General features: G+C 43.1%; 55 protein-coding genes, 1 pseudogene and 1 riboswitch (1 of these 57 running past the window's edge). Of the genes and pseudogenes, 14 read left to right on the top strand and 42 right to left on the bottom strand.

Going from position 1 to position 57,671, the window contains the following annotated elements:
* Both gspD and gspC read right to left on the bottom strand, forming a co-directional pair.
* Positions 1-1,724, bottom strand: the 5' portion of a protein-coding gene (gspD, locus tag OHT75_RS07570; RefSeq protein ID WP_264725884.1) for a type II secretion system secretin GspD. Its footprint begins 412 nt before the window's first position; 1,724 of the gene's 2,136 nt are visible here — the first part of the coding sequence; its start codon is at positions 1,722-1,724; the stop codon falls past the left edge of the window.
* Positions 1,725-1,750: 26 nt separating this feature from the next.
* Complete coding sequence (gene gspC / locus OHT75_RS07565) at positions 1,751-2,665, bottom strand: type II secretion system protein GspC (protein ID WP_264725883.1); 915 nt, start codon at positions 2,663-2,665, stop codon at positions 1,751-1,753.
* A 253-nt stretch (positions 2,666-2,918) separates the two neighbouring features.
* Here gspC and hslR point away from each other — a divergent pair, with 253 nt between their 5' ends.
* From hslR to OHT75_RS07545, 4 genes are all read left to right on the top strand, one after another.
* Positions 2,919-3,317 (top strand): ribosome-associated heat shock protein Hsp15, encoded by a 399-nt coding sequence (hslR, locus tag OHT75_RS07560; protein WP_264725882.1) that lies wholly within the window; start codon positions 2,919-2,921, stop codon positions 3,315-3,317.
* Between the two features lie 44 nt (positions 3,318-3,361).
* Complete coding sequence (gene hslO / locus OHT75_RS07555; protein ID WP_264725881.1) at positions 3,362-4,222, top strand: Hsp33 family molecular chaperone HslO; 861 nt, start codon at positions 3,362-3,364, stop codon at positions 4,220-4,222.
* 240 nt (positions 4,223-4,462) lie between these two features.
* Positions 4,463-6,025 carry a phosphoenolpyruvate carboxykinase gene (locus OHT75_RS07550; RefSeq protein WP_264725908.1) on the top strand — a complete coding sequence of 521 codons (1,563 nt, stop codon included), beginning with the start codon at positions 4,463-4,465 and terminating at the stop codon, positions 6,023-6,025.
* A gap of 207 nt (positions 6,026-6,232) precedes the next feature.
* Positions 6,233-8,062, top strand: coding sequence for a M14 family metallopeptidase (locus OHT75_RS07545; protein WP_264725880.1), 1,830 nt, complete (start codon positions 6,233-6,235; stop codon positions 8,060-8,062).
* A gap of 303 nt (positions 8,063-8,365) precedes the next feature.
* Here the strand turns inward: OHT75_RS07545 and OHT75_RS07540 are convergent, their stop codons facing one another.
* Together OHT75_RS07540 and OHT75_RS07535 are read right to left on the bottom strand one after the other, a co-directional pair.
* Positions 8,366-9,256 carry a substrate-binding periplasmic protein gene (locus OHT75_RS07540; RefSeq protein ID WP_264725879.1) on the bottom strand — a complete coding sequence of 297 codons (891 nt, stop codon included), beginning with the start codon at positions 9,254-9,256 and terminating at the stop codon, positions 8,366-8,368.
* 133 nt (positions 9,257-9,389) lie between these two features.
* The gene (locus OHT75_RS07535; protein WP_264725878.1) at positions 9,390-9,665 is read right to left on the bottom strand and encodes a GIY-YIG nuclease family protein; all 276 of its coding nucleotides are present in this window, start codon (positions 9,663-9,665) and stop codon (positions 9,390-9,392) included.
* A gap of 116 nt (positions 9,666-9,781) precedes the next feature.
* On the opposite strand from OHT75_RS07535, the gene moeA reads away from it, so the two are divergent.
* On the top strand, positions 9,782-11,035 hold the full coding sequence (moeA, locus tag OHT75_RS07530; protein WP_264725877.1) for a molybdopterin molybdotransferase MoeA: 1,254 nt from the start codon (positions 9,782-9,784) through the stop codon (positions 11,033-11,035).
* A gap of 8 nt (positions 11,036-11,043) precedes the next feature.
* On the top strand, positions 11,044-11,829 hold the full coding sequence (moeB, locus tag OHT75_RS07525; RefSeq protein WP_264725876.1) for a molybdopterin-synthase adenylyltransferase MoeB: 786 nt from the start codon (positions 11,044-11,046) through the stop codon (positions 11,827-11,829).
* Here moeB and OHT75_RS07520 read toward each other — a convergent pair.
* From OHT75_RS07520 to moaA, 13 genes are all read right to left on the bottom strand, one after another.
* On the bottom strand, positions 11,826-12,017 hold the full coding sequence (locus tag OHT75_RS07520) for a DUF2986 domain-containing protein (protein ID WP_264725875.1): 192 nt from the start codon (positions 12,015-12,017) through the stop codon (positions 11,826-11,828). The genes moeB and OHT75_RS07520 overlap by 4 nt on opposite strands.
* A 117-nt stretch (positions 12,018-12,134) precedes the next feature.
* A complete protein-coding gene (locus OHT75_RS07515) occupies positions 12,135-12,302 on the bottom strand; it encodes a YqaE/Pmp3 family membrane protein (RefSeq protein WP_261299560.1) in 168 nt (55 codons plus the stop codon).
* A 561-nt stretch (positions 12,303-12,863) separates the two neighbouring features.
* The gene (locus OHT75_RS07510) at positions 12,864-13,532 is read right to left on the bottom strand and encodes a TIGR01621 family pseudouridine synthase (protein WP_406681991.1); all 669 of its coding nucleotides are present in this window, start codon (positions 13,530-13,532) and stop codon (positions 12,864-12,866) included.
* Between the two features lie 31 nt (positions 13,533-13,563).
* Positions 13,564-14,805 (bottom strand): sensor histidine kinase, encoded by a 1,242-nt coding sequence (locus OHT75_RS07505; RefSeq protein WP_406681990.1) that lies wholly within the window; start codon positions 14,803-14,805, stop codon positions 13,564-13,566.
* Positions 14,806-14,872: 67 nt separating this feature from the next.
* Entirely contained in the window at positions 14,873-15,550 is a 678-nt protein-coding gene (locus OHT75_RS07500) for a response regulator transcription factor (RefSeq protein ID WP_264725906.1), read from the bottom strand.
* A gap of 14 nt (positions 15,551-15,564) precedes the next feature.
* Positions 15,565-16,086, bottom strand: coding sequence for a hypothetical protein (locus OHT75_RS07495; RefSeq protein WP_264725873.1), 522 nt, complete (start codon positions 16,084-16,086; stop codon positions 15,565-15,567).
* 158 nt (positions 16,087-16,244) lie between these two features.
* Positions 16,245-17,351: an ABC transporter ATP-binding protein gene (locus OHT75_RS07490; protein ID WP_264725872.1), complete on the bottom strand. Its 1,107-nt coding sequence runs from the start codon at positions 17,349-17,351 to the stop codon at positions 16,245-16,247.
* Complete coding sequence (gene modB, locus OHT75_RS07485) at positions 17,332-18,012, bottom strand: molybdate ABC transporter permease subunit (RefSeq protein ID WP_264725871.1); 681 nt, start codon at positions 18,010-18,012, stop codon at positions 17,332-17,334. Before modB ends, OHT75_RS07490 begins: the two co-directional genes overlap by 20 nt.
* A gap of 1 nt (position 18,013) precedes the next feature.
* Positions 18,014-18,814: a molybdate ABC transporter substrate-binding protein gene (modA, locus tag OHT75_RS07480; RefSeq protein WP_264725905.1), complete on the bottom strand. Its 801-nt coding sequence runs from the start codon at positions 18,812-18,814 to the stop codon at positions 18,014-18,016.
* 105 nt (positions 18,815-18,919) lie between these two features.
* Positions 18,920-19,378 carry a molybdopterin synthase catalytic subunit MoaE gene (gene moaE, locus OHT75_RS07475; RefSeq protein WP_264725870.1) on the bottom strand — a complete coding sequence of 153 codons (459 nt, stop codon included), beginning with the start codon at positions 19,376-19,378 and terminating at the stop codon, positions 18,920-18,922.
* 5 nt (positions 19,379-19,383) lie between these two features.
* Complete coding sequence (gene moaD / locus OHT75_RS07470) at positions 19,384-19,632, bottom strand: molybdopterin synthase sulfur carrier subunit (RefSeq protein WP_264725869.1); 249 nt, start codon at positions 19,630-19,632, stop codon at positions 19,384-19,386.
* A 74-nt stretch (positions 19,633-19,706) separates the two neighbouring features.
* A complete protein-coding gene (moaC, locus tag OHT75_RS07465; protein WP_264725868.1) occupies positions 19,707-20,183 on the bottom strand; it encodes a cyclic pyranopterin monophosphate synthase MoaC in 477 nt (158 codons plus the stop codon).
* 33 nt (positions 20,184-20,216) lie between these two features.
* Entirely contained in the window at positions 20,217-21,197 is a 981-nt protein-coding gene (moaA, locus tag OHT75_RS07460; protein ID WP_264725867.1) for a GTP 3',8-cyclase MoaA, read from the bottom strand.
* Positions 21,185-21,318: riboswitch (molybdenum cofactor riboswitch) on the bottom strand. Its footprint overlaps the gene before it by 13 nt.
* Before the next feature lie 229 nt (positions 21,319-21,547).
* Between moaA and OHT75_RS07455 the strand changes: the two genes are divergently transcribed.
* Positions 21,548-23,197: an electron transfer flavoprotein-ubiquinone oxidoreductase gene (locus OHT75_RS07455; protein ID WP_264725866.1), complete on the top strand. Its 1,650-nt coding sequence runs from the start codon at positions 21,548-21,550 to the stop codon at positions 23,195-23,197.
* Positions 23,198-23,335: 138 nt separating this feature from the next.
* Positions 23,336-25,255: a methyl-accepting chemotaxis protein gene (locus OHT75_RS07450; protein WP_264725865.1), complete on the top strand. Its 1,920-nt coding sequence runs from the start codon at positions 23,336-23,338 to the stop codon at positions 25,253-25,255.
* Between the two features lie 75 nt (positions 25,256-25,330).
* Here OHT75_RS07450 and OHT75_RS07445 read toward each other — a convergent pair whose 3' ends face one another.
* From OHT75_RS07445 to OHT75_RS07410, 8 genes and pseudogenes are all read right to left on the bottom strand, one after another.
* Positions 25,331-25,702 (bottom strand): DUF4870 domain-containing protein, encoded by a 372-nt coding sequence (locus OHT75_RS07445; protein WP_264725864.1) that lies wholly within the window; start codon positions 25,700-25,702, stop codon positions 25,331-25,333.
* A 21-nt stretch (positions 25,703-25,723) separates the two neighbouring features.
* Positions 25,724-26,413: an MOSC domain-containing protein gene (locus OHT75_RS07440; protein ID WP_264725863.1), complete on the bottom strand. Its 690-nt coding sequence runs from the start codon at positions 26,411-26,413 to the stop codon at positions 25,724-25,726.
* Positions 26,414-26,634: 221 nt separating this feature from the next.
* Positions 26,635-27,480 (bottom strand): PfkB family carbohydrate kinase, encoded by an 846-nt coding sequence (locus tag OHT75_RS07435; protein ID WP_264725862.1) that lies wholly within the window; start codon positions 27,478-27,480, stop codon positions 26,635-26,637.
* 100 nt (positions 27,481-27,580) lie between these two features.
* On the bottom strand, positions 27,581-28,918 hold the full coding sequence (locus OHT75_RS07430) for a coproporphyrinogen III oxidase family protein (RefSeq protein ID WP_264725861.1): 1,338 nt from the start codon (positions 28,916-28,918) through the stop codon (positions 27,581-27,583).
* 342 nt (positions 28,919-29,260) lie between these two features.
* Positions 29,261-29,428 (bottom strand): annotated as a pseudogene (locus OHT75_RS07425) (type II toxin-antitoxin system Phd/YefM family antitoxin); the annotation flags it as partial.
* A 236-nt stretch (positions 29,429-29,664) separates the two neighbouring features.
* Positions 29,665-30,486: a DUF2971 domain-containing protein gene (locus OHT75_RS07420; RefSeq protein WP_264725860.1), complete on the bottom strand. Its 822-nt coding sequence runs from the start codon at positions 30,484-30,486 to the stop codon at positions 29,665-29,667.
* Positions 30,487-30,539: 53 nt separating this feature from the next.
* Positions 30,540-30,851, bottom strand: coding sequence for a N(4)-acetylcytidine aminohydrolase (gene yqfB, locus OHT75_RS07415; protein WP_264725859.1), 312 nt, complete (start codon positions 30,849-30,851; stop codon positions 30,540-30,542).
* Positions 30,852-30,870: 19 nt separating this feature from the next.
* Positions 30,871-31,740, bottom strand: coding sequence for an AraC family transcriptional regulator (locus OHT75_RS07410; protein ID WP_264725858.1), 870 nt, complete (start codon positions 31,738-31,740; stop codon positions 30,871-30,873).
* A gap of 269 nt (positions 31,741-32,009) precedes the next feature.
* On the opposite strand from OHT75_RS07410, the gene OHT75_RS07405 reads away from it, so the two are divergent.
* Positions 32,010-33,173, top strand: coding sequence for an iron-containing alcohol dehydrogenase (locus OHT75_RS07405; protein WP_264725857.1), 1,164 nt, complete (start codon positions 32,010-32,012; stop codon positions 33,171-33,173).
* 210 nt (positions 33,174-33,383) lie between these two features.
* Here the strand turns inward: OHT75_RS07405 and OHT75_RS07400 are convergent, their stop codons facing one another.
* From OHT75_RS07400 to OHT75_RS07335, 14 genes are all read right to left on the bottom strand, one after another.
* Positions 33,384-34,310 (bottom strand): hypothetical protein, encoded by a 927-nt coding sequence (locus OHT75_RS07400; protein ID WP_264725856.1) that lies wholly within the window; start codon positions 34,308-34,310, stop codon positions 33,384-33,386.
* 226 nt (positions 34,311-34,536) lie between these two features.
* Positions 34,537-35,406 (bottom strand): EamA family transporter, encoded by an 870-nt coding sequence (locus OHT75_RS07395; protein WP_264725855.1) that lies wholly within the window; start codon positions 35,404-35,406, stop codon positions 34,537-34,539.
* 395 nt (positions 35,407-35,801) lie between these two features.
* On the bottom strand, positions 35,802-36,779 hold the full coding sequence (locus OHT75_RS07390) for a formate dehydrogenase subunit gamma (protein ID WP_264725854.1): 978 nt from the start codon (positions 36,777-36,779) through the stop codon (positions 35,802-35,804).
* Positions 36,780-36,857: 78 nt separating this feature from the next.
* On the bottom strand, positions 36,858-37,427 hold the full coding sequence (gene fdh3B / locus OHT75_RS07385) for a formate dehydrogenase FDH3 subunit beta (RefSeq protein ID WP_261299806.1): 570 nt from the start codon (positions 37,425-37,427) through the stop codon (positions 36,858-36,860).
* A gap of 29 nt (positions 37,428-37,456) precedes the next feature.
* Positions 37,457-40,312 carry a molybdopterin-dependent oxidoreductase gene (locus OHT75_RS07380; protein ID WP_264725853.1) on the bottom strand — a complete coding sequence of 952 codons (2,856 nt, stop codon included), beginning with the start codon at positions 40,310-40,312 and terminating at the stop codon, positions 37,457-37,459.
* A gap of 18 nt (positions 40,313-40,330) precedes the next feature.
* On the bottom strand, positions 40,331-40,525 hold the full coding sequence (locus OHT75_RS07375; protein WP_264725852.1) for a twin-arginine translocation signal domain-containing protein: 195 nt from the start codon (positions 40,523-40,525) through the stop codon (positions 40,331-40,333).
* 378 nt (positions 40,526-40,903) lie between these two features.
* On the bottom strand, positions 40,904-41,917 hold the full coding sequence (locus tag OHT75_RS07370; RefSeq protein WP_264725851.1) for a formate dehydrogenase subunit gamma: 1,014 nt from the start codon (positions 41,915-41,917) through the stop codon (positions 40,904-40,906).
* A gap of 46 nt (positions 41,918-41,963) precedes the next feature.
* Positions 41,964-42,560, bottom strand: coding sequence for a formate dehydrogenase FDH3 subunit beta (gene fdh3B, locus OHT75_RS07365; protein WP_261299810.1), 597 nt, complete (start codon positions 42,558-42,560; stop codon positions 41,964-41,966).
* Between the two features lie 22 nt (positions 42,561-42,582).
* Positions 42,583-45,432, bottom strand: coding sequence for a formate dehydrogenase subunit alpha (locus OHT75_RS07360; RefSeq protein WP_264725850.1), 2,850 nt, complete (start codon positions 45,430-45,432; stop codon positions 42,583-42,585).
* 18 nt (positions 45,433-45,450) lie between these two features.
* Positions 45,451-45,645 (bottom strand): formate dehydrogenase, encoded by a 195-nt coding sequence (locus OHT75_RS07355; protein WP_188843360.1) that lies wholly within the window; start codon positions 45,643-45,645, stop codon positions 45,451-45,453.
* Positions 45,646-45,719: 74 nt separating this feature from the next.
* Positions 45,720-46,385, bottom strand: coding sequence for a TorD/DmsD family molecular chaperone (locus tag OHT75_RS07350; protein WP_264725849.1), 666 nt, complete (start codon positions 46,383-46,385; stop codon positions 45,720-45,722).
* Positions 46,386-46,395: 10 nt separating this feature from the next.
* Positions 46,396-48,078: a 4Fe-4S binding protein gene (locus tag OHT75_RS07345; protein ID WP_264725848.1), complete on the bottom strand. Its 1,683-nt coding sequence runs from the start codon at positions 48,076-48,078 to the stop codon at positions 46,396-46,398.
* A gap of 96 nt (positions 48,079-48,174) precedes the next feature.
* Positions 48,175-48,831: a DUF3306 domain-containing protein gene (locus tag OHT75_RS07340; protein WP_264725847.1), complete on the bottom strand. Its 657-nt coding sequence runs from the start codon at positions 48,829-48,831 to the stop codon at positions 48,175-48,177.
* The gene (locus OHT75_RS07335; RefSeq protein ID WP_264725846.1) at positions 48,828-49,295 is read right to left on the bottom strand and encodes a DUF3305 domain-containing protein; all 468 of its coding nucleotides are present in this window, start codon (positions 49,293-49,295) and stop codon (positions 48,828-48,830) included. The genes OHT75_RS07340 and OHT75_RS07335 overlap by 4 nt, the downstream gene beginning before the upstream one ends.
* 375 nt (positions 49,296-49,670) lie before the next feature.
* Between OHT75_RS07335 and OHT75_RS07330 the strand changes: the two genes are divergently transcribed.
* The gene (locus tag OHT75_RS07330; RefSeq protein WP_264725845.1) at positions 49,671-50,525 is read left to right on the top strand and encodes a formate dehydrogenase accessory sulfurtransferase FdhD; all 855 of its coding nucleotides are present in this window, start codon (positions 49,671-49,673) and stop codon (positions 50,523-50,525) included.
* A 37-nt stretch (positions 50,526-50,562) separates the two neighbouring features.
* On the opposite strand, the gene rlmF is transcribed toward OHT75_RS07330, so the two are convergent.
* Positions 50,563-51,585, bottom strand: coding sequence for a 23S rRNA (adenine(1618)-N(6))-methyltransferase RlmF (gene rlmF, locus OHT75_RS07325; protein ID WP_264725844.1), 1,023 nt, complete (start codon positions 51,583-51,585; stop codon positions 50,563-50,565).
* Entirely contained in the window at positions 51,585-51,983 is a 399-nt protein-coding gene (locus OHT75_RS07320; protein WP_264725843.1) for a flagellar basal body-associated protein FliL, read from the bottom strand. Before OHT75_RS07320 ends, rlmF begins: the two co-directional genes overlap by 1 nt.
* Before the next feature lie 110 nt (positions 51,984-52,093).
* On the opposite strand from OHT75_RS07320, the gene OHT75_RS07315 reads away from it, so the two are divergent.
* Positions 52,094-52,669, top strand: coding sequence for a chorismate--pyruvate lyase family protein (locus tag OHT75_RS07315; protein ID WP_264725842.1), 576 nt, complete (start codon positions 52,094-52,096; stop codon positions 52,667-52,669).
* 129 nt (positions 52,670-52,798) lie between these two features.
* Here the strand turns inward: OHT75_RS07315 and OHT75_RS07310 are convergent, their stop codons facing one another.
* Positions 52,799-53,395, bottom strand: coding sequence for a YhgN family NAAT transporter (locus OHT75_RS07310; protein WP_264725841.1), 597 nt, complete (start codon positions 53,393-53,395; stop codon positions 52,799-52,801).
* A 261-nt stretch (positions 53,396-53,656) separates the two neighbouring features.
* Between OHT75_RS07310 and OHT75_RS07305 the strand changes: the two genes are divergently transcribed.
* The 3 genes from OHT75_RS07305 (at position 53,657) to hemN (ending at position 57,566) form a co-directional block, all read left to right on the top strand.
* Positions 53,657-55,213, top strand: coding sequence for a metal transporter (locus tag OHT75_RS07305; RefSeq protein WP_264725840.1), 1,557 nt, complete (start codon positions 53,657-53,659; stop codon positions 55,211-55,213).
* An 80-nt stretch (positions 55,214-55,293) separates the two neighbouring features.
* Positions 55,294-56,061, top strand: a complete 768-nt coding sequence (locus OHT75_RS07300; RefSeq protein WP_264725839.1) for an NRDE family protein — start codon at positions 55,294-55,296, stop codon at positions 56,059-56,061.
* A 128-nt stretch (positions 56,062-56,189) separates the two neighbouring features.
* Positions 56,190-57,566, top strand: a complete 1,377-nt coding sequence (hemN, locus tag OHT75_RS07295; RefSeq protein WP_264725838.1) for an oxygen-independent coproporphyrinogen III oxidase — start codon at positions 56,190-56,192, stop codon at positions 57,564-57,566.
* Positions 57,567-57,671 lie beyond the last annotated feature (105 nt).

The raw sequence follows: 57,671 nt of genomic DNA, 5'->3' as shown, positions 1-57,671 counted from the left end.
TGGACTTCTTCGTTAATCAATCCGCCTAACACTACGATTTGCCCAGAATCAGCCATTACCGTGGTGGTTAAACGACGCGTTGCAAAGGTAACGTCAACGCCGGTTTTACCATTGATACCAGACACCTCTTGCTCAATGGTTAACTTAACTGAACTGCCCTCGTTAATTTGTGGCACAACTTTCAGTTTGACGCCCACTTCTTTACGTTCAACGGTTTGGAATGGGTTAGAGTTACCATTACTTGAGTTTTGGCTACCCGTTAAAATGGGGACTTCATCCCCCACAATAAATGACGCTTCTTGGTTATCAAGAGTAGTTATCGAAGGTGTCGCTAAAACGTTTGAATTTGTGTCGCTTGATACCGCTTGGATCAAAGCACCAAAATCGCCCATGGCAACACCCCATGCCATGCCATTTACTTTGCCTAACGCTTGCGCCAGTAAAGTGATATCGCCCGGAGTATCTGGGTTATCGGTACAGGTTTGATTATCACCAGCACCGCTACAGGTTTGCGATGCTTTTTTATCGCGAGCATTCCATACACCCGCACCGATTTCACCAATTGTTGGGCCTAAATTGTTAAACTGAGTCCCCCCTCCCGCTTCAGTAGCCCATTGAATACCAAAACCAACATCATCACCTTCTGCAACTTCAACAATAATCGCTTCTACGAGTACTTGGGCACGACGAATATCTAACTGACTAATCACATTTTCAATCGTACGTAATTGGTCAGGTTCAGCACTAATTACCAGTGCGTTGGTATCGGGGTGAGCCATGATATTAATTTCGTTGCGACGCTTATTACCACCTTGTTGCTGCGCACCGTCTTTGTCATTTTGCAGGTTTTGGGCAAATCCAGTTAATACCTCAACCAAATCTTCAGCTTTGGCATAACGTAAATACCGCACCTTAGTGTTTCCGGTATTAGCTTGCTCAGCATCAAGACGCTTGATTAGCTCAACAACGCGTTGGCGACTTTTTTCATCACCACTGACAACCACAGCATTGATGCGTTCATCGGCAACCACTTTGGGTGCCTGACCGGGTAATTGTGCCTGATTGGCACTTGAACGATAAAGGGTGTCAATAATACGAACTATTTCGCCCGCTGAAGCAAACTCTAAGGAAACAACCTGTACCGCAGTATCACCTTGTTTATCAACGCGGCGGACAATATCAACCAGCTTGTTCACAACAGCGGCACGGCCGGAAATCATTAACACGTTTGATGGGTCGTAGTTTACAACGTTACCGCCACCGGCATTATCGTTTAACTGGCGTAACAGTGGAGCCAGTTGTTTCGCTTCGGTGTTATACAGCGCGACAATACGCGTTACCATTTCATCACCTAATCCAGGAGATGAGTCATCAGCCACTCTAATCGCAGCGGTTTTAGCGTCTTTGTCTTTAATGACCTTAATGACCTGGTTTTCCATTTCAACCACGGCGTAACCATAAACTTGAAGTACATTCAAAAAGAATTGGTAGTACTGTTCATCATTCAATAAATCATAACTACGGACGTTAATTTTGCCGCGCACGGTGGGATCAACAATGATGGTTTTATTGAGGTTTTTACCCACAATATTGATAAATTCTTGAATGTCTGTGCCTTTAAAATTAGCAGCATATTGTTCCGACCAAGCACCATGAGAAGCAAGCATTGCAGCACCCGCTAGCATACCTGCAAAAATCTTGTGTCGAAGTCCTTTATTATTCATTCTTCTTATTCCCCTAATGCCACTACTTATTCTGGCAAACTAAACATGATTTCGACCAATTGCCCTTCGCGTTCAACCATAACTGACATTTCGGTTAACTCTGGCAATTGCGCCATCACTTCTAAGGCTTGACCCATATCGGTCAAATCAAATCCATTAATAGATTTCGCCAAATCACTTGGTTGAAAACCCGCCTGCTTAAACAGTGCGGCATCTTTACCTGGATTCAAACGATACCCTGCCACTTCTCCGTCTTTTTGTACTGGTGAAATAGCGATAAAATCGGTAATTTTACTCGGATCTGCCAGCAATTCAGCGCGCGAGTTAGCCAGCTCGTCTGAAAATTCACTATTACGGCGGTCCACTTTTTGCACATTACGTTGATTAGTTTTGGCTTGTTGAAGCTGCTGGTTCACTTCGCTTTGGGTTGTGTACTTTAAGCCATCCAACATTAAGGTTTCATAACGCCCACCGTTGGTAATAATAATCCGGTCAGCGTAAACCTCTTTGAGCGACGCCGAAGTGCCTTTAATTTTATCACCCAGACTATATGTTTCTTGATTGCCACTAGATTCAATAATCGCCAAACCGTTTTGTTCCGCCGTAGAGGCAACCACACCCGTTAGCTGGATAGATAAGTTGGTTTTAGGGGCATCAGTAATTTGTTCAACGACTTCAACTTTTGGCTTGCTGCCAGCGGCATCAACTTTACCGAATAACAGTAAATCGCGCACAGCATCAAGCTCCACTCGCTTAGCGACGGAAGATGATATGGGAGATGGTTGCCAGGTAGCCTGGTTATCAGACGTCGGCATTAACTTCCATGTGATTTGCGCTGCAAGCAGCAACGCAACAATCAGACCCGCCCAAAAAACGACATTACTCATCTGTTTATGAGGAATAACAGCCGCTTTGGCGATCAGTTTATCTAATAAATCCATAGTCTTGTGGACCCTCTATACCTTTACGGTACAGGCCTCTGTTTATGTTGTTAATTTAGCAATAGCTACTCATGCTAACCTACACTGCAATAAGCAACAAGCCCAGAGCAGATCAATTGGCGAAATACAGCAAAATATGCTAACTTTGCGCGCCTGAAAAGGCTGTGAGGGGTGCCTCTTTTTACAATGATACTTTATCGACATGACGGTAAAATGACTCAGCTTGTGAACTCTGTCCTGTTTTGGGGGTACTTTGAAAATCGATAATCCAGATAAAACCTCAGTGCGACTTGATAAATGGCTGTGGGCAGCCCGTTTTTACAAGACTCGTGCCTTAGCCAAAGACATGATTAATAGCGGCAAAGTGCATTATAACGGCCAGCGCAGTAAATCCAGTAAAAATGCCGAACTGGGGGCGAAAATTCGCATACGCCAAGGGCATGATGATCGTGAAGTGATCATTACCAAATTATCAGAGCAACGCCAAAATGCAGCGATAGCGCAAACACTTTACCAAGAAACCGAACAAAGCATCACTAAGCGTGAATTTAATGCTGAAGCCAGACGGTTAAATATATTAAATAATCCGGCGCCAGATCATAAGCCGGATAAGAAACAACGCAGACAACTTTTGCGTTTTAAAGACTTATAGAATTCATCGATGAATCAACCATCGATTTAGAGAAGAGATACCTTATGACTCACGATATATTACATCGCTATTTGTTTGATGACGCAGACGTCCGTGGTGAAATCGTTCAACTTCAAGACTGTTATCAACAAGTATTATCTGCTCATGATTACCCATTAGCAGTGCAACACTTATTAGGTGAATTAATGGCTGCCACGTCACTACTCACCGCCACCATCAAATTTACTGGCGACATTAGCGTGCAATTACAAGGTGATGGTCCAGTATCCCTTGCAGTAATCAACGGAAACAACAAACAAGTCCTGCGCGGCGTTTCACGTTGGGATGGTGATATTGCTGATGATGCCAGTTTACAGCAGATGCTAGGCAAAGGTTACATGGTGATCACACTGACACCAGATGAAGGTGAGCGCTACCAAGGGATAGTGTCATTAGAGCACCCAAACCTGGCCGCTTGTTTAGAAGAATATTTTAATCAATCTGAGCAGTTACCGACTCAAATTCAATTATTTGCCAACGGAAAACAAGCTGCAGGCATGTTATTACAAGTGTTACCGTCTAAATCAGCCCAAAATGAAGATTACGAGCATTTATCAACCCTAACGGCCACGATTAAAGCCGAAGAGTTATTTACCTTAGAAGCTGAGCAAGTGCTGCACCGCCTTTATCACCAAGAGCAAGTGCGGTTATTTGAACCCGTTGACGTCACCTTTAAGTGCAGTTGTTCACGTGAGCGCAGTGCCGCAGCTATCCGCACCATTTCCCAGGCCGAAGTGGAACAGATTTTAGCGGAAGAAGGCAAAATAGAAATGGGCTGCGAATATTGCTCTGCCCTATATACCTTTGATGGCATCGACATCGCCTCTATTTATGCTATCAGCCCAAGCAACGATACCGCTCAATAACGAAAATGTCTCACTACCCTGTAAGGGTTTCACCAAAAAAGGCGCTTAACGCGCCTTTTTTGTCTTTGTTCGCAACAAAAAACAGATAAACCTGAAAAACTTTCAAAAAAATTACCAAACTGTTCGTTACCCAGCCCTTAACATAAGTTACAATCGAGTTACTGAACGACATACAGGCTTGCCCAACAATAATAGTCTTTCAGAAAACCTCTTTTTGAAGCTTTAGAGCGAAAACGACCTATAAACTTGGAGATTTACACTATGGCGGATGTATCAAACCGCGTTCACCTTAATCCGACAACAGCTCAACTTGTAGAAATTGCGCTTCTTCGTGGAGAAGGTCAACTTACCGCAAACGGTGCATTAGTGGCAAAAACGGGCGAAAGAACAGGACGTTCCCCGAATGATCGTTTTATTGTTAAAGAATCAGGCTCAGAAAGTGAAATCGAATGGGGTAATGTAAACCGCCCATTCGATGCTGGAAAATTTGATGCATTATGGGGCCGTGTTGAAGCTTACTTAGCAGACAAAGAGATATTTATGTCTGAACTAGAAGTTGGCGCTGATGATGACCATTATTTACCAATAAAGGTCACCACTGAATATGCATGGCACCAGATTTTTGCACGTAATTTATTCATTACGCCAGAAACCTTCAACCGTGGCAACAAAGATGTTTGGCAAATAATTAACGCCCCAGGGTTTGTGTGTGTACCTGAGCGTGATGGCACCCATTCTGAAGCAACGGTAATTCTGAATTTTGCAGAACGTAAAGTATTGTTAGCAGGCCTTAAATACGCAGGTGAAATGAAAAAGTCGATGTTCTCAGTGCAGAACTTCCTTTTACCTGCCAAAGGCGTGTTACCCATGCATTGCTCGGCAAACGTTGGACATGATGGTGATACCACATTATTCTTCGGTTTATCGGGTACCGGTAAAACCACCTTATCAGCCGATCCAAAACGTTTCTTAATTGGTGATGATGAACATGGCTGGGCACCAGGTGGCGTATTTAATATTGAAGGCGGCTGTTACGCCAAATGTATCGATTTAAGTCAAAAGAACGAACCTGTAATTTGGGATGCGATTCGTTTTGGTACTGTGCTTGAAAACGTGGTGTTAAATGCCGAGCGCGTTCCTGATTACACCGACACAAGCTTAACCGAAAACAGCCGAGCAGCTTATCCACTTGAGCATATCGCCCAACGCAAAGAAGAAAACCGTGGTGCCGAGCCTAACTCTGTGGTGTTCTTAACCTGTGACGTTTCAGGTGTCTTACCACCCGTGTCGATACTCAATAAAGAACAAGCTGCCTACCACTTCTTATCAGGTTATACCGCGAAAGTCGGATCAACTGAAATGGGCTCAACTGCTGCAATTCAATCGACTTTCTCTACCTGTTTTGGTGCTCCATTCTTCCCTCGTCCAGCTGGGGTATATGCTGAGTTATTAATGAAGCGTATTGAGTCTTTTGGTAGCCGTGTTTACTTAGTGAACACAGGTTGGACTGGTGGCCCCCATGGCGTAGGTAAGCGTTTTGATATTCCAACCACTCGTGCAATTGTTGATGCTATTGTGAGCGGCGAATTGAAAGATGTTGAAACTGTGCATATTGATAAGTTGAACTTAGATGTCCCTGTGGCTGTATCTGGCGTTGATAGTAAATTACTTAATCCAGTAAACACTTGGGCAGATAAAGCGGAATACAACAAATACGCCCAACAAATTGCACAAGAATTTGCGGCAAACTTTGTAAAATACGATGTATCAGACGCGATTAAAAATGCAGGCCCTAAAGCTTAACTCCCCTTGCTTTAAGGCAACATGTTAACCGTTTGAAAGCCCTAACTTTGTTGGGGCTTTTTTTATGTGGTTGATTTTACCAACCTAACTCATCACCTTGTTTGTAACAAGTCTTTAAATCCGCTTCTTTCGATACAAAACATTGCTATTATGAGTCATTCATTACCCCGATTAACTCGACCTTATAATAATATTAAGAGAGCCATCATGCGTCTAATCGCTTTATCTACCTGTATGACTTCAATCATATTTTCGACAGCGAGTTTTGCTCAATCACCCACACCACCTCAATTTATCAACGACGCGATTTTGCCACCCATTCATGCTTGGCAAGGTAAAAGTGAAACCTTGCTAGTAAGCCATGATCACCCTTGGGTGACACCATTTGAACAACAAGGATACGTCACAAGCCCTGATTATACGCAAACCATGCAATGGCTTGATAAACTGGTTAATAGTAGTGCAAAATTACAAAAAGTGAGCCTTGGCAAAAGCCCGCAAGGTCGAGATATTTGGATGATTATCGCCTCTAAGGAGGGTGCGGGTTCAGCGCAACAACTCAGTAAAAATAACAAAGCAACGGTGCTGGTTCAGGCAGGGATCCATTCAGGTGAAATCGATGGCAAAGATGCAGGGATGATGTTATTACGTGACATGGCTTTCGGGACTAAACAGTCATTACTCGATAACGTGAATTTCCTTTTTATCCCCATATTATCGGTTGATGCCCATGAGCGTAGCACTGAATACAACCGAGTAAATCAGCGGGGGCCGGTCAATATGGGCTGGCGAACCACAGCAACAAACCTTAATTTGAACCGTGATTATGCCAAAGCTGATGCGCCAGAAATGCAGCACCTCATTAAAGCCATAAATCAGTGGCAGCCCGACTTATACATTGATGTACATGTTACCGACGGCATTGATTATCAATACGATGTCACCTTTGGCTATAACGTGAAACAAGGTTACAGCCCAAGTATTTTTCAGTGGCTTGAAAAAACCTATCGCCCGCAGGTGGAGTCGGCGCTAACGGCGAATGATCATATTCCTGCAAAACTGATTTTTGCCAACGACAATACCGATATGAGCCAAGGTGTTTCGTATTGGAACCCTAGCCCGCGTTACTCAAACGGTTATGGTGATGCGCGTCATTTGCCGACAATTCTGATAGAAAATCACAGTTTAAAACCCTTCAAACAACGTGTTTTAGGGACTTATGTCATGCTAGAACAAACACTGAAAACAGTTGCAAACCATGCCGATACATTAACAGCAGCAATCAAACAAGATCAGCAAGGTTTATCACCACAAATAACATTAACTTGGCAAAACGAACCTCAACCCAATTGGGATTTTAAAGGTATCGATTACCGTATCGAAAAAAGTGATATTAGCGGCGCAGATGTGGTGCGTTGGAACGGACAACCAAAATTATATGCCGATTTACCGGTAATCGGTAACACCAAAGCCGGTATTCAGGTACAACGCCCACAGGCCTATTACATTCCTGCGCAATGGACAGCGGTTATTGATAAATTAACCCTTCATGGAATTGAGATAACGACCCTCAATAAACCACTCAATATTCGCGCAGAACAATATCGATTTACAGAGCCTCAATTTGCAGAGGCCGATTATGAGAGTCGCCAAACTGTCACCGCTAAACAGAATGCTAGCGTAATAGATGCGAGCGTGCCTGCAGGCACAGTTAAAGTCAGCACCGCACAACCTTTAGGCGATTTAGCGATATTGTTACTTGAGCCACAAGCGGAAGACTCTTTATTTTATTGGGGCTTTTTCAATACTATTTTCACGCGTACTGAGTACATTGAAGATTATGCCGTTGAACCATTAGCAGTAAAAATGCTGGCCGAAAACCCAAGCCTAAAAGCAGAATTTGAATTGGCGTTACAAGATAAACATTTTGCAAAAGACAGCAAAGCTAGATTACGTTGGTTTTATGAGCGTAGCCCATACTATGACGCACAATACCAAGTTTATCCCGTACTTAGAGAAATAAGCTTAGAGAAATAAGCTTAGAGAAATAAGCTTAGAGAAATAAACTAGCCTATCAGCAACTGAATATTGGAATATTTCTTAAAATGGTCACAGTCAAAAAGTGATCAGAAATAGCCAAGAAAAATACACGATAACGTGCAGATTTTTATGGGAAGTCGTTATTCTACAATCTAAAAGTTTAGCGCCGTTATCGAGTATTTTTACCCACAAAAATGAGCCCTGATTGATTAGGATGAGAACCACATCAATTTACATACTATTTTTGTCACAGCTTACTTTAGTTGGCATTTTAGGTGGAATAAATATCAGTCAACGAATTTATTGAGTTTGATTGCTATTCTCCACAACAGGAATACGCCACCATAATTGAGGATTATTGGTTGGTGTAGTGGCAGGTAATTGCGGGTTTACTAACTCAAATATACGGGAATGACTTAACCGTTCGAGCGGAAAAGCATCTTTGGTAATCGGATGTTTTTTAATAAATAATGCAAACTCGCCACGATTAATTAACTGAGTTAGTCCGCGCTGAATACGCTTCTGTAATTGGCGATTGTCCTTCTTCACAAAGAAATACATAGGTAATGGATAACGCAATAATATCTTTTCAAATGCCATAAACTCCGCATTTGTAGATGCACTGAGTTCGGCGTAAACCTCATTTAATCCTCTTGGAAAATAATCACAGCGATCTTGTTTGAGCATGGAATACATTAAATTAAAACTGATAATACGCTCCACAACGTAGCCATTAAACTCTAAGATGTCAGAATCAGGCCATTGAGAACCTTGGCATGCTTTCAGTTTTTTAAGTTGTTCAGGGGTATTAATTAATTCAAATGAGGCTAAGTTCTCCTTTTTGATTACTGGCACACGAATCCCTAATAATCCAGCGGTTAATGGAATGGGGATTGCGCCGTAGTTTTTTTCTCTCTCGATATTCGTTCCAGCCCAAAACACATCCAACATATCGGCGTTTAGTAATTGTAAGCCTCGAGATTGCGACATATTAAGATCAAGATTAACAATAGTTACACTGCCATACTCTTCTTCGGTTTCAGCCATAACAGCTGTCAGCAAATCTTGGTAAAATGAGTGGCTAACATTGTCGGTAGATTGAGAAGCTTCAATACGAATAACATCCTGCGCTTGGGCGCCCAACGCCAGCACAAATAGCCCAATTGCAGCCAATAACCTGAGTAATCCCATATGCAGCTCTACCTTAAAGAAGTATTGGTATAGTGTACTGATTAAATTTTATGCTTTAAACGTATATTGGTACTTATATTACTGAGTCTTAATAATAAAGATTAGCTTTGCAGGGGATTTAAACGGCTAACTTTCATTCGCCCTTAGCTATTAAACTGTGTTTTTTATCCCTTGAAAGCTTTTTGATAAAAATTTCTCGCTTAGTGGCAGAACTTCGACACGGTAATGATTCTTGGTAAACCAACAGCAATGGCCCCTTTCCTTTTAAATATTTCGCAGCTTTTGCACCGCTAGCTTGATGTTCTGCAAAACGGCGAGCAACGTCTGTAGTGATCCCAGTATAAAAATGCCCATTGGCACATTGAATGATGTACAAAAACCAGGGTTTTGCTGATTTATTTTGTGGCATAGGTTATAAAAATCTTAAGTTAGATCATAAAACACAGCAATTATCATGGCATACTAACCCACAATTTTATCTTCTCACCTTTAAGTGAAAATAACTGGCTTATAAAGGAATTTCTGATGATATCAACTCAAGACCCTTGTGCTCAACCTACGTTATTGCATCCCGATGACGCTATTCTTCAATTACTTGCCCAAGTTGATGCCACAAATGATTCTGAAGTTGTTGATTTAAATCATGCTATTGGCCGCGTTCTGGCAGAAGATCTTACTTCTGGAATAGACCTTCCGCCGTTTGATAACTCAGCAATGGATGGGTATGCATTCCGATTTGAAGATTTACATACCCAAGCACAAGAAACTAGATTCACGCTAGTCGGAAGCTCATTTGCAGGCCACCCCTTTAGTGGCGAAGCAAAAAAGAATACCTGTATTCGTATTATGACTGGCGCGCCAGTGCCTGCTGGATACGACACGGTGCAAATGCAAGAAAAGTGCACCGCAGATGGCGATATTATTTGCATTGTTCATCCAGCCAGAAAAGGTGCCAATGTGCGAGCCAGAGGCGAAGAACTCAGCGCGGGCACCAAAGTATTATTCAAAGGCGCTCAAATTAGAGCGGCTGAAATGGGCGTTATCGCTACCATAGGCCTTAGCCAAATCAAGGTTGCGCGTAAGATTAAAGTGGCTTTTTTCTCTACCGGTGATGAGCTTCGCCCTGTCGGTACAGAACTCGCTCCAGGGCAAATTTACGACTCAAACCGTTATTCTATCCAAGGTCTAATGGCCAAAGCGAATGTCGAGTGGATTGACCTCGGGGTAATTAGCGATGATAAAGAAGCCATCAGAGCGGCATTTAAGGAGGCGGCATCGATAGCAGACATGGTCATTACTTCAGGGGGCGTGTCGGTGGGCGATGCCGACTACACCAAGCAAATTTTATCTGAAGAAGGTCAAATTACCTTTTGGAAACTGGCGATAAAACCCGGTAAACCCTTTGCGTTTGGTAAATTAGGTAAAGCAGTATTTTGTGGTTTGCCTGGAAATCCGGTGTCGTCGATGGTGACTTTCTATAAATTAGTGTGGCCTATTCTTAACAAAATGCAGGGTTTACCGCATAAGACAGCCATCACTTACCAAGCCAAATTAACAACCCCCATCCGCAAACAGCCTGGCCGAGTAGAATACCAACGGGGTGTGCTGACACAAAATACCCAGGGTGAACTTGAGGTAGCAGTGACCGGAGGCCAAGGTTCTGGGATGTTAACCTCGATGAGCATCGCTAATTGCTTTATCAATCTTGCGCAATTCCAAGCTGATGTAGAAGTAGGCACTATGGTCAATGTTGAACCTTTTAACAGCGTTTTAAGCTAGGAGTCAATATGAGTCAAGCCAGCGATGCTCAACCGACTGACGAGCTACTTTCAGATAACGAAATGTTACGTTATAGCCGTCAGATATCAATAAAAGCCATGGATATCGACGGACAGGAGCAGTTGAAACTGGCAAAAGTGTTGATCATAGGCGCAGGAGGCTTAGGCTGTGCAGCTAGCCAGTACCTTGCAGTAGCGGGTGTAGGGGAGATGACGCTGGTTGATTTTGATACGGTTGAGTTGTCCAATTTACAACGTCAGGTATTGCATCAGGACGCCAATATTGGTCAGGCTAAAGTCGACTCAGCTAAGCAAACACTGAGTCAGCTTAATCCACTGATTACTATCAATACGATCAATGCACTACTTGATGAAGACCAAATAGATACGCTGGTCGCGCAACATAGCTTGATATTAGATTGCACCGATAACGTGTTAATCCGTGAACAACTCAATCAAAGCTGCTTTAAGCACCACAAACCGTTTATTTCTGCCGCGGCAATTAGAATGGAGGGCACGGTCACGGTATTTGATTATCAACCTCATAGCCCTTGTTATCATTGCTACAGCCAGCTTTTTGGTGAGCAACAATTAACTTGCGTTGAATCCGGCATTCTAGCCCCTGTGGTTGGCTTAGTAGGCTGTATTCAAGCCACAGAAGCCATAAAGGTCATCACGGGAATGGGGCAAAGCCTTTCAGGGCGCATTCTGATGATTGATGCAATGACCATGGAGTTTCGAGAAATGAAGCTAACAAAACAGCCTAAATGCTCAGTCTGTAGCCAAACAAACTAATCGACTTTCATTGGTGAACTTGCTGTGTTCGTTGGTTCGCTTGAAGGTAAATCTTCTACCGCAGCGGCTTCAAGTAATGCTCGCTCCGCTTTAGATATATATTGAGGTTTATTGCCTGTCAGTAACTTTTTATTGGCTTTTTTAGCTTTTGCTTTCAGCGTTTGGTTGATCTTCTTTTTACGATTCATATTCAGTCAGTTCAAATTGCAATAAATCATTATAGCATTTGAACACAGGAGCATTCATCAAGATTGCTGCTTGAACTTTAATGATGACTTCCGTTCAAGCAGCCAAACACCGTCTTTCTATTCTTGAATCACAACCCATATTGCATGGATTAAACCTGGTACAAAAAAGAAAATACACAATAAGATATTGATCAGTAAGTCTTTGCCAGCACCTTTTTTAAGGAACACCGCCACTGGGGGAAGTAAAATCGCAATAATGATTAACAATAATTTGTTTGTGTCCATATTCTGTCACATCCTAATTTAACAAATTGATACAAGTCATTAGCTTACACACGAAAATCAGGATTAGCCAATACAAAAACTATCTTATCGTTTCAAAACCAACTCATCTGTAAAACCGATCATAAAAAGATGCAGCTTTATAACTTAATACCAAATAATCCTATGGTGTTTATTTTACCGTTTTGGCGTGGTTGACGTTTATCCAAAGAAGCTACTGACGCCTCCAATTCGCATTGCGTTTAAGTCAGCCGGTGAATTAATTAACCTCAACTCGGGTTAAAAGATGGGCTCAATAAGCACAATTCAACAAATTGAGCTTATTTTATAGCAAACTTGTCATTTGTTTTGAAAACAAGCCGTATTAACACGTCAATAGCTGGCCTATTGCACGTTAATGAAACGCAGATGTCATGGCAAATAGCTGTTTTGTAAGTGTTTACCTCCCAGAACTGAGGTTAATTAACACCACAGCACAATACAACAAATTCATCTAGGCATATGCCAACTTGCAAGGTAACAGGCAAGTTTATCCCGCAAAGTGAGCGCATGATTTGATAAGATTTACGGCTTTTGGGGCCAATCTAATTGGTCAGGTAAAGACCAGTTATCTTGAATACATTGCTGCATGGTCTCGGCTAAAAAGTAAGCCCCTTCATCCGGCAATTGAGTAAACTGATACTCTTTCCCTAAGTAACAAAAATTCAATTGATAGGCATGTAAATAACACCGGTCACTGGTTTGTTTACCATATAAGTTATCACCTAATATTGGTACGCCAATACTGGCTAGTGCCACTCTTAATTGATGGGTTTTACCACTAAAAGGTTTCAACAAATAAGCCCTGATCCCCGAGCCTATCGATTGCGAAAAAAAATGGGTTATTGCGGGGTTTTCTTTGCTACGCAGCAATTTATACATACTGCGACGTGATTTCGCCATATCGCCAATAATCCACCCTTGCTTTTTTTTCGGCTTGCCCATCGCAATGGCCAAATAATATTTTTGTACCTGATGGGCGGTGAACATTTGGGTAAAGCGATTAGCCGCTTCAGATGTCTTTGCCAAAATAAGTAACCCTGAAGTCGGCGTGTCTAGTCGATGCACTGCAAATAATTTAACCCCAAGATCGATTTCAACCTGCGCAACCACTCCCGCGGTGTTATCTTGGCTATGAAAATGCACATTGGCTGCTTTATTAATAATAATAAAATCACCCTGGTGACTCACAATTTTGTAGGTACTGGTCAATGCACTTTTTCACTTATTTGAAGTGGATGCTCACAAGCAAACCGGGATGATTATCAGTTAATTCAATACTGGCCTGATGACGAGATAAAATAGCTTTCACCATAGAGAGCCCTAACCCTGTACCTTTATAGTGCCGACTTGGATCGAGGCGAACCAAGCGCTCAAACACCCTTTCTTTATCTTCATCAGCAATACCGGGACCATTATCAGCAATTTTAATGCATTTATTATTTTGCTCGATATGAATATTGGCGCCTTCTGGCGAATATTTAATGGCGTTATCCACTAAATTAAACAGCGCCTGAAACAGCAGATATTTATCACCCTGAATAACAGCGTCTTGTTTTAAATCAATAGTAAATGATTGATCTTTAGCTTCAGCAATCACATCTGCCATTTCAAACAAATCTTGGCAAATCTCTTGTAAATGAATAGGCTGTAAGTCCAGTAACTGCTGACCTTCTTCAATACGTGTTAATGACAGCATGGCATCAAAGGTGGCCAAACAATCATCTAGCTCTTCCAATAATTCGGCACGTGCTTCTTCTAATTCCACTTGAGGCTTTTCGGATAACTGCTCAATACCAATCCGTAAATGCGACAATGGGGTACGTAAATCATGGGCAATATTATCGGTTACGCCACGAACGGCACGTAGATTTTGCTCTAACGTATCAAGAACGCGGTTAAATTGCTGCGCCAACATATCAAATTCATCTTGCTGACGACTAACAGGTAGACGAGTGTTGTAATGCCCCGCCTCAATTTGCTCGCTTAATTGGTTGTATTGTACCAAACGACGTAAAATGGCTTTCGAAAAAATGTATCCCAAAGCTAAGGTTAACCCTAGCGTAAATGCCACAGCCCAAAATGCAGCACTAACAAATTTTTCAATTAACATGGCTAATTGATCGGTTCGAGTTGCAATCAAAACAGGACCATAATTGGTCATGGCCAATCCGCCGGTCAAGATGTGCAATTTATCTGGGCCACCCGTGAAGATAGGAAACTCTCTGGTTTCAGGTAAAAGCGGCATATTATCAGGCAAAAACGTTAATGCCCCGACCATGTCTACACTGTTTTTCCAGGCAATTAAGGCAGTTTTAGGATCTGATGCTTGTATTTGCGCAGCAAAGCTGCGTCGATTGACCGTCAACGCAAGCTGTTGATATCGCTGCATCTCAGCTGAAAGATGCGCATCCACTTGATTTTCCTGCTCAATAATCAGTTGTCTATACAAGCTAGATATGAGCATAACAATCAAAATCGTCACCAATGTTGAGAAGATTAACGTGATACGCCAAGCACTGCTTTGGTAAGGCTTAATGCCCTTTGCAAAGACGATATCCAGCACCCCTTACGGTTTCAATTAACTCACCATGACCCAACTCTTCAAACTTGCGACGTAATTTTGCGATATGCACATCAATCACATTGGTACGCGGATCAAAGTGATAGTCCCAAACGGCTTCAAACAACAATGTGCGGCTGATAACCTGATTTGGATGCTCCATTAAAAACTTAAGTAACTGAAACTCTTTTGGTTGCAACATCAACTCTTTACCGTCTAAGGTCACATTGCGAGTTAATAGCTCCATTTTCAGCCCACCGACTTCAATGTCCGTGTTAGCGGGTTCAACAACATTACGCTGAGCCAGTTTTTCTGCCCTGACCAGTAACTCAGCAAATGCAAATGGCTTGGTCATGTAATCATCGCCACCAGCACGTAAACCTTTGACTCTTTCATCTACGTGGCTTAAGGCCGATAAAATCAAAACCGGTGTTTTATTTCCGCTCGTACGTAGTGCAGAAAGCAAAGTTAAGCCATCAAGTTTTGGTAACATGCGGTCCAAAACAATCAAGTCATATTGATTGTGTTTCGCCAGTGTTAGCCCTTCTTGGCCATCGGTTGCACTATCAACACTATACTGCTGCGCGGTAAATCCTTCAGCCACATATTTCAATGTTGTGGCATCATCTTCAACGATCAAAATACGCATAGTCATAGTCGCAATTAATCCCATTTAAGTAGTGGTAATGGACGGAGATTCTCAATATCAAAAGCAATCACTTTTTTAGCTTCATTACTGAGCATTTGTAGTTCTAAATAACTTATTGATAGGTCGTGGTCTAAATCAGCCTGAAGTAAAAAACCATTTTGATTTTGAATGGCCAAACTGACTAAAGACGAAAAAGAAATATTTTTTTCACGCATCAGGCTAACAGCGTGTAATTGTTCAATGTTGTTACCCTCGTATGGCTGACTGGTTTCATCCAGTAGAGCACCATCTAAAGCGCTGTATTCAAATTGATAAAGGCGTTTTGAATCGGTATTAATGGCTGACAATAGGTAAACTAATTGTTCATTATCGACATCAAGACCAAAACCGCACAGGGTTCCCTGTTCTTGTTGCTCCCATTGCTCCATAACTGATATTGGCGTTAATAAGCCTTCTTGGGATACTAATGATTGTATCGATGGTGCGGCCATAGATACCAATGGAAACAAGCACAGCGCAACAAGCAACCGAACCATTTTAAGCCTCAAATGTAAAAGAATGCGTACTGTTATACTTTACCTAAGTCCCACTCAAGACCCAAGAAAGTTAAGATTAATAATTGATCATACAATCTCACAAGCAGCAAATTATTAGGAATGATACTCATGTAGTGATGTGATGAGGCGAGCTAAAATTAAGCTTGTAAAATATGAATTTGGTCAGACTTCAATGCCAAGGTTGTTTTTTGACCTTGTTGTAATGCTAATTTATGACAAAGATGCAGTGGAATATCAGCATTAATGACCTGTTCGACGCCTGCTATTCGCGCAATCACTCGCACCATCTCGCCCATCACTAATAAAGATTCAATTTCAACATCCAGCTTATTAATGCTTTTGCATAATCGACCACTGGTGATAGCGTTAAATCGAATCCCTTGATTAGGAATAACCCAGCGGATCTGTTGCCCAACAGACATCTTAGGGGCATTTTCTGTCGCTATTTGATTATGCCCAAACGTCAGCCATGTCATTTCCCGCCCCTCTTCTTGGGAAACAACCGTAGCATCAAATATATTACGTAACCCCATTTGTCTGGCAACCGCTTCATTTCGAGGGTGAGACATCACTTCAAAAGGTCGACCTTGCTGTAACATTTGTCCCTGACTGATTAAAATCATCCGATCTGCGAGTAATTGTGCTTCATGAATATCATGGGTCACCATGATCACGGGGATAGCTAATTGGGATTTTAATCTCGCCAGTTCAATGTATAACCGTTCGCGAGTTTCTCTGTCTACCGCAGAGAATGGCTCATCAAGCAGTAACACCGATGGTTCACGCGCCAACGCCCTTGCTAAAGCCACTCGTTGCCGTTGTCCACCAGACAAGTGTGCAGGCAACCTGTCGGGTAAACCATCAAGATTAACTCTTTCCAGCCATGCTAAAGCGCGCTGCTTACGCTGCGATTTAGGCACATGATCTAATCCCGCCATCACATTTTGCATCGCAGTTAAATGCGGAAACAAACCAAAATGCTGTGGCACGTAACCAATATGACGCTGCTGTGGGGTTTGATGAATTTTTTGCTGACTATCAAACCAGACATGGTCGCCATAAGTGACTTTGCCTGATTGCGGCCGACTTAACCCAGCAATCATTCGCAGCAAGGTAGTTTTACCGCCACCAGAGGGGCCAACAACCGCCAGCATTTCACCGGCTTTACAATGAAAATGTGCCTCTAAGGGGATCGGCGATAACTGTGAAAAATCACACTTCAGATCAGCGACTTGAGTGACCAAGATGGCCTCCTAGTCGCCTAGAAAGGCTCGTTGTCAACGCCAATGCACTGATGGCAAACAATAGCAGCACTAACGACATGGTACCTGCACCATCAAAATCAAACGCTTGCACACTGTCGTAAATAGCAATTGAGATTGTTTTGGTTTCGCCAGCAATATTGCCACCTAGCATCAACACTACGCCAAACTCACCAAGTACATGGGAAAAACACAAAACCAACGCCGTTAACACCCCAGGCCAAACCATAGGGAGTTCAACTTTAAAAAACAGGGTAAAGCGGCTCATACCGCAACATGCTGCGGCATCCCGAACATCTTTAGGAATGGTTTCAAAGGCGCGTTGAATAGGCTGCACCGCAAAAGGAATATTAACCAGAATAGATGCGATAACTAAACCTGAAAAGTGAAATACCAGTTGCTGCCCTGTAAGCTGTTCAACCCATTGCCCTAGCCAACTTTGATTCCCCATCCCCACTAACAGGTAATAACCTACCACCGTAGGTGGCAGCACTAACGGCACCATAATCAGCGCTTCAACCCAAGACTTGCCTTTAAACTGGCGATAAGCCAATGCCCTGCCGACAATCAGTGCCAACGGGATCAGTAACAATACCGTCACGCTACTGAGTTTTACCGATAACCACATAGCCTGCCAATCCATATTATTGACTCCCTTCAGGCGCTGATAATTGGTGGTTTATCTCAGGGGGCTGAGTCGATTCGGGCACATGAAAACCGAATTTAATCAAGATGGCCTGTGCAGCAGGAGTTTGTATGTAATGGTAAAATGCAACCGCCGTGTTAGAGGCTTGTTTCATTAACACCATCCGTTGTTTGATTGGCTGATAAAGTGTGTCATCAATGGCGGCATACCGGCCCATTCGTTCAAAGTTTGGAGTTAACACCAATGACAAAGGGACAATACCGCCTTCAGTCGAACCGCTAACTGCAAACTGTGCCGCTTGTGAGGCATTTTCGCCCAGAATAATATAAGGCTCAACCGCCTGCCACAAACCTTGTTTGTCTAATACCTGCTGTGCCCGTTCACCATAGGGAGCATGGGCTGGGTTGGCGATAGCAAAACGCTTTAGCTTACCGGATTCAATTAATGCCCTTACCCCAAGCAACTGGCTATCCAACGCTAATGGCGAATTTTTTGCTGCTGCAATAGCTAAACGCCCCATCGCATAAATCTGACCTTCGTCTTGGGTGAACCCTGCTTCAACTAATTGATTAGGATAAAATTCATCTGCACTCAGTAATAATTCAAATGGTGCACCATGTTGAATTTGCGAAACAAAATTGCCCGATGAACCATAGCTCAAACGTACTGACATTCCCGTATCTTGAGTGAACTGGGCGGCAATATCATCCATAGCAAACTTAACGTTGGCCGCAACAGCAATAGGGGGATTTGAAGAGGAAAAAGCAAAGTGAGGCTGCATCAAGCAGCCGGTAAACATCAATAATATGGCTATTTTGGCGCTGATTTGAATTAACGATTTCGCATAAGCTAATTTTTGCACAAAAAAACCATCAACCCTATCAGATAAAGGCATCATACAAGGTTACGGTTGCCACATTTTGGCAGCTTGTTCATCACTGTCACGGGCATCAACCCAGTGGCTGCCGCTATCGCCCGCTTCTAGCTTCCAAAATGGCGCTTTGGTTTTCAAAAAGTCGATCAAAAACTCGCATGCGGCAAATGCCGCTTTACGATGGGCGCTGGTTACACCAATAAACACGATTTGCTCACCTAAAGCCATGGTCCCTACACGGTGAATAATGGTGACATTATTCAATGGCCAGCGGGCATGGGCTTGCTCGGTAATTTGCTGCAGTACCGCTTCTGTCATACCAGGATAGTGCTCTAAGGTTAAATCAGTGACTGGATTACCATCATTAAAGTCACGCACTTTACCCACAAAGTTAACCACAGCACCGTCACTGTTATCACTTGCAAGCAGGGCATATTCTTCAGCAACATTAAAATCTGCCGTTTGTACACGTATGTTTGCCGCTTTCATTACCATTAACCTCCCGTAACTGGAGGGAAAAATGCCACTTCGTCACCGTCAGCCACTGCAGAATCCCAATGACTCATCGTTTGATTAACCGCGACCAATAACTTGTCAGAAGCCATAACCTTAGCCCATTTGTCATCTTGAGCGGCTAATGCTGCTCTTAAGGATTCAGTCGTGGTGATATCTTGTGCTGGAAATGCAAGTTTAGCCGTGCCCAATAATTCACGAACCTGAGCAAAAAATAATACTTGGATCATAGGGGTCTCTTTACTGTGTAAAAACGAGATTAATACAATTTTGCCGAGTCTTTCATTACAACTCAACCATCACACTATGCCTTGAAATGACCTGATTTACCGCCACGCTTTTCTAACAATCTCACCTGTGAGATCAGCATATCTTTTTGCACGGCTTTACACATGTCATAAATCGTCAACGCGGCAACTGACGCAGCAGTTAACGCTTCCATTTCAACACCCGTCTTACCTGACAATTTACATAAACTATTAATGCGAACACGGTTAAATTCAGGCTCTGCCACTAAATCAACTTCCACTTTGGTTAACATCAATGGATGACACAAGGGAATAAGATCAGAGGTTTTTTTTGCCGCTTGAATACCTGCAATGCGCGCTGTGGCAAACACATCACCTTTATGGTGACTACCACTCATGATCATTTCAAGGGTTGCGGGAGCCATTTCAATAAATGCTTCAGCGCGTGCTTCACGTTCGGTAACCGCTTTTTCAGTGACATCGACCATATGGGCATTGCCATCAGCATTAATGTGGGTAAATGCATTGCTCATGAATTAAAGCCTTTATATTTGAGAGAAATAAAACTAACCACCAATAGATGCAAGATGCTGAGTGACACCCGTGATCCCTTGATGTAAATAATGGGTTTGTTCTTTTTGGGCCAATTGACTATGTAAGCGTGCAATTAACTCTGGACGTTGATCGGCATGCTGCAATAAGTCACGCAAATTTAAACCATTTTCAGTAAACAAACATAAGTGCAGTTTACCTTTAGCAGATACCCGTAGGCGATTACAGCTGGCGCAAAAGTCTTTTGCGTAAGGCATAATCAGGCCAATACGGCCTTGGTAATCAGGTCGGCTAAAGTTTTGTGCAGGGCCGTCATCAACACGGGGCTTATCATGCAACCAACCTTCAGCCATCAATCGCGCTTTAATATCCGCGCCCGCTAAATGGTGCGCTTTAAAATAATCATGGCCTAAGCCCGTCTCCATTAACTCAATAAAACGCAAATCAATGGGTGTGTGTTTTATCCAGTGTAGAAAACGCGGTAAATCTTTACTGTTTAGATCTTTCAATAATACCGCATTGACTTTAACCCGCTCAAATCCCGCCTCTAAAGCGGCATCAATACCACGCATGACTTCATCAAACTTATTTTCACCCGTGATTTGATAGAACATTCGCGGATCTAAACTGTCAACCGACACATTAATGCGCCTTAAACCTGCGTCGTACCAAGTTCTCGCGTTTTTCTCTAAACGATAACCATTGGTTGTTGTCGCCACGGTATGGATATTAGGATTATCAGCAACAATGCGCACTATGTCGGTAAAGTCTTTACGCAGCGTGGGCTCGCCACCGGTAATACGAATTTTTTGGGTACCGACTTCGCCGAAGGCCGCCACCAGATGTTCAATTTCTGATAACGTCAAAAAGCTTGGCTTACCATCGGGACGATAGCCATCAGGCAAACAATAGGTGCATTTGAAATTACACACGTCAGTGACTGACATGCGCAAATAGTGAAATTTTCGACCAAAACTGTCTTGTAATTGGGACATGTTAACCTTTCCAAGTGTGGGAGGTGAGTGCATTTCTTTGCCCACCCCGGTGGCATTATTACCACGGCTAAATACCCATATCTGGTGACGTAGGATAAAAAGCTCGGAGAACCGTCAACCTTGATTATAGGCCTAAAACTGAACTGACAAGTAGTCATTTTATTGAATTTGTCCATAATGAAGACAAGTTCTACAGTGAATTGTGACTCGGCTCACGATGATCAAATCGATTGAAATACTGGGCTACTGGATAAATTTGCGGTAAGGTTAGTAAAAAGATAAAACGATCGTTTATACGGCGTAATAAAAACAAAAAAACCCGACAAAACGGGTAATTGAAAGGTGATAAGATGGAACGCGAATCAATGGAGTTCGACGTAGTAATCGTCGGCGCTGGTCCTGCAGGATTAGCAACCGCATGTCGTCTAATGCAAATATCAAAAGATGCAGACAAAGAGATCACCGTCTGTGTGGTGGAAAAAGGTTCTGAAGTCGGCGCACATATTCTTTCAGGTGCGGTATTTCAAGCTGATGTGTTAGATGAGCTATTTGATGATTGGCGCGATGCTGACTCGCCAGTAAAAACCAAAGTCACCCACGATGACATTTATTTATTCAATTCAGACACCCAATCACGCTTAATTCCCAATAGTTTAGTCCCCAAAACCATGCACAATAATGGTAATTACATTATTAGCGTGGGTAATTTAGCCCGTTGGTTAGCCGAACGGGCCGAAGCCATGGGCGTGGAAATCTTTCCCGGCTTTGCTGCTAGCGAATTACTGTTTAATGATGACAACAGCGTCAAAGGCATTTTAATCGGCGACATGGGCGTGGGTGAAGACGGTCAACCTAAAGACAGTTACATGCCTGGCATGGAACTTCATGCAAAATATACCGTTTTTTCAGAGGGCTGCCGAGGCCACCTAGGCAAGCAACTTATTGAAAAATATCATTTAGACAATGGCAAAACCCCGCAACATTACGGCTTAGGTTTTAAAGAAATATGGAAAATCCCAGCAGAGCAACATCAACAAGGTAAGGTGGTGCATACGGGGGGTTGGCCGTTAAACAATGGCGCCTCTGGAGGCGGCTTTTTGTATCACATGGAAGACAACCAGGTCGCGGTGGGATTAATTGTTGACTTAAACTACAAAAACCCACATTTAAGTCCATTTGATGAATTTCAACGCTACAAAACCCATCCAGTCATAGCGCAGTATTTAACTGGCGGCGAACGTTTATCCTATGGTGCCAGAGCCATTGCTAAAGGCGGTTTAAACTCATTACCTAAAATGAGCTTTCCTGGCGGGCTGATTATTGGCTGTAATGCCGGTACATTAAACTTTGCCAAAATTAAAGGTACACACACGGCAATCAAAAGTGGCATAATTGCCGCGAAAACCTTAGGTGAAGGCTTAATTGCCGGCTTAACTGGGGGTAAAGATTTAGATTGCTTCCAAACCCGTTTTGAAGAAAGCTGGTTACATGAAGAATTATATCAATCGCGCAATTTTGGCCCCGCATTGCATAAGTTTGGTACCTTAATCGGTGGCGCATTTAACTTTATTGATCAAAACTGGTTTGGCGGTAAGTTCCCTGTGACATTCAGAGATGAAACCCCAGATTATGCCAATATGGGATTCGCTAGCGACTACAGCAAAATTGACTACCCAAAACCGGATGGAAAACTCAGTTTCGATAAGCTTTCATCGGTATATTTATCAAGTACCTATCATGAAGAAAATCAACCTTGTCATTTACGTTTAAAAGACAAGAGCGTGCCGATTGCCATCAACCTCGTCAAGTTCGATGAGCCAGCACAACGATATTGCCCTGCTGGCGTGTATGAAGTGGTTGAAGAAGCTGGCAATAAAAAGTTTGTTATCAATGGTCAAAACTGTATTCACTGTAAGACCTGCGACATTAAAGATCCAAGCCAAAATATTACCTGGGTAACCCCTGAAGGTGGTGGTGGCCCTAACTATCCAAACATGTAATCTTGTTGGGTAGTTGGCATTAACCATAATAATAAACGCACAATAATTTGTGCGTTTTTTTCGTCTAATAGGCTAAGCTTATTTAAGTTTTTGCCTCTCTGACCGATAAAGATTAATTACAGCAACAAGGCGTATTACATGAACTTTTTTAGTCAATTAACCATTAAGCAAAAAATACTGCTTACCGTCACACTGGCGGTACTGCTTTCAACCGTTTTAGTCGGAGTGCTAAGTCAGCGCAGCGCAAAAAATGTGGTTGAAGAGCGTATGTTAACGTCTGAAATGCCCAGTATCTTACTGCAGATCCGTAACAAGATTGATTTGGATATCAGCTCATTAATGAACGCAGCTGAGCAACTAGCCAACAGCCGAATGTTACTCAATTGGTTAGAGCAAGGTCGCCCAGCAAGTGAAGAAACTGCTGTCGTGGCTCAGTTAAATGATATCGCCACCCAATATGATCTCGCACAAGCATCTTACGCCGACCGTCAAACTGCCGCCTATTACACTCAAGATGGTTTTTTACGAGTACTCACACCGCAGCAAGATGGTTGGTTTTTTGATTATCGCGACAGCCGTCAAGAAAAAATGCTCAATGTATTTACTGAAAGTAACGGCGAAGTAAAACTGTTTATTAATTACCAGCAGCCAAACGGCCGAGGCTTAGTTGGACTGGCTAAATCATTGGATGACATGGTTAACCTGCTAGCGTCTTTCAAAATTGAAGACACAGGGTTTGTTTACCTTGTCGATGCAGACGGTCAGGTCAAGCTACACCAAGATAAAAACCAAATGGGTAAAAAAGGCTTGAGCCAACTTTATCCAAATGTGAACGTTCAGCAGCTGTTGAATAAAAATGACTTCAACCTCATTAAAGCTGATGCTGATGGTAAACACATGCTTATTGCCAGCAGTTATATACCATCAATGGATTGGTATTTAGTGGCTCAAGTGCCTGAAGCTGAAGTGTTCGCACTATTAGAAGAGTCGTCATATCAAATTCTCATTTCAACCATCATAATTGCGGCGTTATTTATTGCCATCGCCATTGCTGTTGCTGGCTCAGTCAGCCGCCCTATCGCCCAAGTGGCTGAGCTATTTCGCAATATTGGTGAAGGTGAAGGTGATTTACGTCAACGCTTACCTGTTAATGGTGAAGATGAAATCGCCCAGCTTGCGCGCGGATTTAACAGTTTTATCAGTAAAATCCAAGACTCTGTTATTGAAGTAGCCCAAACCAGTGAACAATTAGGCAAATCGGCAATAGATGTCTCTAACCAAGCACACCAAACATTAGAAGACAGCCATTTGCAAAAAGACCGCACTGTGATGGTGGTGACGGCGATTAATGAAATGGGCGCAACGGTGAATGAAATCGCCAGCAATGCCGCACAGGCCGCGGTTACCGCTCGTGAGGCGGATACAGAGTCGTTAGAGGGACAACAGGTTGTTACCCGTGCGCGTAATACCATTAACCAGCTATCTAATGACGTTGAACAAGTCGGCGAAGTGATTGAATCTTTAGCCACACACACTAAATCGATTGGCAGCATTTTAGATGTGATCCGCGCGATTTCGGAACAAACCAACTTACTTGCGTTAAATGCCGCCATTGAAGCTGCGCGAGCTGGTGAAGCTGGTCGGGGTTTCGCAGTTGTTGCCGATGAAGTCAGAAACCTCGCATCACGCACCGCAGCATCAACCAACGAAGTGCAAAGTATGATTGATAAGTTGCAAGCAGAAGCCAGCCGAGCGGTCAGTGCAATGGAACAGTCGCGTAACCGTTCTCGTGAGGGTGTGCAAGCCGTTGATGAAGCGAGTAATTCACTTAGCGGTATTAGTCAGCAAATTGCCTCTATCAGTGACATGAATATTCAAGTTGCTGCGGCAACGGAAGAGCAGTCAACGGTTGTAGAAGATATTAACCGTAACGTCACCGAAATTAACGACATCACTCAACGTACAGCACAAACGGCGCAAGCCGCTGCTCAAGCCAGTAAAGCATTGAATCAACTAGCTAATCGCCTAGATACGTTAGTGGCACGCTTTAAAGTATAGTGCCAGCCATTAAAGACAAAAATGCCGCAAACTGATATCAGTTTACGGCATTTTTTATTCGCTTAAACGGAACGTTTATTTAAAAAACTTAATTGCTAATGGGTATTGATATGCCACGCCTTCGGTCGCTTTTATAATCGCGATAATCGTGCAAATGATGTCTAACAATGCCAAAGCGCCAAGCAAAATAAAGCCGATACCCACAAACATTAACACCGCTGAAATACACACATAAATAAACAAACTGATTTTAAAATTGAGGCAGTTTTTTCCACATTGATTGGCAAACTCAAACTCATCACGCTTCATCAACCACACAATTAATGGCCCTAAAATGCTGCCCAAAGGTATCATATACCCTGCAAAACTGGATGCATGCACCAACACGCCCATATCGCGCGCTTGTTTTTGATTATTTGACTGATGAGTGGATTGTAAATCTTCCATGAAATGTCCTTATCGTAATAATTAAGCTTTACCATACAGCCGCATCTGCCAATCTTCAATCGCGTGATCACTGATACGACGAGACAATGAATTTACCCAAGATTGAGCTAATCCCGAACATTGTAATAAACGTTGGTATTGTTCAGCATTAAATTCAGGCAAAAAATAGATGTGCATGGCTTCAGCGACACTGATATCTGAAACGCGATCGACACGATAAATTGCATCATCGCAACCAATATTACCCTCTGATAATACTCGATAAAACCAGCCACACATTTTACTTTTTTGCATTGCCAGCGCAAATTCAGGATGACCGAATTGTAGATTAAGTTTAAAACACGGTGAACGTGGCTGAGTCACCTGTAAGGTCACATCACCAATTTGCATAATATCACCAATATTAACCTGTGATTCGTTCAAGCCAACGGTACTGATATTCTCCCCCATCGCTGGAGCATCTTTAAACGATGCCATCATGTCCCAACGCCGGTACTGGCCATAATGCTCACGCGGAAAATGGTGTAAAACTCTATCTAAGCCGCCATGATGCTTAGGGTCTGCCTCTGCATTACCCACTAGATGATCAAAATGCACTGCCAGTTTTTGCACGGCATGTTTTTGATTAATACAGCTGGCGACACCACTGTGCATTTGCACTTGATCGCCCACATAAAGTGCCGATATTTTATTGACGATGCGATTTTTCACTCAGTACATCCTTGAACAAGATCTGCTTTAAATCATCAAAGTACCTAAAAAATCATCAAAAAAAAAGCCTCACCAATAAATGGTAAGGCAGAATATAGAAAATGGGGAGTTCAGGCTCAACATGCATAGAGTCAGAACAAAAACGCTTAAGACTGTAAAGCGCCAATTAACGCTTCAACAGTGAACACTCTACCCCAATTTTGTGACAATCCAGTGACAAGTTAACCAGCCAGATAGTTTTTTAATTTATCTCCAGGAACCGAACTCGGCGTCGCAACAGCAAATGCCGCCCAGCGTGCGCCCTCTGTCATGGCATCAGTAATACTGGCGCCGCCACATAAGCCATGTATAACCCCAGCGGCATAATTGTCCCCTGCACCTGTGGTATCAACCACATCAGCAGACATAGCGGGAACATGTTGATAACCTGATTGCTGGTATACTTTAGCGCCATTTTCGCCATCGGTTACAATAAAATACCGTAAATGCTCGCCGCTAATAGATTGCGCAAATGCCCACAAATCCTGCCCGCAACGGCCTTGCATGTCGGTAATGGACGCAATTAAAACATGGCAAGGTCTTGGTCGCTCATCTTTAGCTAACTGTGCAACCACTAACGTTTTTGACTGCGTCATGGCCGCAAGCGCCCAAGTATCGGCGCCGATTGCGGATGTATTGATATAAAAAGCATCCCAATTAGCCCAGTTTGGTTGCTTGTCTAAGGTAAAAACGGGACGTTGTGGCCGAATAATGGTGCGTTCTCCATCTGGGGTCATCACCAGTAACATTTCACAGGTATTTCCCTTAAAACGTTGCACCATTCGACAATCTAATCCTTGGGTACTGGCCTGCGCGACAATCCAATCGCCAATTTCATCGGTGCCTACTTGACTCACAAGCGAGACATTATGCTGCGCCCAAACCAAACCCAACCCCGTATTCGCCCCGCCGCCGCCAAGCCGTAAACCACCATCTTGATAATGAAAGCGGCCCCCCGTTTGCAAGGGTTTATCCAACCTAAGAATACGGTCACAATTGATGTTTGCCAGTAATAAAATATTAGCCATAAAAAAAACACAATTACTTAATTGAGATAATTCAAGAGTACCCTTTATAAAAAAAACGGCAACCTAAGTTACCGTTAATTTTGTCGTCCAATACACAAAACTACGTATCTAATTCGGTTAATGGCTTGCGCAGTTGGGCTCTGACATTATCCATCCCTGAGTAAAACTCTTTCATCATCAATAGCCCCATCATTTTGCCGTTATCGGTTACGATTAAGCGGTCTGGATGCGCAGGGTCATTCTTGATAGCGCCAATGGCTTTCATCGAGCTCATTTCTTTAAACAGTGCGGTATCTAGGTTCACCCCAAATTCATCACGGAAATATTTACGTGATAATCGGCCAGAAAACATACCTAACAGAAAACGATATTGCATCACTTCCTTTTTGTGGTAAAACTTTTGCTGCTCTACCGCCATACGGCCTTGGGCTATGCGCTCTTGGTATTTTTTCAATGAGAAAGTATTCACATACAAGGTGTCATTTAAGAAGCTGAATGATCCAGAGCCTACACCTAAGTATTCATCATGATCAATGACGTACTCGTCAAATCCCTCATTATTGGTTTTACCAAACGCCCAGGCTGACAATTGGGTATATTGCCCCGTCAATTTGTTCAAAATTTGACGATATTGATTAATCATTTCACCATGGGGTGCTGCCAGTGTGCCCTTTACACTTTTACGGGTTTGATGAGTGATCATCAACGGATAGGTGGTAATTTGCCTTGGGTCTAACCGTGATGCCATTTCAAGATCCGACTGAATAATGTCATCGGTTTGGCCACGAAAACCAAAAATCAAATCCACGTTAATAATAGGAAACAACTCTTTTGCCGCCATAATGCGGTCAAAAGTTTGCTGGCCTGTGCCAAATTTATCTAAACGGTCAGTCATTTTTAAGATGCCGTCATCAAAGCTTTGAACCCCAATCGACATTCTGTCCACTAAGCCTTTCAATTGTTTAAACTCAGGGTTAGCTAAATGCTGTGGGTCTGACTCACACGAGACTTCTTTAATATCGGGGAACAAGGTTTTGGCATGTTCAATCGTTCGCGCAAGCTCATCTTCTAATACCGTGGTTGTACCGCCGCCAATGTACATAGAGTCAAACTGATAACCTAAATCTTTGGCCATCTGCATTTCTTTACGCAGTGCAACAAAGTACTCACGCGCTTTATCTTCACGGAATAAAAAACGATGAAAAGTACAAAATGAACACAGGGTATGACAAAACGGAATGTGCGCATAAAGCATGTACTTGCGCCCTTCCACCGGCTTAGGCATGCGGTCGGTTGAAATGGTGTCTAGGCGCAGGTTTTTATCAACGTAATACTGCATGACCTTTTCCATTGAACTGACCATCCAGTTTGGCACGGTAATATTAGATTGATAAGGCGTAATCAACGCATCGGATGTTGATTGAATAATAGAAGACATAGAAATCCTAGTGAGCAAAGCTTGAAAGCAAAATCATTGATTACAAAGCAGTAAAAAACATATCCCGTAGGCGGAACCTGAAAGTACCACTTTAGATATAGATAAAATGTGAAGTAGGCAACGCTATGTAAACCAAAGGGTAAACTAACAGGATTTTTAATGCTTATTTGTTAAGCAGGTCATGTTTTAGTAACGATTAATATATTCAACAATCGAAGCTACATCGCAAAATCCCCATCCCTCACAGGCCAAGCTAACAGGCCTTTCCCGATAGCCTCAATGCAAATAAAGCATGATTATTTATTGAGTAACTCAATCGATAACGTTTTTGTAGCCTCAATGCCTGAGATAAGTCGGGGTCTCCATAAGGCTGTTGTAATAGTCTAAAGACATTACCACTGCATCTTCAGAATCACGACGTGTAATAATTGTTGTATCGGCGTCATTAACGACACCATCCAAAACAGCTTTAAGACCATTTCTCGCTTCAGTAAAAGATACGATTCTCATAAGAGTCTCCACATGTACAGGAGCCAACCTTATGCGTAAGCACTTCTGTGACACGCTGCAAGTACGTCCCTGTAAGCTCAACGATGGCATCCATGCCATCGACGGTCACAGCCGCGCTTACACCTAATAATTTACATCTTCGATTAGGCTTGCTCAGCCCCACTAATTTCGATATTTACACTATAAAGGTATCACTCAGGCTTGTTCCACACTTGGGACAAGAACGCGGCTTATCTTTATTCGTTAGCTTTGTTGATTGATTTTTCTGCTATTAATTGCCATGAGTGTACATCAGGCTGACATTGTAATAATTTTAAATCTTTGCGTCCCCATGAAAGAAGGATCTCTTTAAGTTCATCATCGGAGAAATCGTTCTTTTTAGTTACATTTTTATATATATGCCGTCCTAAATATATTTCCTTAACAGCATTTTCAGGTATATCCAAACAATACAATGGACGCCCTGCTACCGAGATTTTATTCCAAGCGTTACTGCGCCCCTTACCGACATGGTAGCTAAACGGTAGAGCGGATATATCCTTAACAACTCGAATTTCTTCTTCGTAGCTCCATTCAATAGATTTGTACAAAAATGCCCTTTTGACTAAATTAAAGGCATCAATGTTAAATTTGATGCCATTTCCTATACTCATCAATTCTTCACTACTTAAAGTAGACAAATTTTTATGTGGCTTAGTTGCCGAATAGACGATTTCTCCATACTGACAGGGTATGACGCATGCATCTTCATCAGTAAATCCAGCTAATTTGACATCAAAGCCAATTACTACGCCTTGGTGTTCGTCCCCATAGTGAGCCCACATTAACGAATTCAATGGTTGCCTAGTAAGTGACAGCACACCATAGTTTCTTGAAAAACGATTTTTACAAGCATTTGTAGCCATTGTTGCGGTTACGAATGAGTCACCACACTCATCAAAACCAAAGGCTGTACACTCAAATGGATCATTCAGATCTTCTAAGCAAGAGAAGCCGAGTGATGAGTTTTCAATAACTGAAATAGCAGCTTTAAACGACATATATTTATATAGAATCAACGTTTATCCTCAAAAAACTAACGCCCAAATTTAGTGGGTTCAGATCAACTCTCCTAAACCAGCTCAAATGAAATCATAAACAAGGATTGTTGGTTTGGATAAACCCGTTGGATGATCTGTTTTAGCTCATCCAGAGGCAGGCTTTCTTGCTCGGCATGGAATTCATTAATGTCATCAAACGCCAAAGGCTCAACTGACAAAATAGTAATATCACAAACCTTTTCATGGGTCTCAAGGGTGAATACTTCCACTTGTGTACCGGGTACATAGTGATTTTCTGACGCATCTCGAATGGTAATAGTTTTAGCGCCGCTGGCCACCAGCGGGGTTAAGTATTCAAAGAACGTGATTCTGGTTGGGATCATTATTTTAGCCTTATGTCTGTTATTGGCGCGCACAATCACCGGGGCTTTGGTCGAAGTAACGTTTAAACTCTCGGCTAAATTGTGCGCTGCTTTCATAGCCCACTTGCGTGGCCACATCTTTTACTTTTAACCGCTGGGCTTGAAGTAGCTCTTTCGCGCGCGTTAATCTAATTTTCTTCAAATATTGAATTGGTGAAGAGGCTGTTACCTCTTTAAAGCAGCGATGAAATGCCGATGGACTCATGTTCACCAGCCCCGCTAAGGTATCAACCTCAACTGACTCACCATAATGCCGATGGATATAACTTAACGCCTTCTCGACTCGCGATAAGCGGGTGTGGCTAAGCGATAATGCATACAAAGGTGCGGCATTGGGGCTTTCAAGTAATCGATATAACAGCTCAAGCACTAATGCCTCGCCCATCACCTTAGCTTCAAGTGGCGATTGTAAAGCTTGCAGCAACCTAAACACACTGCAATCCATCTCTTCTGTGGTCGGTACCACAAAATATCCCGATTGACGCGACTCATTCAAATCTTTGGGTATTTGATTATGCTCATCCATCAAGCGAATAATGTGATTCAACTGTACTAAATCAATATCGACCATTAATACCAACACAGGTTCTTCTGGGCTGGCAAAGGTTTCACACTCCACCGGCAATGGCACCGTCATCACTAATGCATTGTGGCTGTCGTAATCAAATGTTTGCTCATCTAAATACAGGCGCTTTTTACCTTGCCCGACAAATAGCATCCCCTGTGAATAACACATAGGTCCACGTGCGCCATATTGCGAGCCTCTAAATACATGCACGCCTTTTAAATGAGTTGGATTCACGCCTTCTGTTGGCGCTAATGCTGCCATTAATGTTGCGATATCTGTCATTGCTACCACTCGTTACACATCATGCGGACAGGTTACCACTAAAGCAGAAAAGTGCATCAAAAATACAGTTTAAATGCCATTTAAAACAAAAATAAGTAGGAATAGGCACAACTACAATAGTTATGTGTCTGTTTATTTTGTGGCAGAGGGTTATGATCGTTACATCAAATTTAATTGTGATGACAAGGCACTTTTCGTCATCACGAAAAAACGCTTAACTTCATGCTCCGTCACGCTGTGGCGGAAGCAACAAATAAGGTGACACATTTATGCTGAACTTTAATTATCGTAACCCTACCCATGTTGTTTTTGGTAAAGACCGTATTGCTGAATTAGACCAACTTGTTCCTGCTAATGCCAAAGTGCTGATCACTTATGGCGGCGGCAGCGTTGTCCGTTTTGGCACCCTAGACAAAGTTAAAGCCGCGCTTGGCAATCGCACTGTGATTGAATTTGGTGGTATTGAAGCTAACCCTAAATACGACACCTTAATGCAAGCTGTTGACGTTGCTCGCAAAGAAAATATCAATTTTTTATTGGCTGTAGGTGGTGGCTCTGTGATGGATGGCACTAAGTTTATTGCCCTCGCCACCCAGTTTGACGGTGATACCACCAGCCTGCTTCATCATGGTTTTGCCCCAGTACCTGTTGCTGATGATAAAGTGATCCCGCTTGGCGTTATCGCTACTTTGCCTGCAACAGGATCAGAAATGAATGCCTTTGCTGTGGTCAGTTATCAGGGTGGCAAGTTCCCTGTAAACCATCCTAATGTTTACCCAACATTTGCCATGCTAGACCCTGAACTGACCTTTAGCTTACCTAAAATTCAAGTGGCTAACGGCGTAGTTGATGCGTTTGTGCATGTACTTGAGCAATACGCGACGTATCCGGTTGATGCCCGAGTTCAAGACCGCACTGCTGAAGGTATTATGCGTACCTTAATCGAAATCGGCCCTATTACAGTAGCGGAGCCGACCAATTATCAAGCGCGCGCTAACTTAATGTGGAGTGCTACATCAGCCTTAAATGGCATGATTGCTGTGGGCGTACCATTTGATTGGACGACCCACATGATAGGTCATGAGTTAACCGCTATCTTTGGCATTGATCATGCGCAAACCTTAGCCGTGTTGTTGCCGTCAGTTTGGCGTGTATTGAAAACTCAAAAACACGCTAAGTTACTGCAATATGCAGAGCGTGTATGGGACATTACCGAAGGCGATGAAAATAGCCGAGTTGAGCAAGCTATTGTAAAAACAGAAGCTTTCTTTCAACAAGTTGGTTTAAAAACCCGTCTACGTGATCATGGTGTTGAGTTATCTCAAATTGATAGCATTATTAGCGCACTTGAAGCCCACGGCATGACAGCATTATCTGAAACCGGCAAAGTGGATTTAGCCATGAGCCGAAAAATTTTAGAAATGTCGTATTAAGGTTCTGCCAAGCACAATTAACAGCTCGTTACAGGTGTAAAGCTGCCAACACAAGACTTAATAACCCAAACTAAGCTTAATGAACAAAGGGGCACGAAAGTGCCCCTTTGTTGTGATAATAAACACTGATTCAGCCATGGGCAAAGTGAGCCCCTAAAAGGAGAAACTGAGGTCGATATCAGTACACCTCTTCATTAAGTTATTAACTAGCTATTGCTGGTATTGCGAGCATAACGCTGCAAAATCACTTTTAGGATTCAGTAAAAAATCTACACCGACAATGGAAGTCATTTGCTGCTCTGAAACTAATGGGTTATTTATCTTAAACAACAAACGCTGATTTAATTTGCTTTGCAGTAAGTATTCACAATGGTATCGATAGAAAAATGGGTCAAATTGACCATTATCAATAATACGTTGCAGCCCGACTTTAATACGGTCTGCTAATCGAGGAGTATTGGGTGAAACGTAAAAGTAGATCGCTAAAGGGATGTGCAACACTAGGTTTTTGTCGACCACTAATTGTGGATAAAACGATTGATTCGCGCCGACCTCGCCATAAGCTTCATTCACCCCTCGACCAAATGTAACAAAACGACCTTTAGATAACATATTAAACAGGTTTTCATAGTGCACACTCTCAACGACCTCAAAACCAGCTTGTTGCATTGCTACCTTAGTTGTCCACTGGCTACCAGACCCTGTAGATAAAGACATTAATTGTTTAAGCGTTTTTACCGAATCTAATTTAGGTACATTATCCTGATTGATGATAAATAACCTAAAACCTTGGATCCCTTTACGTATAGGAATATAAATAGGCAATAATGTGTTATTCCATTCAACATTACTGGCTTCGGCCACAATATTAATCATTTCGCCCTTTTCTAAGGCTTTTAGCTCACGATTTCGACTCATTGATATATCGGCAACGGTCAACGTTGCGTCGCCAAAGTCTGTCTGCGTGGCGTCAATAACTAACTGTAATAACTCTTGGGCATACTGATTTCGAGCATCCTTAGTCGATTCTGGGTGATTGATGATGAAATGATCTGTGGCATGAACCCAAGGCGCACAGACCAATAAAATGACACCGACAAAATACGCACATCTTGCGCGAAAAAATAATTTAACCATTTGTAAAAAGCCCATATGAAAAACTTTTTCACTCACGCGGCATTAATAATTCAACAAAGGACATCACCTAGATGGATGATATTATTGATCTCAATTCGTGCCATTAAGAAACCGTCAAGGTTAAAAAAACCACTCCATATCAGCCAATAAAGGTATCCGCTATCTCTTTCAATCAAGACAACAGCAAATCATTGCAGATAAAATGAGTCTTTTTGAACGTCTAACACTACACGCCCATCTCAACGGCTTTTTTGGGGGTAAAACTACTGCCTAATGAGGCGATGATCACTAGGGCGATGGCTGACCACTGCAACAAGCTTAATTGCTCAGCTAAAATCACCAAACCTGCCAATGCCGCTATCGCGGGCTCAAGACTCATTAACACGCTAAAAGTTTGTGTGGGCATATTCCTTAAGGCAAACATTTCCAATGAATAAGGTAAAGCACTGGATAATATGCCGATCAGTAATCCAAGTGGTAACACTTCCCAACTGATTAACGCTAATCCCTGAGTGACAGCCCCAACCGGTACCAAAACCATGGCGGCAACTGTCATCCCTAAAGCAACAGTAATACCACCCGAGGCTTGTTTTCCTGTGCGTGTACCAAACAGAATATAACCCGCCCAACAAGCGCCAGCGCCCAATGCTAAAATAACCCCTGTCCTATCCAATCCTTGCGCACTAGACATATCAGGCATCAGCAGCAAAATCCCCGCAATGGCACAGGCGACCCAAAATAAATCGGTTTTGCGTTTTGAGCCGAATAACGCCACGGCTAAAGGCCCGGTGAACTCAAGTGCGACGGCAATCCCTAACGGGATCCGCTCGATAGAGAGGTAAAACAGAATATTCATACCACCAAGACACAAGCCGTAGACGATAATACTTCGCCAATCTCGCCCCTGAGGTAAAGCTCGCCACGGACGAAATACCAACCACAGCACTGCGGCAGCAAATCCCAAACGTAATGCGGTGGTGCCCTCAGGGCCAACCAACGGGAAAAGTTGCTTAGCCAAAGAGGCCCCAGATTGTATGGTAACCATCGCCAGTAAAACACTGCCTATCGCGGTTAGCAGTATGCGGTTAACTTGCATTAAAAATTCGCCTAAAAATGATAAGTCTAATGAAAACGAGTATTTTACCTGAATAATTCAAAATCCAAGCGTTATTATTGCCCTGAGTGACAATAGAACCTTAAGTCAGTTAAAAAATGAATCAACAAAACTGAAAGCCAGCATATCCAATAACTAAAAAATGACATTGTACTGATAACAAGGTGAATATAGCCGTGAATAGCAGGCATCTGTTTGGGCTTCAACGCCGCGAGGACTTCCTCTCCCTCGGGATTGTATTGCAATTCAATTTAACCAAGTTAGCGCGGCAAACAGCAATTTGATTTACATTTTTATCCCGAACTGAGGTATAGAGCAAAAACACCTTGCTGGCACGCCAACAAGGTGTTTTATGTTTACCTTAAATAACCTCGACATCAGTCTTTGTATTTTAAGGTGCCGTTTTCTTTGATTTCGTCATACCAAAGGTTGTGATGTTGAGTCGCCCAGTTCTCATCACAGTAACCAGATACCATACACTCCATACCACCTTCAGACATCACTGTTGCCATAAAGATATGCACGATAGAAAATGCTGTGATAATAATTGCGCTTACTGAATGTAATACTAACGCGATTAAACTAATGGTGCGGCTAGGTTCAAACACATTAGGGAATAATAACAGCATACCCGATGCTGAAATCACTAAACCAAATAGCGCGAACGCCCAGAACCACATTTTTTCACCGGCATTAGCAAAGCCTGCATCTGGATGCTTGCCTTTAAATGGGCCAAAGTTAATGTATCCACCCACAACCATCATCCACTTGAGGTCATACATTTTTGGCATTTGGTTTTTCGCCCACAATACCGACATTAATGCCCAACCAATCACAAAGGGGATCGCCATGTAATCGTGAATTAATTTAGCGGCATTGATCATGCTTGCCCACACGCTATCACCGATATATGGCTGGAAGAAAAAACGTCCTGCCAATAAGGTTAAGCCTGTGAGTATGAGCAGTAAACATGGAATAGCGCCTAACCAATGGATACTGACATCAAACTTGGACCAGCGATACACTAACTTTCCTGAAAAACCACCATGTAGTTTTGATATTCCATTAACTTTAATAAACAGAATAAAAATGATGATCATCCCAAATAAAGCGGCCATTAACGCTGGCGCTAATAATTCACTGCGCAATTCAAACACGCGTAAATCATAGGTATTAATCAATTGGTTGTGAGCTTGACCCGTTGATGTTGTCACCCCTTGGGCACCGTCTTTCAACTGCGACCAGATTTGACCTTCAGTTGCGCCTTGCTCAACTTCTGCTGTTGCATTGGCCAATGCCATTACGCTAAAAAACAAGGTAATCGCCACACCCAATGCCATAAGTATTTTTTTCATGCTACATCCTTTTGAGTCACTAGGTGTTTGCAAAGCAAACACCTAGTTGCACATTTGGACTAACGCCACAATTGGGAATTAGCCCCAAATTGCCTTGTTAGACCCACGAGAAGCAACACGCTCACGGAAGATATCCGACACCACGCCAGCATCACCTGCAAGCAGCGCTTTAGTTGCACATAGCTCCGCACACATTGGTAACTTACCTTCGGCGATACGATTTGAACCGTATTGCTTACGCTCAGCATCTGAATGGTTTTCTTCTGGGCCACCGGCGCAGAAAGTACATTTATCCATCTTGCCACGACCGCCAAATACTGACTTTTGTGGGAATTGAGGCGCGCCAAAAGGACATGCATAAAAACAGTAACCACAGCCAATACAGGTGTTTTTATCGTGCAGTACGATGCCATCTTCTGTTTTGTAGAAGCAGTCTGCTGGGCAAACGGCCATACAAGGCGCATCACTACAGTGCATACATGCCACTGAAATAGAGGCCTCACCGGGTACGCCATCGTTAATGGTAACAACGCGACGACGTTGAATACCCCACTCTAATGCAGAGTCGTTTTCGTTCTTACATGCAGTGACACAACCATTACATTCAATGCAGCGCTTGGTATCACATAAAAATTTCATTGTAGCCATGTTGGCATTTCTCCTCGCTTAAACTGCAATTACGCTTTTTCAATCTGACAAAGCGATGCTTTGGTTTCCTGCATCTGCGTGACAGGATCATAACCATAAGTCATTGCAGTGTTTGCTGACTCACCAATAACGTAAGGCACTGTGCCTTCTGGATAATTTGGCGCTAAACTTTCGCCATGCATCTCACCAGCAAAGTGATAAGGCATCCAGGTAACGCCTGGCTTAACCCTTGGTGTCACCATAGCTTTAATCTTAATGCGACCACCCTCGGCGCCTTCTAGCCATACCGTGTCACCATCACGAATACCGCGATCAGCAGCATCTGCTGGGTTAATCTCAACAAACATTTGTTGCTGAAGCTCAGCTAACCAAGGGTTAGAGCGTGACTCTTCACCACCGCCTTCATATTCAACCAAGCGGCCAGACGTGAGTGCTAATGGGTACTTAGCTGCCGTATCTTTTTCTTGAATCGATTTATACAAGGTCGGTAAACGATGCACTTGCATGTCATCATAGGTTGGGTACTTAGCCACTAAGTCACGACGCGGCGTGTATAACGGCTCACGGTGAACAGGCACTTGATCAGGGAATGTCCACACAATACAGCGCGCTTTAGCATTACCGTAAGGAATACAACCATGCTTGATGGCCACTCGCTGAATCCCGCCTGAAATATCAGTTTTCCAGTTTTGACCTTCTGCATACTTTTTCTCTTCAGCGGTTAAATCATCCCACCAGCCAAGTTGCTTTAGCATGTCCGCGGTAAATTCTGGATAACCATCTTCAATTTCGGCACCTTTTGAAAAGCTGCCATCAGCAAGTATGTTTTTACCGTTATATTCCACACCGTAACGAGCACGGAAGTTACCACCCCCGTCTTTAACATGTTTGCTTGTATCGTATAGAATTTGCGTACCTGGGTGCTTCTGTTCTGGGGTACCCCAACATGGCCAAGGTAAACCATAGGTTTCACCTTTGACTTCACCCCCTTCAGCTTCAAGAGTTTTGTTACTGAACAGCCCCCAGTTTTGGGTGTGTTGCTTAATACGCTCAGGGCTTTGACCTGACATACCGATAGTCCACATACCGCGGTTAATTTCGCGAGTAATGTCTTCAATCACTAACATGTCATTTGCGTCTTTTGCGATACGCTTGGTGTACTCTTTATCAAAGCCAAGCTTTTGCGATAAACGGTACATGATTTCTAGGTCGGTTTTCGATTCAAATAACGGCTCGATCACCTTTTCACGCCATTGCTGACTACGGCCAGAGTTAGATACAGAACCTTCAGTTTCAAACTGAGTGGCAGCAGGCAGTAAATAAACCCCGTTTTGACGACGGTGCATCACACCGGCCATTGTTGGGAAAGGATCGACAACCACAACCGTATCCATTTTATCTAGTGCATCACGTACATCTGATTGACGGGTTTCGGTGTTAACCGACTGTCCCCAGAAGAAGCCCATACGTACACGGTCTTTTTGTGCAAGCTTTTCAGGCGTTTCTAACACACCATCATGCCAACGAGAACAAGGAATACCAGGGGTATTCATAGGCACACGGCCAAGATATTCATTTTGGTCAAAGCGTGATTTAACCCAATTGATATCAAGGCTCCACACGTTGGTCCAATGGTCCCATGCGCCTGAAGTTAAACCGTAATAACCGGGTAAGTTATCAAATAATAACCCTAAGTCAGTTGCACCTTGAACGTTATCGTGACCACGGAAGATGTTAGTACCGCCACCCGATACCCCCATGTTGCCTAAGGCTAATTGCAAGATACAGTAGGCACGCGTGTTGGCGTTACCGACGTGATGCTGAGTCCCACCCATACACCACACCACAGTACCAGGACGGTTATCTGCCATTAACTTAGCAGCTTGATAAACTTCTTCTTCACTACAGCCTGTAATGTCTGCCACTTCTTTGGGCGGGAACTTTTTCACTTCTTCACGGATGCTTTCCATTTCGAAAACACGTTCTTTAATGAAGGTTTTATCTTCCCAACCATTTTCAAAAATGTGCCACAACATACCGTAAATGAATGGAATATCGGTACCAGGACGTAGGCCGCAATGGAGATCTGCGTGCGCGGCGGTGCGAGAGAAACGAGGGTCAACAACAATAATTTTGGCGTTGTTCTTCTCTTTCGCGATTAAAATGTGCTGCATCGCCACCGGATGGGCTTCTGCAGGGTTAGCCCCAATAAAGAAAATCGCATTGGCATTTTGAATATCGTTAAAAGAGTTAGTTTGCGCACCGTAGCCCCAAGTGTTAGCAACACCGGCTACCGTGGTAGAGTGACAAATACGTGCCGAATGGTCGACGTTGTTAGTGCCCCACATGGCCGCAAATTTACGGTACATGTAGCAGCCTTCATTAGAAAACTTTGCACTACCCATAAAGTAAATTGAATCAGGGCCTGACTCTTCGCGGATTGCCATCATCTTGTCGCCTACTTCGTTAAAAGCTTGCTCCCAAGAGAGTTTTTTCCACTTACCGTCTACCAGTTTCATTGGGTATTTTAGACGTTTTTCACCGTGGCCATGCTCACGTAACGCAGCACCTTTAGCACAATGTCCACCAGCATTAAATGGATGGTCAAATGCAGGCTCTTGACCTGTCCACACGCCATTTTGTACTTCAGCATATAAACCACATCCCACAGCACATGCACTACAAACCGTACGCTTGATTTCAATCGGTGCATTGTGGGGAACATCTTTGGCTTCAGCACGGCGCATCATACCCGCACCTAACATTGATGCTGCGGCGATACTGCCTGTAGTCACACCCATTTGCTTCATAAATTGGCGACGATTAATGCCAAGCTTTGATGAGTCTGCTGTAGGGGCGATAGTTGACTTACGAGTTAATTTCATCGATTACTTGCTCCTAAACTAACCGCGTAAGCTATCGTAGTAACTGCGAACATGCGCAGTTTCTTGATAACCCTGGGTGTTGGATGTATTGATTTTTGTTTCTGTTGCATGGGCAACCTTAATACCGGTTGCTGCAATGGCTACGCCAGCAGTCCCACCTAGGGTTAAGGCTTTCAACAAAGATCTGCGATTAAGATCTGGTTGTTTACTCATAATCATCTCCAATTGAAAGGCATGGCTTTCAAGATAAAGTCGAATCAGTGTTTGGCTTATTGTTGAAACACTGACTTACGCACGTACTAACGTGGCGTTTAATGTCGGGGGAGATAGTAGAGATAAACGCAAGCCGATTTATTGATCGCAAAGGGGATTTTAGGCTTTTTTATGTGTAAAAAAGCCTAAAATGCTTATCAGATCACAATCTAAACAGCTGTAGTTAACGATGAATAATAAAATTATTTTTCAAAGACTTACAATGTTAACAACCTGATAATCTAGGGTTGTAAAACTGTTTTATAGCGGTTGAGTTTTTAGATAAAAAAACACCCCAAAGTCGCCTTTGAGGTGTTTACTGTAAAGCACTTAATAACATCAATCTTGGTATTTAATCGCGTTGTTTGCTTTCAACTCGTCATACCATAGGTTGTGATGCTGAATAGCCCAGTTTTCATCACAATAGCCAGAAATCATCGACTCCATGCCGCCTTCACTCAGTACCGTTGCCATCCAAATATGCACAATGGTAAAACCGATTAAAATAGCAGCACAAACACCGTGGAGCAATAATGTGGCGATTGAGGCTTCACGTGGTAAATCAAGCAATGGTAAAACTAAAATCAACCCAGAAATACTAATAAATAGACCAAATATTGCTAAGGTCCAAAACCACATTTTCTCACCCGCATTGGCAAACCCACTGTCGGGATGCTTGCCTTTAAACGGGCCAAAGTTAATATAGCCACCTACCACTAAAAACCATTTCAAGTCATACATCTTAAAAGTTTGTAATGGCATCCATTTAATCATACAGATTAGCCAAGACACGATGAAAACCGGTCCAGCCCAATCATGGCTGAATTTACTGGCAGCAATAATACCCGCCCATAAACCTTCACTCACGTATGGTTCAATAAAATGCCGTCCAAGCATAATAAATACGCCCGTAAACATTAAAATGAAACACGTAATGGCCATAACCCAATGTAATTTAATGTCAGCCTTGCTCCAGCGCTCCATCATTTTACCCGAAAATCCATGGGCAAGTTTTGCTGGACCATTAACCAAATAAAAGAATAAAAACGCGCCAAAGATGCCAAATATTGCGACCACTATGGCAGGTTTGATGTACGTATTACGTATTTCTTTACCTTGATTACCCGCTTTATTAATTAACACATTGGCTTCAAGCGCTTTGTCAGTACTGTAACCTGACTCGCCAGCCTTCACTGCTCGCCAGAGATCTGCATCACTGGTAGTCGCTGTTTGTTGTTTACTCGATTGTTCATCCGCTGCATGTGCCGTCGGCATCACGATACCGATACACATTATCAGCGCTAACAAAGCAAACATCATCCGCAGTGATTTGTTTAACGATGTGTTTAACATTGTCACTCCTCATTGGGCTGCAAAACTCGCAGCCCATACTTTGGGTTTAGATCATCTCGCCTGTTTTTGGGTTGTAACCCCAAATTACATTTGGATTACCACGCTGTGCCATACGCTGACGATAAATGTCAGATACCACACCAGCATCACCCGCAAGCAGTGCTTTTGTTGCACATAGCTCAGCACACATTGGTAGCTTACCTTCAGCAATACGGTTTGCACCGTACTTTTGACGCTCAGCATCTGAATGGTTTTCTTCTGGGCCACCCGCACAGAAAGTACATTTATCCATTTTACCACGGCTACCGAATGCAGTCTTTTTAGGGAACTGCGGCGCACCGAATGGACAAGCGTAAAAGCAATAGCCACAACCGATACAGGTATCTTTGTCATGTAGCACAATGCCGTCTTCTGTACGGTAGAAACAATCTGCCGGACAAACAGCCATACAAGGTGCATCAGTACAGTGCATACATGCTACTGAAATAGACGCTTCACCTGGTTGACCATCGTTAATTGTCACCACGCGGCGACGTTGAATACCCCACTCTAAAGCAGAGTCGTTTTCGTTCTTACATGCTGTGACGCAACCGTTACACTCGATGCAGCGTTTGGTGTCACACAAAAATTTCATGACTGCCATAATGGCTTATCTCCTCATCAAGTTAGGCTTTGCTGATCTGACACAAAGAGGCTTTTGTCTCTTGCATCTGAGTCACAACATCATACCCATAAGTCAACACTGTGTTAGCTGACTCACCAATCACATACGGGACAGTCCCTTCTGGATAGTTTTTCTCAAGGCTTTCACCCTCAAACACACCTGCGAAGTGATAAGGCATGAAACATTCGCCAGCAATAACACGAGGCGTCACCATGGCTTTAACAGTGATCTTCGCGCCCTCTGGACCGTGTACAAATACATTATCACCGTCGCGAATACCGCGATCAGCTGCATCAGCAGGGTTCATTTCGATAAACATTTCTTGCTGTAATTCTGCAAGCCATGGGTTTGAGCGTGTTTCTTCACCACCGCCTTCATATTCAACCAAACGACCAGAGGTCAATGCTAATGGGTAATCCTTAGCAAAGTCTTTGTCTTGAATGGTTTTATAAAGCGTTGGTAGACGCGCAACCATACGGTCATCATAAGTTGGGTATTTAGATACCAAATCACGACGAGGGGTATATAACGGCTCACGATGTAGCGGGATATCATCAGGGAAGTTCCACACAATACAACGCGCTTTCGCGTTACCGTAAGGAATACAGCCATGTTTAATCGCCACGCGTTGAATACCACCAGAAATATCTGTTTTCCAGTTTTGTCCTTCAGCATGCACCTTTTCTTCAGCGGTTAAGTCATCCCACCAGCCAAGCTGTTTCAGCATGTCGGCAGTAAACTCTGGGTAACCATCTTGAATTTCAGCACCCTTAGAGAATGAACCTTCAGCAAGAATATTGTTGCCGTTATGTTCAACACCGTAACGAGCACGGAAGTTACCACCACCGTCTTTCACTTCACGACCAGTGCGATACAGAATTTGGGTACCTGGATGCTTCATCTCTGGTGTACCCCAACAAGGCCAAGGTAAACCATAGGTTTCACCTTTAGCTGGGCCACCTGGAGCTTCTAATGAATCAACATCAAAGGTGCCCCAGTTTTGTTGGTGCATTTTCAAGCGTTCAGGGCTTTGGCCTGTGTAACCAATGGTCCACATCCCTTTGTTGAACTCGCGGGTAATATCTTCCACGTTCGGTTCATCGTTGTTAACAGCGATGTGTTTACAAAGCTGATCGGCAACGCCCCATTTTTTGGCCAGTTTATACATGATCACGTGATCAGGTAATGACTCAAATAATGGCTCGATAACTTGATCACGCCACTGTAATGAACGGTTAGAGGCCGATACTGAACCATAGGTCTCAAACTGAGTTGCCGCAGGTAATAGATAGACACCATCTGTACGTTGATGCATCACACCCGCCATGGTTGGGAATGGATCGACAACCACTACGGTATCCATCTTATTCAGGGCTTCACGTACTTCACGACCACGGGTTTCAGTGTTAACTGATTGTCCCCAGAAGAATGCTAGACGAATATTATCTTGTTGAGCAATCTTGCTTTTGTCTTCTAGTACACCATCGTGCCAACGAGAACATGGAATACCGGCTGAAGTTTGTGGGTCTTGACCTAAACGCGCGGTTTGATCGAAGCGTTGCTTAATCCAACTTGGTTCTAGGTCCCATACTTTTGCCCAGTGATCCCAAGCGCCAGAGGTTAAACCGTAGTAGCCAGGTAAGTTATCGAATAACAAACCAAAGTCAGTAGCACCCTGTACGTTATCGTGACCACGGAAAATGTTGGTTCCGCCACCTTCAACACCCATATTGCCAAGGGCTAATTGCAGAATACAATATGCACGAGTATTCGCGTTACCCACGTGGTGCTGAGTACCACCCATACACCATACAACTGTGCCAGGCTTAGTTTCGGCCATCATTTTCGCTACGCGGTACATTTGTGCTTTTGGCACACCGACAACGTGCTCAACCTCTTCAGGTGTGTACTTCTTCACTTCTTCTTGAATACGTTCCATGCCGTATACACGTTGCGAGATGAAACTTTCATCTTGCCAACCGTTTTCGAAGATGTGCCATAACAGACCATAGATAAATGGAATGTCAGTACCTGGACGAATATGGACATATTCATCAGATTTAGCTGCTGTACGAGTAAAGCGAGGATCGACAACAATGATTTTTGCGCCGCGCTCTTTACCAATTAGAATATGCTGCATCGCAACCGGATGCGCTTCACATGGGTTAGAGCCGATAAACATCATGCATTTTGAGTTGCGGATATCATTGAACGAGTTAGTTTGCGCACCGTAGCCCCAAGTGTTTGCAACACCGGCTACTGTGGTAGAGTGACAAATACGTGCAGAGTGATCGATGTTGTTAGTGCCCCACATCGCTGCAAATTTGCGGTATAAATAAGATTGCTCGTTCGAGAATTTTGCACTACCCATGAAATACACCGAATCAGGACCTGACTCTTCACGGATTTGTAATGCTTTGCTGCCGACTTCTTCGATAGCCTGTTCCCAAGATAAACGCTTCCACTTTCCGCCTTCCAGCTTCATTGGATACTTTAGACGTTTTTCACCATGGCCATGCTCACGTAATGCAGCACCTTTAGCACAGTGACCACCTTGGTTAAATGGATGGTCGAATGCAGGTTCTTGACCTGTCCACACCCCATTTTGAACTTCAGCATAAATACCACAACCCACAGAACAGTGAGAACAAATGGTACGTTTAATTTCGGTTGGCGCGTTATGCGGTACATCTTTGGCTTCAGCTTTACGCATCATACCTGCACCTAACATTGACGCTGCTGCAATTCCGCCTGTCGCCAAACTGGCTGACTTGAGGAACTGACGTCTGTTAAGACCTAGGCCTGGCTTTTCAGCTTTTGCGACCGTGTCAGATTTACGGGTTAATCGCATTTCACCCTCTCCTATAAGTTATTTGCTTAACGAAGCATAGTAGTTACGAATATGCTCTGTTTCACGATAGTTGTTACTTTCGGACGCTTGCGTTGCTTTTGGTGAGGCTGCTAATGCAGGGGCACTCACACTGGCAACCGCGCCTGCGGCACTGCCTAATGCTAATGCTTTTAGCATTTGACGGCGTCCCATGTCGGAAGCTTGCTTCTTCATAGTTTCTCCTTATTTAAATCACCCCAATCACTTAGGGCATGAATGGTTTGATATTGGCGTAATGCCATAAACCATTAGTTTACTTGCACGACCTCGTCTGTTACCGGTTCAAGCTCTTCACTGCCAGGGCAGTTAACCGGAATATTCAAACTCAGTTGGTCAAATTCATTTACTTCTGCTTCAAAAAACGCTTTGGCTAATTGCGCAACGGGAAGATAAAACTTAGCACTGGGTGTTTTAGCTAATGCTTCACAAAAGCGATTAATCCACGAGCCAATATGACGTTGATAAAATGCCAGCTGGCGATAACCAGGAGCCTCTAAAATCAAAATGCCCATGACTTCACATAATGCCGCCACATGATCTTCTGGCTCTTTAACATTGTCTTCACGCTCAAATCCCATTTGCATCAGATCATTACGTAACAATGCTAAGGGTTTATCCATTAAGGATCCGGTCATAAACCAGCTCCCATAGGGCAAAATTTCACCACTGCCAACGCCTAAGAATATATTGAAATATTCGTCTTCAAGTGTCGCTACATCGGTGTTTTTTGCTGCAGCTTTTAATGCAATCCATGCTTGATTCATCGCATTGCCTTCATCGGCTTCTACATCTAAATCCGCTAAAAATTGTAATAACTCTTCGCTTGGATGACGACGTAGCAATGCGGCTAATAGTTGATAAATATCGGCTCTTAGTTGATCGTTTTCGCTGATTTCTCTTTCTACTTGGGTCATAGCGGATCTCTTATCGCAATTGCTTTTCTGGATCTTGAAGAATGTCTTCAAACATATCTTTTACGCGGCAATCACCGCACATTTTTAATCGTTCAATATTGGCACTAAATGCACTGTGTGCACCGACCATTTCCACCATCTTATGCACCATTGATTGCGTCGCAAAGGCGCTACCACAGCGAATACACTCAAACGGCGCTTCTTCTTTTAAGGTGGTAACCGCTTGGCGACTTTGTTGATCAAAGTTGATTTGTGGCACTAAGCTAATCACGTTTTCAGGGCATGAACTTTCACATAAGCCACATTGGACGCAATCTTGCTCAACAAAACGTAATGCTGGGATTTCGCCACCGTCTTTTAATGCTTGGGTTGGACAGGTTGATACACACGACATACACAAGGTGCATTTATCAACATTTAACTTCACCTGACCATAAGGCACATTGGCTAAAGCAAGTTGAGTTTGAATCGCACCCGCCTGACTATTTAAATGGTCAATGGCTTGATACAAGATGTCTCGCTTCGCATTACTGGCTCCGGCATCAGTGATCACCGTCATTGGTACAATAACAGGCCAAGTTGTACTGATAGCTAAAGGTTGCTCAAGCGTGGCAAGGTCTAATGCAGAAATAAGGCGTAAACGTTGCGGTTGGCCCATTTCATCAAGAATACGGTTTGCTAAGGTTAATTCACCTTGCAGCATTTGCGTCAAGGTCGGGGCTGTCGCATCGGTGTTAAGAATTAACACTTCCCTTGCACCATGCGCTAATGCTGCTAACCAATGATCGATACTAGCAACAGTAATCTCTTCCAAGGCGACGGGTAGCACATCACCCGCTAAGGTATCTGTAATGAGTTCACCGCCAAGAAGGTTGTCATGGAATAAAATCACTGGCGCAACCTGCGCCTCTGCACGGTAACGACTAATCAATTTCTCAAGATAAGCGTGCAACGATTTTGGCGTAGGCAAATCATAGCTAATCGCCCCAGTTGGGCATAAATTAGTGCAACTGCCGGCGCCATGACATAGATAAGGATCAATTTCGATTTTCTGTTCAATGCTGCTAATCGCATCAGCAGGACAGAAATTTAAACAACGATTACACCCATTAATACCATTGCGGTGATGAGCACAAATATCGCTGTTTACTTTAACGTATCGAGGTTTATCAAACTCACCGACTAAATCAGGAATTTGTTCAATGGCATCGGCTAATTTATGAGTATCTTGACCCACATAGAAATAGCCTGCTGGCAGCATTTCGAGGTTAATGCACGGTGCTGAACTTAAATCGAGAATAATATCGAAGTGAGCTTGACGGATAGCAACGACACTGAGCTCTGCCACGCCTCCAGCATCGGACTCGACACTGACCTGAAATTGGCCTAAAAAGCCTTTAATACTTTTTAGTTTATTGTAAAAACTGTCTACACCTTCAGCAGCGTTCATCACCTTTTCAAGGTGTGCTTCATCTTGGCTGGTAATGGACTCATTAGCTAAAACAACTCGACTCGCCATCATTGATAAGCTATCGGCAGCCAAACGCGCTAAATCTTCAGGCCCAATAATTAATACATGGCCTTGAGTGGTATAACTGACTGTTGGCGGGATCAAATTCTGAAGAATTTGGGTCCTCGACATCACTTGTTGCCGAGCATTTTTAAGCTCAGACTGAGATTGTCTCATACTCATTGCGTTCCTAAATTTTTTATTATTAAGTGAACTCATTGCCCACTCACAATATCTTGCGATATTGATTGCTACTCGCTAATCATTAGCGACCAACTATCAGCTTGCTTTTACCGCATCACCAGTAAAAGAATGGGGTTGCAGCTCATCAGACTGCGCATCCATTGAGGCTAATGTTTGGTTAGCATCGACATTTTCTAAATCGGTACTGCTTAACTCTTGATCTTGTGCGCTAACCCTATCTGTTTGTGGGTCATGGTCACTGGCATCGTTCAGTTCATCAGACTGTTCGGTTGCAAGTGCTTCATCCTCTGGCGCTTCTTCTTTCTCTATAACGTGCTTAAAGACTTTTTTGGCTAACTCGGCTGATACTTCTGCAGACAGCTTAGGTTGATTCGTATAATCAAGAGCATATTCTAACAACCCATCAATATGACCATATTGCGGCTGTTTCCACAGGGCGCGTAACGCTGCGGCTTTTGCTGCTGGGTCAACGTTTTTAGCCATAAAGCTGGCAAAACTGCCCCCCACTTCTATCGAGTTTGGATCGGGCAAGTCATCGGCCTGCAATACGGTATCGGTTGCAGCTTGCTCACCTTGCTGCAGGTTGCTATTCACATCTGCTGCTTGGCCCTTTGTTGCTGCGCTATCATCCTGGCGAGTTAAGCTAACGTCATGTTGTTCAGCCTCCTGTTGCTCGGCTTCTTTGGCAACATTCTCACGGCGCTGATTCCAACGGCTTAATAATCCACTCATTGCATTTTTCCTGAGCGATTCGCACTCGGGCCATCATTGGTGCGACGATTAACATGCTTACGACGGTGAGCACTGATCTCAACCTCACCATGACGTGTTATGAAAGCTTCAATCCAGCAAGCAATCGCTTTGGGCATTAACACGTTAAACACTGGCGTATCAGACTCTAAACAACCTGCACCCACATTCTGATCTGCTGAAATCATCGCGGGCACCCAAGTACCATCGGATAATTCATCACACACGATATACAGCATGGCATTATCCATATCGAGGTTGATACGGTAGCTGCCACGTTGATCACGATGCAGCTCTAATAAAATTAACCTTGCCCCTTCTGGCATAGGCTCGGTAGCGGGAACCATTTGGTCCATTTCCCACGTTGTAGTTGTCCAGCGGCCTACCTGTTTTGTCACTTGCTTTAACGAGACGTACATTGGCCAAACGCTTTCGGTATGTTGCATGCGGTACTTCACCTTCATTTCACTTAACCACTCAACACGTGATGTAACATGCGTATCGAGTTGTAAATACCCTACAGTTACCCTAGATGAGCAATAATAATGCCAACATGTTTTATAGGGATAAATTTGAGGTGGATCGCAAAAGCCTCAACACATAGGGACAATTTGTCCAAAGCTCATTTAACAGTAGGACATAAGTACACGTTTGAATAGCAACGATAAACAAAACATGCGCTAGATCACGCAATACCAAACATCTACATGTCGCTGAGGTAAAAATTGATATTCTTGAGCTTAAAACTGTTCGTGTTTGGCGTGCCATTATCATTGTATCGTCCTAATGTCAGCCCAAAATCCCAAAGGTAAATCTTACTTATGACTGAATCGACAGACCGCTCATCAACTCAAAAACCGACGGTAAAATTTGTTAAAACCCAAACGGAAGTGCCGCTTACCTTGCCGGTAGTAGCCTATAACGAGGAGGGAGAAGCATTAGATAAATTTGTTGCCTGTGAGCGCCCGCTTACGGTCTACTTAAACTGGCAACCCATTGTGACGCTAATGACATTAGGGGCAAAACCTGAGTCACTGACTTTAGGTTATTTAAAAAATCAGGGATTTATCAGCGACATTCATTTACTTGAATCGGTCATTGTTGATTGGGAGGTTAATTCTGCGGCGGTCATTACCAAAGAAAATATCAATGACTTAGCCGATAAACTGTCCGAAAAAACGGTGACCTCGGGTTGTGGGCAAGGCACTGTTTATGGCAGCTTTTTACAGGGATTAGATGATATTCACTTACCCACACCGCAGTTAAAACAATCGGTTATTTATAGCTTATTAAAAAACATCAGTGCCTATAACGACACTTACAAAAATGCTGGAGCTGTGCATGGCTGTGGTATTTGTGTCGATGATCAAATTCAGGCATTTGTCGAAGATGTTGGTCGCCATAATGCAGTGGATACTTTGGCTGGTGACATGTGGATGGAGCAACAAACCGGTGGCGATAAAATCTTTTATACTACAGGACGACTCACCTCTGAAATGATTATCAAGGTGGCCAAAATGGGAATTCCGGTACTTTTATCTCGCAGTGGGGTTACCCAAATGGGCTTAGAATTAGCCCAACAGTTAGGTATTACCCTTATCGCCCGCGCCAAAGGCCGTCACTTTTTGGTTTACAATGGCGTTGAAAATATCACCTATGATGCCAAACAAAAATAATGGTATTACCGAGAATGAATTGCCTAAAAACGGGAGATTAAGGTCGACATTTAGCCCATTGTTCTCTGAGTGTGGGGCTTAAAAAACTCCACACTAAAATACGTGTTTGCTTACTACCTTGCTGCATCTCAATCGTGTTAACTGTCTCGGCACCGCAATTGGCTAACAACTTATAACAAGGTTTAAGATTTTCAGATTTGGATACCAAGGATGTAAACCAAAGTACCTGATGCTTAAACAAACGGCTCTCATGAATCATATTAGCTAAGAACTGCCTTTCACCACCTTCACACCATAATTCTGCTTTTTGGCCGCCAAAGTTGAGTGCCGAATTAACGCTAGCATGCTGAGACTGTGCGTGTTTTTTAGCTCGATTAAGCGCTAAATTGGTTTGTTTTCTTTTATTTCCTGCCATAGCATCTGCTAAAGACTGATGAAATGGTGGGTTACACATAGTGACATCCACTCGTTCATTTTGACCAATCACGCCCGTAAATATTGCCTTGGGATCAACTTGATGAACTAATTTAAGCTTTGCTGCAACTTGAGGATTACTGGAACAAATTTTCGCTACGTTAGCAATGGATTGCGGGTCAATATCTGACGCGATAAATTGCCACCCATAGCATTGAATGCCCAGCAATGGATAAATGCCATTGGCACCCGTACCTATGTCTAATGCTTGAATTCGCGCACCTTTAGGTACTTTGCCTTTCACCGCTAACAGATCGGCAATGTAATGCAGATAATCCACTCTACCTGGAATAGGTGGGCACAAAAATCCTTGGGGAATATCCCAGCCTTCAATTTGATAATCCCGTTTCAGCAGCGCCGCATTGAGGGTTTTAACCGCCTCGGAACAAGCGAAATCAATCGACATATTTCCATAAGGATTTGGACGGACAAATTGGGACAATTTGGGTAATACACGTATTAACTCATCAAAATCATAGCCATGATTATGCACATTACGTGGATGAAGCGACTTGATAACACGGGCTTTATTTGCCATAGATTGAGCAGGGCTTTTTTTGCCCTGTTTAGCCGATTTTGCAGGCATTAATCGTACAGATATTTTGTAAACAGTAAGTTCACGACCAGTGCTCGACCTGTCTCTTTTTCTAAAAGACGGTTAACCATTTCGTAGCACTCACGGCGCACCTCTTCACGCCCTGATAATGATTTAATTTTATCTTCGGCTTGGTTACCTAAGATCTCGACAATCGCGGCACGTAATAAAGGATCATGGCGTTCAATACTCACCAGATCATTTGGATCTTTCACCATCAGCTCCACACTAATTCTAACAAAACCTAACTTTTTACGATTTGAAATATAGTTAGTGACAATTTCAGGCTCAAAGCCGTAATAGGCATAATCTCCCGCTACCTCATCAGCACTTTGGGCATTAAATGTCACGAACAGCAGTAAAAGGCATGCTGAAGCAAATTTTCTCATAGTGTGATGCTCTCCTGAATTCATTGTTAAGCTGATAATCGGTTTTATGTATTTAACCTTGTCTAGCGTGGTAAACTGATTCGGTCTAGGTATATTGTAACGAGTTTTTGATGAATGTGACCAGTAATAGCTTTCCTTACGGTGAATCAATTCAATGGTTTTCACCTGAAAAAGCCGCCACACTCCCCCATACTCAGCTAAAAGGCTGGTTATTAGCTAACGGCAGTTTGACCGAGAAGTTAAAAAAACATTGTACAAACTTCAGTGTCACGGTTTTAGGAGAACACTTATTATCGCCATTGGTCGGTGAACTCCCTTCGCAAACCGAGCCTGTTTGGGTTCGAGAAGTCCTACTCAATTTAGATGGTACTCCTTGGGTTTTTGCGAGAACATTAATTCCACAGGCATTACTAAATAATACTCATCACGACTTTATTCATTTGGGTAACAGACCGTTAGGCGAATTGCTATTTACCAGTACAGATATTGTCCCGGGCAAAATTGAAGTTGCAGCCTTTGAAACCTGTGGCCGCTTAGCGCAACTTGCCACCAGCTTATCCCAACCCGTCAACGACACGCTTTGGGGACGTCGCCGTTATTTTCACGTAGGACGAGCCGAACTGATTGTGAGCGAAATATTTTTACCCATTGCTGCAGAAACCATAAAAGAATACCGCCTTGATTAAGGCGGTATTGATAGGAATAAAACGACATAACATGACTATTTAACACCGGATAATTTTAGCTTATCAAGGGGGTGAAATATCATCTTCAATGGCGCGGTCATTCAAACTTAAGAAATGGTTCTGCTGTACTTATTGCGCCACTGTATTCATATAGTTTGCAATACCATCTAAAAACATTTGTACGGATATCATCACCAACACCATGCCCATTAAACGCTCTACTGCGGTTAAGCCTTTTTCACCTAATAAACGGGTGAATACTTTATAAAACATTAAAATTATGGCGCTCAATCCCCAAGCCGATACCAGCGCAATCGTCCAATCCGTCATGCGACTACTATCGGTATGCGCCAATAAAATCAACGCCGCTAAAATGGAAGGGCCAGCCATTAACGGAATAGCCATTGGCACGATAAACGGCTCTTCTCCTGCAGCAAGTCCGACGACACCGCCTGGCTGAGGAAAAATCATTTTTATCGCGATAAGAAATAGAATAATCCCACCCGCGATACTGACAGATTCAGACCGTAAATTTAAAAAGTTCAGTATCGCTTCGCCGGCATATAAAAACAGCAACATGATGCCTAAGGCGAACAGTAACTCACGAATAAGCACACGGCGACGTTTTTTAGGATCAATATGACGTAAAATAGACGCAAAAATGGGTAAGTTTCCCAATGGGTCCATAATTAAAAACAACATCACAGCAGCAGAAAAAATATCCATAAATTACAATCTATCTATTTAGCAATAACAATAGCTCATATTGTATACCTAATCTGGGTGTTATGGTGGATAGGCGATACAGTATTATTTCTTACAAGATGAATTAGTTTTTCTCACCTGATTATGCACAGATAAGACTTATTTGACCCTTTGGGTAATAAAAGCCAGCCAAATTTACACATCTTATGTTTGCACGCTAGCTACAAGGAGATACAAAAATGCTATACTGCAGCGTTTTTTGTCGATTGATGCTTGGAATCCATGCTCTATTTAGCCGCTAGCTGTATTGCCTTATTATTTGGTCCTGTATTTTACCGTTACTTCTCTTCGGGTAGCGGGCTACAAAAAGGATTAGATGGTTTTATATTCGTCTCGTTAGGCGGGCTAGTGCTTATCCATATTTTACCAGAGCTACTTGAACACGGTGGCTTTGTGACTCTGCTGTTTGTCATATTAGGTCTTTGGGGGCCAACGGCAAGCGAGCGTATCTTTCATCGTTATTCCGAAATCACCCACAACATTACCATTAGTTTAGGCATTGTCGGTTTACTGCTACATACCATCACTGATGGTGGCGCAATGGTGTTATCACAACAGCAAGGTAACTCTTCACTACTGGCATTAGGGGTTATTTTGCATCGTTTGCCCGTCGGTTTAGCCATTTGGTGGTTACTCAAGCCGCAAGTGGGCGCACGATGGACAAGTGTTGTATTAGTCGCCATGATGGCCTTAACTGCAGTTGGATACTTTGCCAGCGAGCAACTGTTGCATCAACTGAGCATTGAAAATACCGTCTATTTACAAGCATTTGTCACTGGCTCAATTTTGCATGTGGTATTACATCAGCCCCATGGCGAGCACACAACAGATAAACAGGGTAAGTATCAATATCAAGCGGGTATAGGCAGCTTATTAGGTTTAGGCCTGTTGGCCATTTTGCTATTGATGGACACGGGCAGTCAGGCCCATGAACATCATGATCATGCCCATGGGGTCGAACAGTTTGTCAGCTGGCTGCTAACGATTTCACCTGTATTATTATTAAGTTATTTATTCGCTACGCTAAGATTCAAATTAGGCTTACAGCCGCAACATAAAAATTTAGCCTTAAGATGGTTACAGCGCCTTGCGGGCCCTGAAGCATTAATCATTACTTTAGCCTTATTAGGCCCGTGGTTTGCCCTGTACCAAATTATCGGCTTAGCGGTGATTGCAGGCTTGCTGACATGGAATAAGATTTCATTAACAGACCCTCATTTGCAATTACCAGAGTCTGCATGGCGCTTTGGTTTTGCCCATTTAGTTGATCGTAGCGCCCCCTGGATTATCTTAAGCTTGGTTTTGGCAAACTTAATTGGTCATCCTTCAGTGCCCTTAGAAAACCCTGCATTACAGGTATTAATCCTGTTGCTGGTGTTTATTCCGATGCGGTTTTGTAATTTGGGTGCGGCAATTTTAGCCTTAGCCCTATTTTACAGTGGCTGGAACCAAGTAGCTGTAGCCTTTAGTTTATTAGCCGCGCCGGTGATTAATATTGCCCAGTTAAAGTTAATGACATGGAAGCAAGGGCTAATGCTGGGCGGAGTGCTAGTCAGTGCCTTTATCGTTGCCGACTTAATCCCACTGACATCTGATTATGTTTTGGTGTTGCCCCAATCAATAAATATTCTAGGATTAGTGCTAATTAGTTTACTGTTTGGTGCCAGTTTACTGCGTTTGGGACCTCGAAAGTTTTTAAGCACAATGGTAACTAATCTCAAATCAGAACATCAGCACGATCACAAACAAAGCCATGGACATTCGCACCACCATCATTAATGATTAAGCCACTACCCTAGGGCATGTTTATCTTTGTTGATAAACACGCCCTAGGTTTAACAGAATGAGAGGACTCGGTCATGTGCATTTTATTTTTTGCGATTGAAAGCCATCCTAGCTATCCCTTAATCATTTGCGCCAACCGTGATGAATTTCATCATAGAGCGACTCAGCCAGCACACTTTTGGCCACCCAATAATCAGATTCTCGCGGGCAAAGATTTACAAGCAGGCGGGACATGGCTTGGGGTCAATCGAAAGGGGCAATTTGCGGGTATAACCAATTTACGCACTCAAGAAACCCAAGATGGGGTCCGTTCAAGGGGCGAGTTAGTGCTCAAGGCTTTAGCAAATCACGCCTTACCAACGATCACCTCACAATGGCTGCAAGCCAACCACGCTAATTATAATCCCTTCAATCTCATTTTTGAGCATGACAATATTCTGCATTGCTTCAACAGTCATAGCACCAAAACCAAAACATTAACCGCCGGTTTTCATGCCGTATGTAATGGCGACATGGATGATGTATGGCCAAAGATGGCTAACGGTCAACAAGCGTTACAAGTATATATCACCCAAGCTGACACTATTAATGTGGAAGAATTACAGAGGTTTATGCTCGATACTAGCCAACCTGAAGATGGCTTACTGCCCAATACTGGAGTGGAATTAGAATGGGAGCGGCATTTATCATCAATTTTTATTCAGCACCCTCAATACGGCACACGCTCAACCACGATAATTTTAAAAGACACATCAGGTCAAATTGATTTCTATGAAACACGCTTCGATGGCAAAGGTCGAAACCTTGGTCGACAGCACTTCCAAATAGCATCAAGCAAATAAACACGAGAAAACTCATTATTGCAATGCGGGTCACGTTCAAATATCAAATTTACAACCTAGATCAAGGTTATTTGATGCTTTAACCTGCATAATTCGTCTATTGCTAATTTACCATCGGAGTACACGTCTTGGAGCAGCCCACACAAATTGGTTGGGATCAGTCAATGATCGAAAAATATAACTATAGCGGCCCACGTTATACGTCTTATCCGACAGCATTAGAATTTGATGACAGCTTTACCGAACAAAATTTGTTATCTGCCATCGAAGGCAGCAAAAGTGACCGATTATCTTTATATGTGCATATCCCATTTTGTGCAAAGCTTTGTTATTACTGTGGTTGTAATAAAGTCATCACTCGACATTCTCATAAAGCAGATCAATATATTGAATATTTAGCGGCTGAAATTATTAAGCGTGCACCGTTATTCAAACATTATACTGTGACCCAAATGCACTGGGGCGGAGGCACGCCAACCTTCTTAAAACCTGAGCAAATTTTGCATCTAACCGCACTGATTAAAGAACACTTTACCTTTGCTGAAGAAGGTGAATACTCCATTGAAGTAGACCCACGTGAAATTGAACTCAGTATGCTAGATACCCTTAAAGAAGCTGGCTTTAATCGTGTATCTATTGGTGTACAGGATTTCAATAAAGACGTTCAAGTTGCGGTAAACCGTGAACAGGACGAGCAGTTTATTTTCGACTTTATCGCCAGAGCAAAAGCACTGGGATTTGTGTCGACTAACGTAGACTTAATTTATGGCTTACCTTTGCAAACCCCAGAAACGTTTGCCCAAACTATCGCTCGGATTATAGAGTTGTCTCCAGACCGTTTATCCGTGTTTAACTATGCGCACTTACCATCCCGTTTTGCTGCGCAGCGTAAAATTAAAGATGCGGACATGCCATCACCACAGCAGAAGCTGGATATGTTGCACCAAACGATTGAATCATTAACCCGTGCTGGCTATCAATTTATTGGTATGGATCATTTTGCTAAACCTGATGATGAACTCGCCAAACTACAAAATGCAGGTAAATTACACCGCAATTTCCAGGGCTACACCACTCAAGAAGAGTGTGACTTACTCGGATTAGGCGTCTCTTCAATCAGCCAAATTGGCGATTGTTATGCTCAAAACCAAAAAGATATTCGCCCTTACTATGAAGCCATCGATCAACAAGGTCATGCTTTATGGAAAGGTTGCAGCTTAAATCGTGATGATGAAATTCGTCGCGTGGTGATCAAACAAATCATCTGTCATTTCGATCTTGATATGGCCAAGATTGAACAGCAGTTTGATATTGTATTTGAAGATTATTTTGCTGAAGACTTAAAGCTACTGCAAACTTTCTTAGACGATAAACTAGTCGATATAACAGATCGCCGCTTAACCGTCAGCCCAACTGGCCATTTGTTAATTCGCAACATTTGTATGTGCTTCGATGTGTACTATCGTCAAAAAGCACGTCAACAACAATTCTCGCGCGTGATTTAATCAACACGCAATAAAAAAGCCAGCTTATGCTGTAATGCCAGTCAGATAAGCTGACTGGCGTTATTTTTTGTGTGGATATTTACTGATTTTTCGTTTCACTTGCCT

Origin of the sequence: Shewanella subflava (assembly GCF_025971955.1) — a bacterium.
Classification (GTDB): domain Bacteria; phylum Pseudomonadota; class Gammaproteobacteria; order Enterobacterales; family Shewanellaceae; genus Shewanella; species Shewanella subflava.
Note: the sequence above shows the minus strand (reverse complement) of the source record. Positions and strands in the feature narration are given on the sequence as shown.

What these genes read in the sequence shown, in the direction of transcription:
- OHT75_RS07380 (WP_264725853.1), bottom strand. Translation starts at nt 40,312, where the DNA reads ATGAAATTAACTCGTAAGTCAACTATCGCCCCTACAGCAGACTCATCA.
- OHT75_RS07370 (WP_264725851.1), bottom strand. Translation starts at nt 41,917, where the DNA reads ATGTTAAACACATCGTTAAACAAATCACTGCGGATGATGTTTGCTTTG.
- OHT75_RS07390 (WP_264725854.1), bottom strand. Translation starts at nt 36,779, where the DNA reads ATGAAAAAAATACTTATGGCATTGGGTGTGGCGATTACCTTGTTTTTT.
- fdh3B (WP_261299806.1), bottom strand. Translation starts at nt 37,427, where the DNA reads ATGGCTACAATGAAATTTTTATGTGATACCAAGCGCTGCATTGAATGT.
- OHT75_RS07375 (WP_264725852.1), bottom strand. Translation starts at nt 40,525, where the DNA reads ATGAGTAAACAACCAGATCTTAATCGCAGATCTTTGTTGAAAGCCTTA.
- OHT75_RS07535 (WP_264725878.1), bottom strand. Translation starts at nt 9,665, where the DNA reads ATGCCACAAAATAAATCAGCAAAACCCTGGTTTTTGTACATCATTCAA.
- OHT75_RS07330 (WP_264725845.1), top strand. Translation starts at nt 49,671, where the DNA reads ATGACTGAATCGACAGACCGCTCATCAACTCAAAAACCGACGGTAAAA.
- OHT75_RS07350 (WP_264725849.1), bottom strand. Translation starts at nt 46,385, where the DNA reads ATGACCCAAGTAGAAAGAGAAATCAGCGAAAACGATCAACTAAGAGCC.
- moeB (WP_264725876.1), top strand. Translation starts at nt 11,044, where the DNA reads ATGAGTCAAGCCAGCGATGCTCAACCGACTGACGAGCTACTTTCAGAT.
- OHT75_RS07320 (WP_264725843.1), bottom strand. Translation starts at nt 51,983, where the DNA reads ATGAGAAAATTTGCTTCAGCATGCCTTTTACTGCTGTTCGTGACATTT.
- OHT75_RS07315 (WP_264725842.1), top strand. Translation starts at nt 52,094, where the DNA reads ATGAATGTGACCAGTAATAGCTTTCCTTACGGTGAATCAATTCAATGG.
- moaA (WP_264725867.1), bottom strand. Translation starts at nt 21,197, where the DNA reads ATGTCCCAATTACAAGACAGTTTTGGTCGAAAATTTCACTATTTGCGC.
- OHT75_RS07405 (WP_264725857.1), top strand. Translation starts at nt 32,010, where the DNA reads ATGCTGAACTTTAATTATCGTAACCCTACCCATGTTGTTTTTGGTAAA.
- OHT75_RS07450 (WP_264725865.1), top strand. Translation starts at nt 23,336, where the DNA reads ATGAACTTTTTTAGTCAATTAACCATTAAGCAAAAAATACTGCTTACC.
- OHT75_RS07360 (WP_264725850.1), bottom strand. Translation starts at nt 45,432, where the DNA reads ATGCGATTAACCCGTAAATCTGACACGGTCGCAAAAGCTGAAAAGCCA.
- hslO (WP_264725881.1), top strand. Translation starts at nt 3,362, where the DNA reads ATGACTCACGATATATTACATCGCTATTTGTTTGATGACGCAGACGTC.
- fdh3B (WP_261299810.1), bottom strand. Translation starts at nt 42,560, where the DNA reads ATGGCAGTCATGAAATTTTTGTGTGACACCAAACGCTGCATCGAGTGT.
- OHT75_RS07305 (WP_264725840.1), top strand. Translation starts at nt 53,657, where the DNA reads ATGCTCTATTTAGCCGCTAGCTGTATTGCCTTATTATTTGGTCCTGTA.
- OHT75_RS07355 (WP_188843360.1), bottom strand. Translation starts at nt 45,645, where the DNA reads ATGAAGAAGCAAGCTTCCGACATGGGACGCCGTCAAATGCTAAAAGCA.
- OHT75_RS07455 (WP_264725866.1), top strand. Translation starts at nt 21,548, where the DNA reads ATGGAACGCGAATCAATGGAGTTCGACGTAGTAATCGTCGGCGCTGGT.
- moaD (WP_264725869.1), bottom strand. Translation starts at nt 19,632, where the DNA reads ATGATCCAAGTATTATTTTTTGCTCAGGTTCGTGAATTATTGGGCACG.
- OHT75_RS07505 (WP_406681990.1), bottom strand. Translation starts at nt 14,805, where the DNA reads ATGCTCATATCTAGCTTGTATAGACAACTGATTATTGAGCAGGAAAAT.
- OHT75_RS07445 (WP_264725864.1), bottom strand. Translation starts at nt 25,702, where the DNA reads ATGGAAGATTTACAATCCACTCATCAGTCAAATAATCAAAAACAAGCG.
- OHT75_RS07540 (WP_264725879.1), bottom strand. Translation starts at nt 9,256, where the DNA reads ATGGGATTACTCAGGTTATTGGCTGCAATTGGGCTATTTGTGCTGGCG.
- yqfB (WP_264725859.1), bottom strand. Translation starts at nt 30,851, where the DNA reads ATGATCCCAACCAGAATCACGTTCTTTGAATACTTAACCCCGCTGGTG.
- modA (WP_264725905.1), bottom strand. Translation starts at nt 18,814, where the DNA reads ATGTTTACCGGCTGCTTGATGCAGCCTCACTTTGCTTTTTCCTCTTCA.
- OHT75_RS07345 (WP_264725848.1), bottom strand. Translation starts at nt 48,078, where the DNA reads ATGAGTATGAGACAATCTCAGTCTGAGCTTAAAAATGCTCGGCAACAA.
- moeA (WP_264725877.1), top strand. Translation starts at nt 9,782, where the DNA reads ATGATATCAACTCAAGACCCTTGTGCTCAACCTACGTTATTGCATCCC.
- OHT75_RS07300 (WP_264725839.1), top strand. Translation starts at nt 55,294, where the DNA reads ATGTGCATTTTATTTTTTGCGATTGAAAGCCATCCTAGCTATCCCTTA.
- gspC (WP_264725883.1), bottom strand. Translation starts at nt 2,665, where the DNA reads ATGGATTTATTAGATAAACTGATCGCCAAAGCGGCTGTTATTCCTCAT.
- OHT75_RS07430 (WP_264725861.1), bottom strand. Translation starts at nt 28,918, where the DNA reads ATGTCTTCTATTATTCAATCAACATCCGATGCGTTGATTACGCCTTAT.
- rlmF (WP_264725844.1), bottom strand. Translation starts at nt 51,585, where the DNA reads ATGCCTGCAAAATCGGCTAAACAGGGCAAAAAAAGCCCTGCTCAATCT.
- moaE (WP_264725870.1), bottom strand. Translation starts at nt 19,378, where the DNA reads ATGAAAGCGGCAAACATACGTGTACAAACGGCAGATTTTAATGTTGCT.
- OHT75_RS07545 (WP_264725880.1), top strand. Translation starts at nt 6,233, where the DNA reads ATGCGTCTAATCGCTTTATCTACCTGTATGACTTCAATCATATTTTCG.
- OHT75_RS07410 (WP_264725858.1), bottom strand. Translation starts at nt 31,740, where the DNA reads ATGACAGATATCGCAACATTAATGGCAGCATTAGCGCCAACAGAAGGC.
- OHT75_RS07400 (WP_264725856.1), bottom strand. Translation starts at nt 34,310, where the DNA reads ATGGTTAAATTATTTTTTCGCGCAAGATGTGCGTATTTTGTCGGTGTC.
- OHT75_RS07395 (WP_264725855.1), bottom strand. Translation starts at nt 35,406, where the DNA reads ATGCAAGTTAACCGCATACTGCTAACCGCGATAGGCAGTGTTTTACTG.
- OHT75_RS07335 (WP_264725846.1), bottom strand. Translation starts at nt 49,295, where the DNA reads ATGCAACATACCGAAAGCGTTTGGCCAATGTACGTCTCGTTAAAGCAA.
- moaC (WP_264725868.1), bottom strand. Translation starts at nt 20,183, where the DNA reads ATGAGCAATGCATTTACCCACATTAATGCTGATGGCAATGCCCATATG.
- modB (WP_264725871.1), bottom strand. Translation starts at nt 18,012, where the DNA reads ATGGATTGGCAGGCTATGTGGTTATCGGTAAAACTCAGTAGCGTGACG.
- OHT75_RS07340 (WP_264725847.1), bottom strand. Translation starts at nt 48,831, where the DNA reads ATGAGTGGATTATTAAGCCGTTGGAATCAGCGCCGTGAGAATGTTGCC.
- OHT75_RS07515 (WP_261299560.1), bottom strand. Translation starts at nt 12,302, where the DNA reads ATGGACACAAACAAATTATTGTTAATCATTATTGCGATTTTACTTCCC.
- OHT75_RS07310 (WP_264725841.1), bottom strand. Translation starts at nt 53,395, where the DNA reads ATGGATATTTTTTCTGCTGCTGTGATGTTGTTTTTAATTATGGACCCA.
- OHT75_RS07500 (WP_264725906.1), bottom strand. Translation starts at nt 15,550, where the DNA reads ATGCGTATTTTGATCGTTGAAGATGATGCCACAACATTGAAATATGTG.
- OHT75_RS07435 (WP_264725862.1), bottom strand. Translation starts at nt 27,480, where the DNA reads ATGGCTAATATTTTATTACTGGCAAACATCAATTGTGACCGTATTCTT.
- OHT75_RS07520 (WP_264725875.1), bottom strand. Translation starts at nt 12,017, where the DNA reads ATGAATCGTAAAAAGAAGATCAACCAAACGCTGAAAGCAAAAGCTAAA.
- OHT75_RS07495 (WP_264725873.1), bottom strand. Translation starts at nt 16,086, where the DNA reads ATGGTTCGGTTGCTTGTTGCGCTGTGCTTGTTTCCATTGGTATCTATG.